Genomic DNA, 57,671 nt, shown 5'->3' on the forward strand with positions numbered 1-57,671 from the left:
CCACGCGCTTTTTCTTCTGGTGCGTTATCGATCTGATCGAATGCGCGAGCAGCACCGCCGTAGGTTTTAGCCAGTACGGTAGTGATTGCAGCGGTCAGCGTTGTTTTACCATGGTCAACGTGGCCGATAGTACCGACGTTAACGTGCGGTTTTGTACGTTCAAACTTTTCTTTAGACATCGATTGTCCCTCTAAGACACGGATAAATCGGTGATATCACCACATCAACCAGGCGAAATGCCTGAACTGTTGAATACATTGATATTGAAACAGAGAGAAACGGGAGGGAGAAGTGAAGTGGTGCTGATACCCAGAGTCGAACTGGGGACCTCACCCTTACCAAGGGTGCGCTCTACCAACTGAGCCATATCAGCACGTATTGGAGCGGGCAGCGGGAATCGAACCCGCATCATCAGCTTGGAAGGCTGAGGTAATAGCCATTATACGATGCCCGCATCCTGAAACTCGGCTACCCAGTTCTTTCTGTAACAAAAAAAGAGATTTCTCTCTTTTTCTATTCGAGCTGATTTATTTTTTAAACCAGCTCCGGCGGCGTTAACGCTGCCAGAAAGTGGTGGTGGGGGAAGGATTCGAACCTTCGAAGTCTGTGACGGCAGATTTACAGTCTGCTCCCTTTGGCCGCTCGGGAACCCCACCGGACTTGATGGTGCCGACTACCGGAATCGAACTGGTGACCTACTGATTACAAGTCAGTTGCTCTACCTACTGAGCTAAGTCGGCATCAAGTAGCGCGCATTTTAGGGAGACCTGCGCAGTCATGCAACTAAAAAATCACTTAAAACATTCTTTCGCTCACATTTTGCGCGAAGAATGCGGTGAACGCTGCAATTTCACCCATATCGGGTCAATTATTCAGCAGAAATACCCGCTCGATAGCGTTTTTTTCTTACCGTGATGCTCCCCGCGTAACGCATGTCTCGCCTATATTTTTTCTTATTATTCCTCCCATCTGGTGTTAACCTCCTGCCCATTGTCCAAAATTAACTACTACGTGAAGCGCTATCACAGGCTCACAGAAGCATGCTTATGAGCAAAAAAGAGCAAACGCTAATGACGCCCTATCTCCAGTTTAATCGCAGCCAGTGGGCTGCTTTGCGCGACTCCGTCCCTATGACCTTAACCGAGGGGGAGATAGCGCGGTTAAAGGGGATAAACGAAGATCTCTCTCTGGAAGAAGTGGCCGAGATTTACTTACCTCTGTCGCGCTTGCTTAACTTCTATATCAGCTCCAATTTGCGCCGACAGGCCGTACTGGAGCAGTTCCTTGGCACCAACGGTCAACGTATTCCTTATATCATCAGCATCGCCGGCAGCGTGGCGGTGGGCAAAAGTACCACGGCTCGCGTGTTACAGGCCCTGCTGAGCCGCTGGCCAGAACACCGCAGCGTAGAATTGATCACCACCGACGGTTTTCTCCACCCGAACGAGGTATTAAAAGAGCGCGGTCTGATGAAGAAAAAAGGCTTCCCGCTCTCCTATGATATGCACCGTCTGGTGAAATTTGTCTCGGATCTCAAGTCCGGCGTGCCAAACGTCACCGCCCCGGTCTATTCGCATCTCATTTATGATCGCATCCCGGATGGTGACAAAACGGTCGCTCAGCCGGACATTCTGATTCTGGAAGGGCTAAACGTCTTGCAGAGCGGTATGGATTATCCGCACGATCCGCATCACGTCTTCGTGTCTGATTTCGTTGATTTCTCGATTTATGTCGATGCCCCGGAAGATTTACTGCAAAGCTGGTATATCAATCGCTTCCTGAAGTTCCGTGAAGGGGCGTTCACCGATCCGGACTCTTACTTCCACAACTATGCCCAGCTTTCTGAAGAAGAAGCGGTGAACGTGGCGACCGCCCTGTGGAACGAGATTAACTACGTTAACCTGAAAGAGAACATCCTCCCTACCCGCGAACGCGCCAGCCTGATCCTCACCAAAAGTGAAAATCATGCGGTGGACCAGGTTCGCCTGCGCAAATAGCAGCCTGACAGGCACAAAAAAACCGGCGATGATCGCCGGTTTTTTGTTTTTCGCTTATGGCTGCGGTTTCTCGCCGTTTTCATCCTGATCGACTGCGAAGCAGGCTACCAGCTGTCCATCATAGTCCTTTAACTGCGGCTGCAACTGCGTGCAGGGCCCGAAGCGACGACGACAGCGGGCGTTGAACGCACAGCCCGGCGGTGGATTCAGCGGGCTCGGCAGCTCGCCGGTCAGCTTGATACGCTCGCGGCGATCGTCCGGATTAAGGCGAGGTGTTGCTGACAGCAGCGCCTGAGTATAAGGGTGACGCGGATTGTTAAAGATCTGGTCTTTGCTCCCCTTCTCTACGCAGCGCCCCAGATACATCACCATCACTTCGTCAGCAATATGCTCCACCACGGAGAGGTCGTGCGAAATGAACACATAAGAGAGCCCCAGTTCCTGCTGCAGATCCATCATCAGGTTTAACACCTGAGCGCGCACAGAAACGTCGAGCGCGGAAACCGGTTCATCAGCAATCACCACGTCCGGGTCAAGCATCAGACCGCGGGCAATGGCGATACGCTGACGCTGGCCGCCAGAGAACATATGCGGGTAGCGATCATAATGCTCGGTTTTCAGGCCCACTTTCGCCATCATCGCCAGCGCTTTTTCCCGGCGCTGCTCTTTACTCAGTGAAGCGTTGATCAGCAGTGGCTCTTCCAGAATCTGTCCCACTTTTTTACGCGGGTTCAGGGAACCGTAGGGGTTCTGGAACACAATCTGGATTTTCTGGCGACGCAGCTTCTGCGCCTGCGGATCGTGCTTAAGCAGATCCTGGCCCTGATAGTACAGTTCGCCGCCGGTTGGTGTTTCGATCATTGTCAGCAGACGACCCAGTGTAGATTTTCCACAACCAGATTCACCCACTACCGCCAGCGTTTTGCCGCGCTCGAGGTTGAACGACACGCCGTCCAGGGCTTTCACCAGGCGCTCGGGAGCAAACAGTCCCTTCTTCACCGGGTAATGTTTTTTTAGATCGATGGCCTGCAACAGCGGTTGTTGCGTGGCGGCCTGTTGCGTACTCATAGTGTTGGCCTCCCGGCATCATCGAGTGGGTAGTGGCATTTGGACTGACGACCGTCAGCCAGCAGGTTCAGCGCGGGTTCATCGACGCGACACTTATCCGTTGCATACGGACAGCGCGGGTTGAGCAGACAGCCCTGCGGACGGTCATATTTACCCGGTACCACGCCCGGCAGCGAGGCCAGACGCGCTTTATCCTGCGCAAATTCCGGCAGAGCACGTAGCAGAGCCTGGGTGTACGGGTGACGCGGCGCACGGAAGATGTCGTGCGAACTTCCGGTCTCTACCACCTGACCTGCATACATTACGATGATTTTGTGCGCCGCTTCGGCCACCAGCGCCAGGTCGTGCGTAATCAGTACCAGCGCCATGTTCTCTTTCTGCTGTAAATCCAGCAGCAGCTCGATGATTTGCGCCTGAATGGTGACATCCAGCGCGGTCGTCGGCTCATCCGCAATTAACAGCTTAGGCCGACAGGCGATCGCCATGGCAATCATCACACGCTGGCTCATCCCGCCGGACAGCTGATGCGGGTAAACATCCAGTCGCGATGCCGGATCCGGTATACCTACCTGGTTAAGCAGGTCGATCGCGCGCTGGCGACGGGTTTTCTTATTCCCGCCCTGGTGCACCTTGATGGCTTCCATAATCTGGAAGCCAACGGTGTAACACGGGTTCAGGCTGGTCATCGGATCCTGGAAGATCATCGCCACTTCAGCGCCCACCAGTTGGCGGCGCTGTTTTTCGGAGATACGCTTCAGATCCTGACCGTTAAACTCCAGGTTTTCAGCCATGACGCGGCCGGGATAGTCAATCAGCCCCATAATCGCCAGTGAACTTACTGACTTACCGGAGCCCGATTCCCCTACGATACCAACCACTTCGCCCTGATTTACGCTATAGCTGATGCGGTCCACGGCGCGAAACGGTGTGCCTTCGTCGCCGAAGTGCACCGATAATTCATTTACATTTAATAACGCCATCTCGTGCCTCTTACTGCTTCAGTTTGGGATCAAGTGCATCACGCAGACCATCACCCATCAGGTTAAATGCCAGCACCGTGAGCAGAATCGCCAGACCCGGGAAGGTGACGACCCACCAGGCGCTTTGCGCGAACTGCAACACATCGGAGAGCATGGTGCCCCACTCCGGTGTTGGCGGTTGCGCACCCATGCCAAGGAAGCCAAGAGCGGCCATATCGAGAATGGCGTTAGAGAAACCAAGCGACGCCTGAACAATCAACGGCGCAAGGCAGTTCGGGAAGATATTAACGAACATCTGACGCATCGCACCGGCACCCGCTACGCGGGAAGCGGTGACGTAATCGCGGTTCACTTCTACCAGCACAGCCGCACGCGTGAGACGTACATAGTGAGGCAGTGCCACAAAGGTTAGCGCCAGCGCGGCGTTGCCGATCGACGGGCCGAAGATGGCCACCAATACCAGCGCCAGCAGCAGACTTGGCAGCGCCAGCATAATATCGACGATACGCATAATGATGTTATCAACGATACCGCCGAAGTATCCGGCCACCAGGCCGAGTACCACGCCCATAACCAGCGACAGCACCACCACCAGGCAGCCCACCAGCAGCGACAGACGTGCGCCGTACATCAGGCGTGACAGGACATCACGGCCCACATCATCGGTACCTAACAGATGGGCAAAGGTTCCCCCCTCCTGCCATACCGGTGGCGCCAGAAGCGAATCACGGAACTGATCCGCCGGGTTATAGGGCGCGAGTACGTTCGCAAAGACCGCAATCAGGATCATAACGGTGACATACACCAGCCCTACCACCGCCCCTTTGTTGCGTTTGAAGTAGTGCCAGAACTCCTGCAGCGGCGTCATCGGAACCGGTGCTGCGACCACTTTATTTTCAGTAACTTGTGACATGATGGCCCCTTACTTCTTATGCCGAATACGCGGGTTCACCACGCCATAAAGCAGATCGACCAGCAGGTTGACGAGGATAATCATCGTCGCCACCAGCAGTACGCCGCCCTGCACCACTGGATAATCGCGGCGTTGCAGCGCGTCGATCAGCCAGCGTCCCAGGCCCGGCCAGGAGAAGATGGTTTCGGTCAAAATCGCCCCCGCCAGCAGCGTTCCCACCTGCAGACCGATAACGGTTACCACCGGCAGCATCGCGTTACGCAGTGCGTGCACGATGATAACGCGCATGCGGGTCAGACCTTTGGCGCGCGCGGTACGGATGTAATCCTCACCCAGCACCTCCAGCATTGAAGAACGGGTCATACGCACGATAACGGCCAGGGGAATAGTGCCCAGCACCATCGCAGGCAAGATCATGTGCGCTACCGCATCAATAAAGTTGCCCTCTTCCCCCCAGATTGCCGTATCAATCAACATGAATCCGGTGAGAGGGTTGGTGTCATCAAGGAACACCATATCGCTAACTCGCCCGGATACCGGCGTCAGGTTCCATTGCACCGATACCAGCATAATCAGCATCATGCCCCACCAGAAGATAGGCATGGAGTAGCCGGTCAGCGCCAGGCCAACCGCGGTGTGATCGAAGATTGAACCGCGCTTAACGGCAGCCAGCACGCCAACAGGGATGCCTACTGCGGTCGCGAAAATCATGGCGCAGACGCCGAGTTCCAGCGTCGCTTTAAAGCGCGGCACGAACTCGTCCCACACCGGGAGACGGCTTTTCAGCGAGATGCCTAAATCACCATGCAGCACGCCCCAGATATAGTGGAGATATTGCTGCCACAGCGGTTTATCCAGGCCCAGTTCGGCCAGCAGCTGCGCATGACGTTCAGGAGAAATGCCACGCTCGCCCGCCATAATCATTACCGGGTCGCCGGGGATCATATGGACAAAGGCAAAGGTGAGAAGGGTGATACCGATAAACGTGGGGATAACTAGCCCCAGACGTCGGAGGATGAACTGCAACATAACCCGGATTCTCTATAATGACGCACAACCAGGGGATGTGGTCTGTATTGCTCACAAATGTAAATTCCCTCTCCCTTTGGAGAGGTTAAGGGTGAGGGGATGCATGCACACCCCTCACCCCTGCCCTCTCCCAAAAGGAGAGGGAGAACACCCTACTTATTATTCAACAGAGACGTTTTCGAAGTGGTGTTTGCCCAGTGGATCAACCACGTAGCCTTTCACTTCTTTACGCACTGGTTCGTACACGGTGGAGTGCGCGATGATCAGGGCAGGCGCCTGGTCGTGCATAACCACCTGAGCTTGTTTGTACAGCTCAATACGTTTGTTGTGATCTTCTGCAGCGCGCGCCGGCTGAATCAGGTCTTCAAACGGCTTGTAGCACCAGCGAGAGTAGTTGGAGCCATCTTTCGCCGCTGCGCAGCTGAACAGGGTCGCGAAGAAGTTGTCCGGATCCCCGTTGTCGCCCGTCCAGCCCATCATCACGGCCTGGTGTTCGCCCGCTTTAGCACGTTTCAGGTATTCGCCCCACTCATAGGTCACGATCTTGGCCTGAACGCCAATCTTCGCCCAGTCAGCCTGAATCATCTCGGCCATACGGCGAGCGTTCGGGTTGTACGGACGCTGTACCGGCATCGCCCACAGCTCAACGGTAAAGCCTTTATCCTGACCCGCTTCTTTCAGCAGGGCTTTCGCTTTCTCAGGATCGTAGTTGTAGTCTTTAACGTCGTCGTTATAGCCCCACATGGTCGGCGGGATCAGGTTTTTGGCAGCAACGCCAGCGCCCTGGTAAACCGCTTTGATGATCGCTTCTTTGTTCACCGCGTAAGTCAGCGCCTGACGCACTTTCACGTCATCAAACGGTTTCTTCTCGGTGTTGAAGGAGAGGTAACCCACGTTCAGGCCCGCCTGCTCCAGCAGGTTGATGTTTTTGTCCTGCTTCATACGTGCGATATCAGCCGGGTTAGGATACGGCATGACCTGGCACTCGTTTTTCTGCAGTTTCGCATAACGTACGGAGGCGTCAGGCGTGATGGAGAAGACCAGACGGTCGATCTGCGGCTTGGTGCCCCAGTAGCCTTCAAAGGCTTTGTACAGAATGCGGGAGTCTTTCTGGTATTGCAGGAGCTGGAACGGACCGGTACCGACCGGGTTCAGGTCGACTTTTTCCGGCGTGCCGGCTTTCAGCATGTTGTCGGCATACTCTTTAGACAGGATAGAGGCGAAGTCCATGGCCAGGTCAGCCAGGAATGGCGCTTCTGGACGCGTCAGGACGAACTGAACGGTTTTATCGTCCACTTTCTTCACTTCGCTAATCAGGTCTGGCAGGCCCATCCCTTCGAAGTATTCATAGCTGCCGCCAGAAACTTTATGGTACGGGTTCTGGGCATTTTTTTGACGATCAAAGGAGAACACAACGTCGTCGGCGTTAAAGTCGCGCGTTGGTTTGAATTCTTTGCTGTCCTGCCACTTCACACCCTGACGCAGGTGGAAGGTATAGGTTTTGCCGTCTTCGCTGACTTCCCACTTCTCTGCCAGACCCGGAATCACTTCCGTGGTACCGGTTTTGAATTCAACCAGACGGTTATAGATAGGTACGGAGCTAGCGTCGTACGTGGTACCAGAGGTAAACAGCTGTGGGTTAAAGCCTTCCGGCGAGCCTTCAGAACAGTAGACCAGGGTTTTTGCCTGCACGCTAGCCGCGACGGTCATTGCCACCAGGCTCAGACCAAGCTTCAGCATCCCTGACTTCTTCAAGGAAATACTCATTATTATTCTGCTCCAATGTGATGTTTTTTGTTGTGTTACGCCGCCTGACCTTTAATTTATTTTTTACCCGGTCCGGTCGGTGATGCCCGAAGGCGTTATAAGGGATGGAGATTCCTTTCAGAAGAGCAACTGAGTTGCAGCGCAGATTCTCCCTGAAATGCCCCTCGTGCCCTACAATCTGTCAACAGAATGTGAAAACGTCAATACAGGTGACGGGGATTTACGCTAAGTGTGAGAATCAGCAAACAAAGATTAAAAAAACCCAGAGGCACTATTTTCAGCAGGGAAATTTATGCTACCCGCCATGATGCAGCACAACTCACTTCTTATTCTGCTGTGACCAGTGATTAACATTTATTCAGACGGGTTAAATTTTCTTACAGGATGGTGAATATCTGAGCACTAAATTCCGCGAACGTTAAAACGCACAGCGGAAAATGCTGAGGTTATCCATAAGCAACGCGAAAAAAGATCAATCTATATATAAAAAAATACAATGGAATATGTCACAAAAACGTTAACAGGCAGGGTTAATGGAAGGTAACAAGCGTTTTAGTTTGTTGTCGTAACTAACTGTAGGCGCCAGAAGCAAAAAAGCCTGCTCAGTGAGCAGGCTTTTGAATTTGGTCGGTGATAGAGGATGACTCGCCACTCCGTGGCTCGCCCTTCGGGCCGTTGCTGACGCAACGTTCTCTCGCTTCGCTCGAGTCGAACCTCTGCCCCCGGAGGTTCTCATCCTCGCAAGCCTCAGGTGCAAAAAAGCCTGCTCAGTGAGCAGGCTTTTGAATTTGGTCGGTGATAGAGGATTCGAACCTCCGACCCCTTCGTCCCGAACGAAGTGCGCTACCAGGCTGCGCCAATCACCGAATGCGGGCCGCATCTTACTGCTGAGGTACGGCTCCGTCAATCCCTTACAATAAAAAAGCCTTTAAGGTGGCGAGTCGCTCGCCAACCCTTTACTGAACCGCTTTTACGCCGGTATCCGGGACATGACACCAGTTGTTATTTTCGTTGATACCACCGTCTTTCGAGGTATAGCCCAGGCAGCCAAGGATCGTGTCGTACAGCTCAACATGGCGGTGCGGCACTTTCATATCCGCCTGCTGTTTCAGATGGGCAAACATCTTCGCTTTATCCGGGTTTTCCAGATATTTATCAGACATCCATACCATCATCGGCACGCGGAACTGCTCCGGCGGAGCCATCTTACGTGGCGTACCGTGCAGATGTTCCTTCTCGTTGATCGACTCCCCGTGGTCGGCGGCGTAGAAGACAATCGCTTTCTTATCACGCAGCTGATCGATCACGCTATCGATAAAGTGATCCACATAGGTGACCGAGTTATCGTAAGAGTTAATCATCTCTTCTTTAGTACACCCTTTATCAACCCCAATACACTCCGGCGTCCATTTGGCAAAACTGCGCGGATAACGCTGGGTATAGTTAAAGTGCGATCCTTTGGTGTGCAGGATAATAAGATGTTTGCCGTCCGGATTGCCCTGTAAAGAGCGCTGCATCTCATCGACCAACAGCATGTCATCCACATGTTTGCCACGGTTACGTGGCTCAGCGCCAATCTGCTCGCGGTAAGCAATGTTATCGGCCATGGTGTTGCTGTAGAACCACATCTCACTCTGCATGGCGTACAGGTCGGAACTGAAGCCCAACTGACTGAGTACCGCAAAGACGTTTTGCTCTTTCAGCGTACGCTGCGGGTTATCATCCGCCCCGCCTTCACGCACAAACATGCAGCGCAAAGAGAGCTTAGTGGCCGTATCACACGAGTAACCGCGGAAGGCAACGAGGTTTTTCTCCTGGGCCAGTTTCGGCGTAGTGTCACGCTCATAGCCCAGCATTCCCATATGATCCCAGCGGGTCGTCTCACCGATGATAAACACCAAGTAGGTGTCATCAATATCTGCTGGCGCCTGATAGCTAAATTTCTTCGCCGGGTTCATCAGCGATTTATTATCGGAAGACTCATCCACCTGCGCCCAGGCATATAACCCCAGCGCCGAGATCCAGTTTGATGGCAGATAGGAGTTCGCCACCACGCCGCCGTAGCTCGGCATATCGACACCGGTCGTACGCTCAACGTGTTTCTGCTGAATGTCCAGTAAGCGAATCGGGCCCCAGACCATCAAACCGGCAATCACCACCAGCGCAACACTTCTGATACGTTGACCTGGCGTACGCAGCTGACGGAGCAAGGTATAACGGCAGCGGTTACTCCAGATAAAGAGCAGCGGCAACATACTGACGCAGACCAGCCAGAGGATAAAGTGCCAGCCAACCACCTCTTTAGAGAGGTCAATATCGGTGGTCATCACCGACGCGATAATCCCGTAGCCGATCACCACGTTCATAAACGTCATGTAGTAACTGGCACCCGCCGAGCACAACACCACCAGCGTGGCCAGTACCCGCCATACCCGTCGCCCAAACAGCGAAAGCAAGCGTAATAAGAAGAAGGTGACGAGTACCGTAGCAGCCAACTCAACAACCGCAGCAACTCCTTTCAAGGCGGTAAAGTTTTGCGCATAGCCATCAAACCGACGGAAAAATACGGCGCCATTCATAAACAGACCGATGTACAACGCCAGCAAAAAGCTCAGCTTTTGTTGCGTCATCGCTTTAATATATTTCATTAAAATGACCTGGAAAAAAGAAAAATATTGCTGCTTCACTTACAGATTAACAGTGCACAGGCGGAGTCTTCGTTGACGATGTTTTTAAGGGAAACCATCTCAAGCGCGGTAGAGTAGACCACAGGGAGACGAAAAAGTGGCAGCATAGAGTGTGATCGCTGCAGATATTTACAAAAAAACAAGTCCGATGACATTCATCTGACCCGTTTCTGTAGTAAGGCGGGGAAGCAAAGGCCGGAGGCTCCGGCCTTTAGAGTAATTATTCAGGCATGCGCTTCGGAGTAAACTTCACGCTGCGGCTGACGAATGGTGGTGGAGAGCGCCAGTGAGAGGATCAGCAGAGCAAAGATAACGCAGAAGGTGACATAGAAGCCGCCGAACAGCGATGCAATCAACGAACCGCAGATACTACCAATCCCGAAGCCCAGGTAAATCACACCGTAGTTTTTCGCCAGGTTGTTCAGGCCGAAGAACTCGCTGACCAGCGACGGGAAGACCGTGATGGTGCCACCGAAGTTAAAAGCAACACAGGCGATGGCCGCGAAGAAGGTGATTTCATTCAGCGGAGCAAAGAGCAGCGCCGCCATCCCCACCAGAGAGACGACCTGTCCGAGCGTGATAACACGGATACGGGCGATTTTGTCAGAGAGGATCCCCAGCACCAGGCGACCCGAGAGGTTGGCGATAGAGATCACCGTCACCGCATTCGCCGCAGTGGCCACATCCAGCTTCACCATTCCCTGGGCGATATCTTTCGCCACGCCGATGACATACAGGCCGCTCATGCAGGCAGTCAGGAACATCACCGCCAGCATCCAGTACTGCGGTTTACGCATGGACTGCGCCAGGGTGAAGTCGTTCTCCACCACCCCATTCACCGACTTCACCGTTTGCTGCGGTGCGTCTTTCATTAGCGTCGCGCCGAAAACAATCATCACCAGCACGATGGCGCCCCAGATCATAAAGGTCTTTTCAAGGCCGACGGAAGCCAGCAGTTGGGAATCGATAAATTTAAACCCAAGGCTGCCCAAACCATAGGAGCCGATCGAAAAGGCAGAGATAAGCCCTTTACGCTCGGGGAACCATTTCACACAGTTCGACAGCGTCAGCAGGTAACCCGCCCCGTCCGCTAACCCGACCAGCACCCCGGCGCTGAGCCACAACATCAGCAGGCTGTTGGAATGCGCCGTCAGGAAGAAGCCGACACCCAGCATAATCCCGGAGGCCATGGTCACGCGCTTCACGCCAAAACGCTCTTGTAATTTACCGGCCACGGAGGAGGAGAGCGCCAGGCCCAGGCTCAGTAAGCCAAACGAGAAAGCAACCTGACTGACAGGCGCATCCAGTTTCTCGGACAGCGCGCTGTTAAACAGGCTCCAGGTATAAACCGATCCCAGCGCAAACTGAGTCACGATTGTACCGAAAAGGGTAAGCCAGCGAGTGCGGTTAGAGGTTGATGTATTCATGGCAGTTGTCCTGCAGGGAAAAGGGGAAATTCACTGCTGACAACGATACGCAAAACCCTGCACCCATAGGGGGAAAACGGCATGAAATGCAGGGGAGACGGAATGAAATGCCGTAAATGGGGAATGAATGGCCTGGACGATACGATTCTGCCCAATTGCGTTAGTACCTACTATCGCTACAAGGCCTACCATCCGTACACTTTTTACGAATTTAACGCACAAAAAAACAACAACTTTAAAACTTAGCGCTAACACCCAGCGTATAGAGGTAATCCTCGCCTAAGACCATGCTCTCAGACTGAGAGAGCGAAGCGTAGGCCGCCATATGGGGATAAAGCGGAATATCGGCCCCCACGGTGACGTCCATCCAGCTGTCTGGCTGCTGCGATGCAGCGGTTTTACTGAACCCCGCCTGGCTCTTCCACTGGTTATCGCCAAACTGCTGGTTATAACTAATTTGCGCCCATGGCCGCAGGCCGCCCAGATGGGAGTCTACGCGCCAGCCCAGGGTGCTGACGCTGGCATGCCAGAGGGGATCGGTCAGAGATGACGTGCTGACGCTGTCCCCAAACTCGTTATACATGGTGGAGGGTGAGCCATCATAGCGCCAGGAGACAATCGGCCCGGTAGTGATGCGGCGTGCTACAGGAATATTGACCCCCACGCTCATCGTACTCCCCGGCATCGCTGAAGAGGCGTCGGCCAAATTGACCGATACGGCCGGGGCATTTTGCGATGAGCGGATCCGCTCCGCGAGGATATCTTCATAACGCGGTTGGTGATCGTCATCCCATGTGTAGCGCTCAGTAGTATTATTTACGTTATCTGAAACGATATATTCCTGTTGCCAGGCAAATGCTGTGTTACCTGAAAGCAGACAGACCAACAAACTCACCATGCCTGTCGCGGCATGGCGGCCACTGATTTTTTTTATCATCATCAAAGCGACTCCAGAAGAGAGCCGAATTCGGCGATATTAGTCATTGTTAATAGATGGGTAAGCGGGTTTTCAGGCATGGCGTAGAACGCATTAAACCCTGTATTAACTATTGTCTTTTTAACTACCACGTCAAGCCGGGCCGATGGAAATTTTCGTGGATTCAATCACTATGAGGGAGATGGACTATGCAACGTTGTGGCTGGGTAAGCGAAGACCCGCTTTATATCGCCTATCACGATAAAGAGTGGGGCGTACCAGAAACCGACCGCCGCTATCTTTTTGAAATGATCTGCCTTGAGGGCCAGCAGGCCGGTCTTTCCTGGATTACCGTATTGAAAAAACGCGAGAATTACCGCCAGGCCTTCCACCATTTCGATCCGGAAAAGGTGGCGGAGATGGCGGAAGACGACGTTGAGCGGCTGGTGCAGGACGCAGGGATTATCCGCCATCGCGGTAAGATTCAGGCCATTATCGGTAACGCACGCGCGCTGCTGGCAATGGAGGCAAATGGCGAAGCATTTTCAGATTTTATCTGGTCGTTTGTCGGCCATCAGCCGCAACTGACCCAGGCCACGACCCTGGCAGAGGTCCCCGCCTCGACGCCAACCTCAGACGCCTTATCGAAAGCGCTGAAAAAGCGCGGGTTTAAATTTGTCGGCACCACCATCTGTTATGCCTTTATGCAGGCCAGCGGGATGGTGAATGACCACGTGACGAGCTGTTTTTGTTATTCCGGAGGCCAACATGATCCGCGCATGGCTGAGTGATGACACCTCTCCCTTGCTGCGCTTATGGCTGGAAAGTACCACCCTCGCCCATCCGTTTATTGAGGCCAGCTACTGGCAAGAGAGCGAAGCGATCGTCCGGGATGTTTATCTGCCATCGGCAGAGACCTGGGTCTGGGACGAGGCAGATGAGGTGTGCGGATTTATCAGCGTCCTGCATGTTCAGTATATCGGCGCGCTATTTGTCGCGCCGTCACACACGGGTAAAGGCATCGGGAAGGCGCTGATCAACCATGTTAAACAGCGCTACCCGGCCCTGAGCCTGGAGGTGTATCAGAAAAACACCCGGGCGGTGAATTTCTACCATGCTCAGGGCTTTCGCATTATGGATAGCGCCTGGCAGGAAGACACCCAGCACCCGACGTGGATTATGAGCTGGCAGGCGGATCAAACGCCGTAAGCGGTAGCTCCGGCCCTTGATATTTCTCCAGCCAGGCCAGCGCCGTATTCCCCGCGCAACCATTCCCTAGCTTCGAGCTGGGGAGATCTTTCGTCAGAACGTTAACCGCACCGTTTTTACAGATCCCCCCTGCGCTACGTTCCAGATCAGGCCATGCCCCCTGGTGAATACAGATCACGCCGGGCTTGATACCCTCGCTCACGACCGCCCCCGCCAGTACCTGCCCACGCTGGTTCCAGACACGTACCACGTCACCATCGGCAATGCCGCGCGCGTGAGCGTCGATGGGGTGCAGCGTGACCGGCTCGCGCCCGGCAACCGCATACTGTTCGCGCAGTGAAGAGTAGTTCAGCTGGCTATGCAGGCGATGCGCTGGATGAGCAGAGAGTATCTGCAGTTGTTGCGGCTCGGCGTTGCCATGCCACTCATCCGGCTCCAGCCACATCGGATGCGGCGGACAATCGGCGTAACCAAAACTGGCGATACGTGCTGAGTGGATCACAATCTTGCCGCTTTCGGTTTTTAACGGATGCGCCTCAGGATCGCGACGGAAGTCGGCGAAACGTACAAACTGCGCATTTTGCGCATTTTCGGGCATTTCGACGATCGCATTCGCCTCCCAGAACTCGGCAAAGGGCGGCAAGGTCACCCCCTGTGACGCACCGCGCTGCGCTGCGATCTGATAGAAGCTCTCCAGCCACTCCAGGTCGGTTTTGCCTTCGGTAAATCGCGCACGTCCACCTGCTTCCCACCGTTCGCTCAGCTCAGCAAAGACCTCCAGATCATCACGCGCCTCATCGCGCGGCGGCACCACGCGCTTCATGGGCACCATGTGTTGATTACTGTAGTCGCCGGTCATGGTCATGTCGTTGCGTTCAAACGAGGTGGTGGCCGGCAGAACGATATCTGCATGTCGGGCCGCAGCCGTCCAGAAGCACTCGGAAATGACCACCAGCTCCGGCTTCTGCCAGGCACGGATTAATCGGTTAGTGTCCTGATGGTGCGTAAAGTTGGCGCCGCCCGCCCACCAGACGAAGCGGATATCCGGGAAGTGCCGGTCCATACCGTTGTGCTGGTAGAAACCGCCCGGATTTTCCAGCGCCTCGACGATGCGCGCTACCGGGATTTTTTCTACGGCATCGGTGCCACCCTGTACGCTGCCCTGCATCGAGGCCAGTACCGCCGCACGACGCGTTGGATTACCGCCATTAGCGAAGTGATAAGAGAGACCAAAACCACCGCCCGGCGTACCAATCTGGCCGATCATGGCCGCCAGAGTGACCAGCATCCAGTGCTTCTGCTCGCCAAACTGCTGGCGCTGCATCCCCCAACCCGCCATCAACATGGTGCGGTTGTTATGGAAGAGTTCTGCCAGTTCACGAATTTTGTCAGCATTTACGCCGCAAATCGCCGCCGCCCACTCGGCCGTTTTCGCGATGCCATCCGTTTTCCCCGTCAGGTAATCGGCGAATTGGTCATAACCGCTGGTGCAGCGGGCAAGAAACGCCGTATCGTGCCAGTTATTTTCAACCAGGGTATGCGCAATGCCCAGCATCATCGCCACGTCGGTGCCCATATGCGGGGCGATCCACTCTGCCGCCTCGCCAAAGAAATCGGCAGTTTCAGAGCGCATAGGATCGATACAGATGATGCGCTTACCGCTCTTACGCAGTGCATCGAAGTAAGGGATACCCTGCTCGTCGCTGGCATTCCAGGCAATTTTCAGGGTATTGAGTGGGTTGGCGCTCCAGAGCACCACCACGTCGGTATGTTCCAGCACCAGCGGCCAGCTGGTCTGCTGCTGATAAACCTCATTTCCCCCTACAACATACGGCATGATCGCCTGCGCGGCACCAGTGGAGTAATCCCCAAGATGGCCGGTATAGCCGCCGGCGAGGCTCATATAGCGCTGCAGTAGCGTCGCCGCCTTGTGTAACACGCCGTTAGATCGCCAGCCGTACGATCCGGCAAAGATAGAGGACGGGCCATAGCTGTTGCGGATACGTTTATGCTGCGAATCAATCAATGCCAGGGCATCGTCCCAGCTGACACGGACAAATTCATCTTCCCCGCGTACCCCCTGCGGATTATCTGGCGAAGCGAGAAAACCTTTCCGCACCATCGGCCAGCGCACGCGGGTCTTACTGTGCACCTGATCGCGCACCACCGTCTGCAATGAGTTCGGGTAAGGGGTGGGCAGTGCCCCGCGGGATGACAACACTGTGTCGCCATCGGTCTCTACCAGCATCGGCCCCCAGTGGGCCGCGGTCAGAATGGTTTTAATTGAAGTGGTCAAAGCGTGCGCTCCCGGGTTGCCTGTTGCAGGTTTTCATCGCCTTCTTCGAGGCTGTTTATGATTAGAAACATAATTCAGAGTTATCCCTGGAATTTTCTACATATCTGCGCGTCATAATCAACCGCCACGCTCGTCGTGGCAAAGAATAAAAAGGATTAAGGAAATAAGATGAAAAAACGCGTACTCATGATTGCCGCGCTGGTCAGTGGCGCACTGGCTGTTTCAGGCTGCACCACAAACCCTTACACCGGCGAACGCGAAGCCGGTAAATCCGGCATCGGTGCCGGGCTCGGTTCCCTGGTAGGCGCGGGCGTTGGCGCCCTCTCCTCCTCTAAGAAAGATCGCGGCAAAGGGGCGTTAATTGGCGCAGCAGCCGGTGCCGCGCTGGGCGGCGGCGTCGGTTATTACATGGACGTGCAGGAAGCGAAACTGCGCGACAAAATGCAGGGTACAGGCGTTAGCGTGACGCGCAGCGGCGATAACATCATTCTGAACATGCCAAACAATGTGACCTTCGATAGCAGCAGCGCAACGCTGAAACCGGCTGGCGCGAACACCCTGACCGGCGTGGCGATGGTGCTGAAAGAGTACAGCAAAACGGCGGTTAACGTGCTTGGCTACACCGACAGCACCGGCAGCCAGGATCTGAACATGCGTCTCTCCCAGCAGCGTGCGGATTCCGTGGCCAGCGCGTTGATCACCCAGGGCGTCGCCGCGAACCGTATTCGTACCAACGGTATGGGCCCGGCAAATCCGATCGCCAGTAACAGCACGGCGGAAGGCAAAGCGCAGAACCGCCGCGTAGAAATTACCCTGAGCCCAATCCAGTAAGGGCTTGCCATCGTTGATTTTCGCGCTAAGGTGTTCTCACTTCAGGCAAGGGAATCAGCGATGAGCAAATCAACACGGGCCACTATCAGCGACGTGGCGAAAGCCGCCAAAACCGGTAAAACCAGTATTTCCCGTTACCTCAACGGTGAAAAGCATCTGCTTTCCGACGCGCTGCTGGCCCGTATTGAACAGGCGATCGCCGATCTTAACTATCGTCCAAGCCTGATGGCCCGTGGCCTGAAGCATGGCCGTACGCGGCTCATTGGCCTGATTATCGCCGATATCACCAACCCCTACTCCGTCAATGTTCTGAGCGGTATCGAAGCCGCCTGTCGGGAAAAGGGGTTCACCCCGCTGGTCTGTAACACCAATAATGAACTCGACCAGGAGCTGCACTATCTCGATCTGCTGCGCAGTTATCAGGTTGAAGGCATTGTGGTCAACGCGGTGGGCATGCGCGAAGAGGGGCTAAACCGCCTGCAACAGTCGGCGCTGCCGATGGTGCTTATCGACCGTAAAATTCCCGAATTTGCCTGCGACGTAGTGGGTCTGGACAATACGCAGGCCGCCACGACGGCGACAGAACATCTTATCGAACAGGGCTTTGAAGCGATCCTATTCCTCAGCGAGCCGCTGGGTATGGTCAATACTCGCCGCGAACGCCTGGCGGCCTTTCGCGCTACCCTGGCCCGCTATCCTGGCGTCATTGCTGAAAACGCGGAAATTCCTCTGCATGAAGGGGACCAGATGGACATCGCCCTGCGTCAATTCCATTCACGCCATCGCGGTATGCGCAAGGCGGTGATCTCCGCTAACGGTGCCCTCACCCTGCAGGTGGCTCGTTCTCTGCGCCGTGTTGGGCTGCACTGGGGCAGCGACATCGGCTTACTGGGTTTTGATGAGCTCGAGTGGGCAGAGCTGGCAGGCGTGGGGATCACCACCCTTAAACAGCCCACCTGGCAGATTGGCTATGCCGCGGTGGAACAGGTTGTGCGCCGCATTGAAGGGGCCAGTGATACCGTACGCGAGCAGCACTTCTCCGGCGAGCTGATTGTTCGCGGCTCTACCGCCCGTTAACCTCCCTTCGTGATGACGATCATAAATTCAACATACTGATCTTTTCTTTGGAACCGGTTCCATCTAGCGTAATAGTATCGATAACGCGATGGAGTCAGCCAGTGGGCAGAAAAATTATTGTCGTCACCGCCGCCTATGGCGCCGACCGGATACGTGAAGCAGGAGGCCAGCGCGCCATACTGCCTGTCATTGCTAAAGCGGGGGCAGACGGCGTGGAGATCCGCCGCGAACTGTTCAACGACGCTGAACTGAATGCGCTGCCTACCCTGGCGCGCTCCATTGAGCTGCTGGGCCTGCTAGCCTGCTACTCCGCTCCCGATTCCCTGTTCACCGCCGAAGGCGAGCTGAACCCAGCGCTGCCGCGCTACCTTGCCGAAGCCAGTACGCTTAATGCCCTCTGGCTGAAGGTCTCTTTGGGTCATTTTCGCGATAAAAACCAGCTTGAAGCGCTGCGCCCGCTACTGCAGGAGAGCGGCATGACGCTGGTGGTCGAGAACGACCAGACCGATTTCGGTCAGCTCGCCCCTATGCAGCGCTTTAAAGCCGCCTGCCGGGTACAGGCGCTTCCGGTGAGCCTGACGTTCGATATGGGCAACTGGCTGTGGGTAGGTGATTCCCCGGAAGAGGCCGCGCAGCACCTGGCGCCTGCGGTGAGCTATATTCACGTGAAAGCGGCAGAGCCGCATCAACATCACTTCCGTGCCGTTCCCCCGGCAGCAGAAAACTGCCGCTGGCTGGCGCTGCTGGATCGGCTGCCTGCCGATGCGCCTCGCGGGATCGAGTTCCCGCTTGAAGGCCCGGATCTGACGGCCGTCACCCGTCACTACGTTAATTTACTGCGCGAGGTCTAAGCCATGCCGCAAGCACTGGATGTCATCACCATTGGCGAAGCCATGGCCATGTTTGTGGCCAGCGAGCCTGGCGAGCTAAGCCAGGTTGAACGTTTCTTTAAACGTGTAGCTGGCGCCGAACTCAATGTCGCCACCGGGCTGGCGCGCCTGGGTCTGAAAGTGGGCTGGGTCAGCCGCGTGGGCGACGACAGCTTCGGTCATTTCATCCTTAACGCCCTGAAAAAAGAGGGGATAGAGACCTCGGGCGTTACCCTGGATGGCCGCTTCGCAACCGGCTTCCAGCTGAAATCTAAGGTCGAGGATGGAACCGATCCCATCGTGGAGTATTTCCGCAAAGGTTCTGCTGCCAGCCATCTGTCGGTGGAGGATTTTAATCCGGCCTATTTTACCACCGCGCGACATCTGCACCTGAGCGGCGTGGCTGCGGCGTTGTCGGCGAGCTCATGGGCCCTGCTCGATCACGCTGCAGGCGCAATGAAAGCCGCAGGCAAAACCCTCTCTTTCGATCCCAATTTGCGGCCGGTGCTGTGGAAAAGCGAAGCGGAGATGGTTGAAAAACTTAACCAGTTGGCCTTCCAGGCTGACTGGGTCTTACCCGGCCTGAACGAGGGCATCATCCTTACCGGGCAACGCACGCCGGAAGGGATTGCAGATTTCTACCTTGATAGAGGCGTGAAGGCGGTGGTCCTGAAAACCGGTGCAGATGGTGCCTGGTTTAAAACCAGCAGCGGCGAGAAAGGTGCCGTGGCCGCGGTAAAAGTGGACAACGTCGTTGATACGGTTGGCGCAGGCGATGGTTTTGCCGTGGGGGTGATTAGCGCCCTGCTGGAAGGCAAAACGCTGCAACAGGCTATCTCACGCGGTAACAAAATCGGATCGCTGGCGATCCAGGTGCAGGGCGACAGCGAAGGATTACCCACGCGTAGCCAACTGGGGGAATAACCCCCGCAACATCACAGAACCACCGTGTACCCTACAGACAACGGCGGTCATTACCTCAACCACAGAGGCAAGCCTATGAACAGCTCGACGAATGCAATAAAACGCTGGTGGTACATCATGCCGATCGTGTTTATCACGTACAGCCTGGCGTATCTTGACCGCGCAAACTTCAGTTTCGCATCAGCCGCGGGGATCACCGAAGATTTGGGGATCACTAAAGGCATCTCTTCCCTGCTGGGTGCCCTGTTCTTCCTGGGCTACTTCTTCTTCCAGATCCCGGGCGCCATCTATGCGGAACGTCGCAGCGTGCGCAAACTGATTTTCATCTGCCTGATTTTGTGGGGTGGTTGTGCCTCCCTTACCGGGGTCGTTAACAATATACCGGCGCTGGCGGCGATTCGCTTTATCCTTGGCGTAGTGGAGGCGGCGGTCATGCCCGCGATGCTTATCTACATCAGCAACTGGTTTACAAAATCCGAGCGGTCACGGGCCAATACCTTCCTGATCCTCGGTAACCCGGTAACGGTACTGTGGATGTCGGTGGTCTCAGGCTATCTCATTCAGTCTTTCGGCTGGCGCGAAATGTTTATCATCGAGGGGATCCCGGCGGTGATTTGGGCCTTCTGCTGGTGGGTGCTGGTAAAAGACAAACCCTCTCAGGTGAACTGGCTCTCTGAAGATGAAAAATCGGCTCTACAGGCACAGCTGGATAAAGAGCAGCAGGGGCTGAAAGCGGTGCGAAACTACGGCGAAGCTTTCCGCTCACGCAACGTTATCCTGCTCTGCATGCAGTACTTCGCCTGGAGTATCGGGGTGTATGGCTTTGTGCTGTGGCTGCCATCGATTATTCGTAGCGGCGGTGAAAACCTCGGCATGGTCGAAGTGGGCTGGCTCTCTTCTGTTCCTTACCTGGCCGCCACCATTGCGATGATCATCGCCTCCTGGGCATCGGACAAACTGCAGAACCGTAAACTCTTCGTCTGGCCGCTGTTGCTGATTGCTGCCTGTGCCTTTATCGGCTCCTGGGCGGTAGGTGCCAACCACTTCTGGGCCTCTTATACCCTGCTGGTGATCGCCGGTGCGGCAATGTATGCCCCTTACGGCCCGTTCTTTGCCATCATCCCGGAAATGCTGCCGCGTAATGTGGCAGGCGGCGCAATGGCCTTAATCAACAGTATGGGCGCGCTGGGCTCGTTCTTCGGCTCCTGGTTTGTGGGCTATCTCAACGGCGCCACCGGCAGTCCATCCGCCTCGTACATATTTATGGGGGTGGCACTTTTCGTGTCGGTGTGGCTTACTCTGATTGTTAAGCCTGCTAATAATCAGCAGTTACCTGCCGGCGCACGCCACGCCTGAACCCTTAACATCAACGGAGATTAGCATGAAGCCGTCCGTCATTTTGTATAAAGCACTGCCTGAAGATCTGCAAAAACGCCTTGAATCACACTTCACCGTGACCCAGGTAAAAGACCTCAGCCCGGATACCGTGGCGCAGCACGCCGATGCCTTTAGCCGTGCCGTCGGTCTGCTGGGTTCAAGCGAAAAAGTAGATGCTGCGTTGCTGGAAAAAATGCCGGCGCTGCGTGCCACCTCAACCATCTCCGTTGGCTATGACAACTTCGACGTGGATGCCCTGAATGCCCGCCATGTCTTTCTGATGCACACGCCTCATGCTCTGACCGAGACCGTGGCCGACACGCTGATGGCGCTGGTACTGAGCAGCGCTCGCCGCGTGGTGGAGGTGGCTGAACGGGTTAAAGCGGGTGAATGGACCAAAAGCATCGGACCAGACTGGTTTGGCGTGGACGTTCACGGCAAAACATTGGGTATTGTTGGCATGGGTCGTATTGGCCTGGCGCTGGCGCAGCGCGCGCACTTCGGCTTTAACATGCCGATTCTTTATAACGCCCGGCGCCACCACAGCGAGGCTGAAGAGCGTTTCAATGCACGCTACTGCGAGCTGGATACCCTGCTTCAGGAAGCCGATTACGTCTGTCTGATCCTGCCGCTGACGGATGAGACCTATCATCTGATAGGTAAGGACGCGTTCGCGAAGATGAAGCCGTCGGCTATCTTTATCAATGCGGGTCGCGGTCCGGTCGTGGATGAAAAAGCGTTGATTGAAGCGCTGCAAAACGGGAAGATTCACGCCGCAGGTCTGGATGTGTTTGAGCAGGAGCCGCTGCCCGTTGATTCACCGCTGCTCCAACTTCCGAACGTGGTTGCGCTGCCGCATATTGGTTCTGCCACGCACGAAACTCGCTACAACATGGCGGCGACGGCGGTGGATAACCTTATCAATGCCCTTGAGGGTAAGGTCGAGAAAAACTGCGTGAACCCGCAGATAAAAGGCTAGAAACGAAAAAACCCGCCAGAAGGCGGGTTTTTGAATTCATGTGCTGCTGAGTTGAAGCTTACAGGCTTACAACGTTACCAGCTGCTGGGCCTTTAGCGCCGCTTTCGATGGTGAAGGACACTTTCTGACCTTCGTCCAGAGATTTGTAGCCATCGTTCTGGATAGCAGAGAAGTGTACGAACACGTCTTTAGAGCCATCGTCAGGAGTGATGAAGCCGAAACCTTTATCAGCGTTGAACCATTTTACCAGACCAGTCATTTTACCAGACATAGAAATTACCTTATTAAAAATTTGTTGTGCCTTCCGGCGCGATGGTTGCGTTACAGATTTTTAAGCGATGAAGGAAGGGTCACTACGAAGGGTATCTATGGATAACTCATCTGGACTGCTTAACTAAACTGCTTTAGGTCTGTGTAACAAACCGACGGGGATAGTTATACCGATGTGGTAGATGAATGACAAGCTTTATTTTAGCTACAGACAAAAAACCCCGCTTCTGGCGGGGTTTTTTATTTTATTCGGTGGCAGCAACTGCCGAACTCCACGCCTGGCTAAATGCCTGGTGCTGAGACGCCAGCGGTCCGATCAAGGTATTGTACTGACTGGCCTGCTGGGAGGTCGGGAACTGAATACCGCCCGAGACGAAGCTTACCTGCGTGCCCTGCTGAGTAATAAAGTCACCCACCTGCACCAGCTGCTGAGTAAAGATCTGCGCTGCCGGAATGAGGGGCTGCATAGCCTGGGCAGGTTCGGTCACCACTTTCGCAAAGGCCTTGTCGAACACCGGTTTTAAATCGTCGGCCTGCTTCAGGGCTGAATGGGCGCTATCGGCCTGCATTTTGGCATTTTGCAGCTGCTGGCTCAGTACCCCAAGCGCACCATTTGACTGGCTTAGCGGTTCGCGCTGGGTCATATAATCCTGCGGCGCACGAATGGCGTTTACGCTGTCGACCACTGGACGCAAGCCGGAATCCATCGCCTGATTAACCTGCTGTGAATAAGCATACAGAATGGCGTAATCGGAGACGAAAGGACCAAACTGTTTTTTCTGATCCGCAGTCAGCGTAGGCAGACGCTCACCACTGCGCATCACGGTATTTTGCAGAAAATCGATAAACGCTTTACGCTGATCGCCTTCTTTATCGAAACACCCACTCAGGCCAACTACAATCAGTAACGCCGCAATCGGCGCAAACCAGCGAGAGCAGGACTTTCCTGTCGCCATTTTTAATACTCCTTTCACCCAAAAAACGCACACCAGCACACGCGTGCCCGACGCCCACAAGAATAGTCCAGCTGAAGCCGGCAAGATACTCTTTTCATATAAAACGGCTTGTGCGAATAAAATTCTTACGATTTACAAAATTCGACATTGTCAAACCGACTATCGAAAAATCAGATCATTAGCATGCAAATCTATCTCTGGATCATCCAAACCAAACGTATGGCCTGCAATTAATCACGCACGTGACGATCTGTTGTCTGTTTTACCGACTATTCTTAATTTGCTCTTTGATGTTCTTGATCCCGTTGTGCGATTTAAGAGGAGTTCTCAATGGAATTAAAAGATCCGACGTTTGAGTTGCTGAGCAGTCTTGAACAAATTGTTTTTAAGGATGTACCGCAGACGGTTACCCTGACGCAGAAGTCTAATCCCTTTACTGAATTCGAGCGTTTACGTAAAGGAACAGGCCTCAAGTTAGATGATTTCGCCAGAGCAATGGGTGTTAGCGTGGCTATGGTGCAGGAGTGGGAGTCGAAAAGAGAAAAACCCACCCCAAGCGAGCTGAAGCTAATGAGCCTGATTCAGGCAAGCCCTGCCCTCAGCAAGCAGACAGTGAAGTAAATGAGTTTAACCCCCGCCTAAGCGGGGGTTTGTGATCTTAGCGCGCACGACAGTACCACCCCTCCTCGCGCCACAGCAGTTCATGGGTCAACGCCAGGTTCTCCAGAAACGCGTTATCATGCGAAACCACTATCACCGCCCCCGGAAAATCAGCCAGCGCCGCTTCAATTGCCTGTACGGATGCCAGATCGAGATGGTTGGTCGGTTCATCCAGCAGCAGCAGTTGGGCCGTCTCCTCTCGCCACAGCACACAGGCCAGTGCCGCTTTTAACCGCTCACCGCCGCTCAGCTCAGCCAACGGCAGCGTGACGCTCTCTGCTCCCAGCTGCAGTTGCGCCAGCCGACTTCGTAGTACCCCCTCTTCCAGCGGCGTATTGTGCAGATTGAGATGGGTCATGACCGATTGCGACAAATCCAGCCGGGAAAGGTTTTGATCAAGATAAGCCGTTTTGACCGATACACGGCATGTACCCGTTACTGGCGGACACTCCCCGAGAATCACTTTCAGCAGGGTCGATTTCCCACAGCCGTTTGGCCCGCGTATCGCCACGCGCATTGGCCCCTCCAGGCGCCAGTTGAGCGGCGGCAAGGCGAGATAAGGCAGGACAAGCTCTTCCAGAACCACGACCTGTTTTCCCTGCGCAATCTGGCTGCCGGGCAGGGTAAACATCACCGGGCTATCCTCCTCAACCCGCTTGCGCGCCTCGCTGACGGCGGTATTCAGGGTGATATTTTGCTCGTTATGTTGCCTGCGCCACGAACCGGGCCGCTCCTTCGCCGCCGCTTTGTATTTGACGCGTTCAAAGGAGGCAATATTGAGATTATCGACCGTACGCAGGGTTTTCGCCGATCGCCGCAGACTGTCGTCATGCTCTTTATGCATTCGCGCGCGCTCGCGTTTGCGCTCCGTCGCCGCATGCTCCAGCGCCGAGCGGGCGGCTTGCTGTTCGGCATTGCGCTGGCGTTGATAATCGGCATAGTTCCCGCCGTAACTCCGCAGGCCCGCTGGGCCCAACTCCAGAATACGGGGCACCTGTGACAGCAGTTCACGATCGTGGGTCGCCACCAGCGCACGGCCTTTTCTTTGGGCCAGCGCCGCATAAAACCATGCCCGACCTTGCTGATCGAGGTGATTGGTGGGTTCGTCCAGCAGTAAGTAGTCCGCATTAGCGGTAAACGCCCCGCACAATAGCGCGCGCACACGTTCGCCGCCGCTTAACTCTGCAGCGTAGCGATCGGGGTCAAAGGCAGGAAGGCGGGCCTCGATAAACGCCTCAGTCAGGCGCTCGTGGAGATCCCAGCACCCGTCGAGCAGCTCCAGATCCTCGGGCTGATAATCTCCCCTGTCGATCCGTTTACGGGCGGCAAAAATAGCCTCATAACCCAGCAGTCCGGCCAGCGTGGTGGTTGGAGAGATGTCGTGCTGCTGTGCCACATACAGGCAGCTGCCCGATCGTTCCAGATGACCACTGGCCGGTTTTTCGAGCCCGGCCAGCAGACGAAGCAGACGCGTTTTGCCGCTGCCGTTACGGCCAACCAGCGCGCAGAGGGCGTTATCCAGTGACAGCGTAAGCGGACCGAAAAGCGTTTCGCCTGTGGGAAACTGACAGGTGACCTGATGCAATATAAAAGAGGGGGATTGCGCAAAATGAGCCATAAGCACTCCTGAATGAAATCGGTTATCCCCTGCTGACGCGGTTGCGTGCGGCAAGGATCGAGGTTCATTAGGCGTGGTTGTTCATTTTGGGGGAGCGCTCCTGAGGGAAATTTAACGGGTGTCAGGATAACGCGTGTGCACCGCCGGAGGCAAGGTTATTTTTTCACCACCCTGTAGCGATAAAAAAACCCGCCAACAGGCGGGTTTTTATCACATCCATATTACTGCTGCAGGAGCGAAATATCCGCTACGCGCAGGAACAATTCGCGCAGTTTTTCCAGCATAGAGAGGCGGTTAATACGCAGATCGTTATCTTCTACGTTCACCATCACTTTCTCAAAGAAGGCATCGATAACGTCACGCAGCTCTGCCAGCTCCACCAGCGCTTCCTGGTAACGACCTTCAGCGAAGACCGGTTCCAGTTTGTCTCGCAGCACCACAACCTGCATCGCCAGAGCGATCTCTTCCGGCTCTTTCAGGGTCGCAGCGTTTACGCGTTCGTTAAGCTTATCTGTAGACTTCGCCAGAATGTTGGAAACACGCTTGTTCGCTGCTGCCAGAGAGGCCGCAGCGTCCAGGGTACGGAAGTGGGAAACCGCCTTCATACGCGCATCGAAATCGGCCGGACGGGTCGGACGACGCGCCAGCACCGCCTGAATGGTGTCAACGGTATAGCCTTCATCCTGATACCAGGCACGGAAACGGCCGAGCATAAAGTCGATAACATCATCCACGACTTTCGCGTTGGTCAGCTTGTCGCCGTACAGGCGCACCGCTTCTTCGGTCAGAGTCTGCAGATCCAGGTTGAGGTTCTTCTCAACGATGATACGGAGCACGCCGAGCGCGGCACGACGCAGTGCAAACGGGTCTTTGTCGCCTTTAGGATGCTGACCGATACCGAAGATACCCGCCAGGGTGTCCATCTTATCGGCGATCGCCACGGCACAGGCTACCGGGTTGGACGGCAGATCGTCACCCGCAAAGCGCGGCTGATACTGCTCGTTCAGGGCTACGGCCACATCTTCTGCTTCACCGTCATGGCGCGCATAGTGCATGCCCATCACGCCCTGAGTGTCGGTGAATTCGAAGACCATGTTGGTCATCAGGTCGCACTTGGACAGCAGGCCCGCACGGGTGGCGTGGTTGACGTCCGCACCGATTTCACGGGCGATCCAGCCGGAGAGCTCCGCAATACGGTCGGTCTTGTCGCGCAGCGTACCCAGCTGTTGCTGGAACAGCACGGTTTGCAGGCGAGGCAAGTGATCTTCCAGACGTTTTTTACGGTCACTATTAAAGAAGAACTCGGCATCCGCCAGACGTGGGCGCACGACCTTCTCGTTACCGGAGATAATCTGGATCGGATCTTTGGATTCGATGTTCGCCACAAAGATAAAGTTCGGCAGCAGTTTGCCGTCGTTGGCGTAAACCGGGAAGTACTTCTGGTCACCCTTCATGGTGTGAACCAGCGCTTCTGCCGGAACGGCCAGGAATTTCTCTTCGAACTTCGCGGTCAGCACAACCGGCCATTCCACCAGAGAGGTCACCTCTTCCAGCAGGCTGTCGCTCAGGTCAGCGTTTCCGCCAATCTGGCGTGCCGCTTCTTCGGCGTCCGCTTTGATTTTAGCTTTACGCTGTTCGTAGTCGGCAATGACCTTACCGCGCTCCAGCAGGATCTGTGGATACTGGTCTGCGTTATCGATGGTGAATTCCGGCTCGCCCATAAAGCGGTGGCCGCGGATCACGCGATCGGACGCCACGCCCAGAATGGTCGCAGGAATGACGGTATCGCCGAGCAGCAGGGTCACGGTATGAACAGGACGCACGAAGTGCACGTCAGACGCGCCCCAGCGCATCAGTTTTGGAATAGGCAGTTTCGCCAGCGACGTGGCGATCATGTTTGGCAGCAGCGCTTCTGCGCTTTCGCCTTTGACATGGGCGCGATAGAGCAGCCACTCGCCTTTGTCAGTGGTCAGACGCTCAGCCTGGTCCACGGTGATCCCGCAGCCGCGCGCCCAGCCTTCAGCCGCTTTGCTCGGCTTGCCTTCAGCATCGAATGCCTGTGCAATGGCCGGGCCACGTTTTTCCACTTCACGATCCGGCTGTGACGCCGCCAGGCTGGCCACTTTCAGCGCCAGACGACGCGGTGCAGCAAACCACTCAATTTTACCGTGCGCCAGGCCGGCGTTATCCAGCTCGGCAGTCACGTTCGCAGCAAAAGATTCAGCCAGGCTGCGCAGGGCTTTTGGTGGCAGCTCTTCGGTGCCGATTTCCACCAGGAAAGTTTTCTCAGACATGGCCGCCTCTTATTTGTTTCGGTTGCACATCGGGAAGCCAAGGGCTTCACGTGACGCATAGTAAGCTTCTGCAACGGCTTTGGTCAGGGTGCGAATACGCAGGATATAACGCTGACGTTCAGTCACGGAGATAGCTTTGCGGGCGTCCAGCAGGTTGAAGCTGTGGGCGGCCTTCAGAATACGCTCGTAGGCTGGCAGCGGCAGCGGAGTCTCCAGCGCCAGCAGTTGCTGCGCTTCTTTCTCATACTGCTCGAAACAGGTGAACAGGAAGTCCACGTCCGCATATTCGAAGTTATAAGTGGATTGTTCCACTTCGTTCTGATGGAACACGTCGCCGTAGGTGGTTTTACCCAGCGGGCCGTCGCTCCAGACCAGGTCGTAAACGCTGTCTACGCCCTGAATATACATCGCCAGACGTTCCAGACCGTAGGTGATCTCACCGGTGATCGGTTTACATTCCAGACCACCCACCTGCTGGAAGTAAGTGAACTGCGTCACTTCCATGCCGTTCAGCCACACTTCCCAGCCCAGACCCCAGGCGCCCAGCGTTGGGTTTTCCCAGTTATCTTCCACGAAACGAATATCGTGAATGGTTGGATCCATACCCAGCTCTTTCAGCGACCCGAGGTACAGCTCCTGGATGTTGTCCGGAGAAGGTTTGATGACGACCTGGAACTGATAGTAGTGCTGTAAGCGGTTCGGGTTTTCACCGTAACGACCATCGGTCGGACGACGGGATGGCTGCACATAGGCGGTGGCCATTGGCTCTGGCCCCAGTGCGCGCAGGCTGGTCATTGGGTGTGAGGTGCCGGCGCCAACTTCCATGTCCAAAGGTTGAACAATGGTGCAGCCCTGGCGAGCCCAGTAATCCTGTAACGTCAGGATCAGGCCCTGGAAGGTCTTGGTATCAAACTTTTGCATAGTATTTCGTGCTGGATACGTGTGGTTTTAAATGGAAGGGATCAGTATACCCGTCGGCTGGAAGATATACAGTACGAAACGGGGGTGTTTAAGGAAAATTGGGAAATAAGCGGGCTAGCCCGCGGCAGAAAGCGGCCTGGCAGGCTGTTTGCAGCGGGATTAACGCATAGAAAGATGTAAAAACTGCCCTTCTGCATCAAAAGAACAGACAAAGTTCTCATTGCGGGATGTCAGGCCGCGCATCTCATAACTGCCCTGGAACTGTTCAAACCCAGTCACGTCGATAGTCTGCGTACCGGTATTGTAACGGTGAGCTGCTTCGCCACGGCATAACGCCTCCATATCCAGCGACCGCGTTGGGCTTACCTTAATGTTCTGTGCGGTTTGCGGCGGTGGCGCATCTGACGAGCTACACCCCGCCAACAGCGCGGGTAACAGCAGTAACATTGCTCGCATCATCATATTTATTATCGCCCTTAGCGGTGGCGGTTATTTTTACACTCTACGCTTTATAGAATAAGGTGACCTATTCTGCGAATCAGGCCACGCCTGGGCAAGACGGACCGGCCTAAACTCAGATTTATCCAGTGAGCGGCTGGTGATAATCAAGAGTCATACCCTTTTTAATGAGGAAACCGAGGGAAGGATGCAGGAAAAAATTAGCTGGATTGATAATCTGCGAGGGATCGCCTGTTTAATGGTAGTGATGATCCATACTACCACCTGGTATATTACCAACGCCCACAGTGTCAGCCTGGTTAACTGGGATATTGCCAATATTTTGAACTCTGCGTCGCGCGTCAGCGTGCCGCTTTTTTTTATGATTTCCGGTTTTCTCTTTTTTGGTGAGCGTAGTGCCCGCCCAAGACACTTTTTACGCATCGGGCTCTGCCTGCTGTTTTATAGCCTGGTGGCTTTCCTCTACATCACACTGTTCACTTCAATTAACAGCGAACTTTCGCTGACAAACCTGCTGCAGAAGCCGGTTTTCTATCACTTGTGGTTCTTCTTCGCGATTATCGTTATCTACCTGATGTCACCGCTCATCCAGGTCAAGAACGTCAGCGGGAGGATGCTACTGGCGCTGATGGTGGTAGTCGGCGTGGTGGCGAACCCGAATACGGTATCGCAAAAGATCGGCGGTTTTGAATGGCTGCCCATTAATCTCTATATCAATGGCGATACTTTTTACTACGTGCTGTACGGTATGCTCGGCCGCGCGCTGGGCATGATGGATACGCGCAAACCCTGGCTGACCGGCTTATCTACCGCCCTGTTCCTGGCGGCGGTGCTGGTTATCTCACGGGGTACAATGCACGAATTGCAATGGCGCGGAGCCTTTGCGGACACCTGGTATCTCTACTGTGGCCCTGCGGTCTTTATCTGTGCGGTGTCGCTTCTGATCATTGCCAAAAACACCATGAACAGCCGGCCCTTGCCGATACTGGGGCTGATCTCCCGCCACTCGCTGGCGATTTATGGCTTCCATGCGCTGGTGATCCACGCCCTGCGTACGCGCGGCATAGAGCTGAAGAGCTGGCCATTGCTGGATATCGTCTGGATTTTTACCGTCACGGTGGCGGTGAGTCTGTTGCTATCGATGCTGTTGCAACGTATTGATACGCGCCGTTTTGTCAGTTAATCAAGGCCGGGCGTGACGCCCGGCTCTATTTTCAGGACATGAGCGGCTGCAGCTGCTGGTAGATCTTGCGGAACACCTCGCGTCGCTCGGCATAGCGTGCGTGACGCGCGGCCTCAGGCGGGTGCTGCTGCTCCAGCGCCAGCTGTGGCAGCAAACTGGCTAAAGGTGTGTTCGGGTTCACCGCGATTTGCGCCAGCCGCGCCGCCCCCAGTGCCGGGCCGACGTCACCGCCGGTACGATAATCGAGCTGATGCCCGCTGATATCTGCCAGCATCTGCCGCCAGTACGCACTCCGCGCCCCGCCGCCGATAAGCGTAATACTGGTGGGGCGCAGTCCACATTCATGTACCACATCCATGCCATCAGCCAGCGCATACCCCACCCCCTCCAGCACCGCACGCGCCAGCTCGGCAGGGCCATGTTGATGCGTTAAACCGAAAAAGACGCCCTTAGCGTTGGGGTTGTTATGCGGCGTACGCTCACCCGAAAGATAGGGCAGGAACCAGACGGCGTCCGCCTCTTCATTTGCTTGCTGCGCCGCGTCAATGAGCGCTGGCACCGTGCCCAGCCCGGTCAGCTTCGCCGCCCAGTCCAGGCATGAGGCTGCGCTTAACATGACCGACATCAGGTGCCATTTCCCTGGCAGCGCATGACAAAAACTGTGCACAGCGCTCTGCGGATTGCTGCGATAGCCGTCACTAACGGCAAAATAGACCCCGGAGGTCCCCAGTGACAGCATCGCTTGCCCGGCATCGGCCATGCCGACACCAACCGCACCTGCGGCATTATCGCCACCGCCCGCCACCACCGGAACGGCAGGCATATTCCAGTCCTGCGCGACAGAGGGGGTGAGCGCACCGGTGATTTCGCTGCCTTCATAGAGTTTGGGCATCTGCTCACGGGAAAGCTGACAGGCATCCAGCATGGTGTCGCTCCAGTCGCGCTTCGCCACATCGAGCCACAGGGTGCCCGCCGCATCCGACATATCACTGGCAAAATCGCCGGTCATCCGCAGACGCAGATAATCTTTTGGCAAGAGCACTTTTGCGACCCGGGAGAAAATCTCTGGCTCATGGCGCTGCACCCACAATAACTTTGGCGCGGTGAAGCCCGGCATCATCAGGTTGCCCGTGATGTCACGCGAATCAGGTACCCGCGCTTCTAGCATCGCGCACTCTTCACCGCAGCGACCGTCATTCCAGAGAATCGCCGGGCGTAGTACCTGCTGGTTTTTGTCCAGCAGCGTGGCACCGTGCATCTGTCCGGCAATGCCCAGCGCCTTAACTTCATGCAGGCTATGTTGCGCGCCCAGCGCCTTCATGGCGCGATCTGTCGCCAGCCACCACTGTTCAGGATCCTGCTCAGACCACAACGGATGCGGGCGCGAGACATCCAGTTTTTCGGTATGCGCAGCCAGCACCTCTCCCTGGGCGCTAAGCAGGATAGCTTTCACACCCGATGTGCCAAGATCGATCCCGATATACATAGTGGTAGCTCCTTAACAAATGACCCGGCAGCATAGTGCGGCCGGGCATACGGGTTGGGCGATTACTTATCAAACAGATAATGATTGACCAGGTTTTCCAGCAACTCCTGATGGCCACTCTGGTGCTGCGGAGCCAGGTTATGCTGTTCAGCGTACTTCGCCACCTCCGTCAGTGATAACTGACCTTTCAAAATTTGCTGGCCCAGCTCACTGTTCCAGCCGCCGTAACGTTTTGCCACGCGCTTATCCAGCTCGCCGTCCTCAATCATGCGCGCCGCCACTTTCAGGGAAAGCGCCATGGTATCCATCGCCCCAATATGACCATAGAACAGATCATACTTATCGGTGCTTTGACGGCGCACTTTGGCGTCAAAGTTCAGGCCACCGGTGGTGAAGCCACCCGCTTTGATAATCTCGTACATCACCAGCGCGTTCTCTTCCACGCTCACCGGGAACTGGTCGGTATCCCAGCCCAGCTGCGGATCGCCACGGTTGGCATCGACAGAGCCGAAGATACCCAGCGCGATAGCAGAGGCGATTTCGTGGTGGAACGAGTGCCCTGCCAGGGTGGCATGGTTAGCCTCGATATTCACTTTAATCTCTTTTTCCAGGCCGAACTGCTTCAGGAAGCCATATACGGTCGCCACATCGTAGTCATACTGATGCTTGGTCGGCTCCTGCGGTTTCGGTTCAATCAACAGCGTGCCGCGGAAACCAATTTTATGTTTATGGTCGACCACCATCTGCATAAAGCGCCCAATCTGTTCGCGCTCCTGGCGCAGATCGGTGTTCAGCAGCGTTTCATAGCCTTCGCGGCCGCCCCACAGAACGTAGTTTTCGCCGCCCAGTTGATGCGTGGCATTCATGGCCGTCACCACCTGAGTCGCGGCCCAGCTGAACACTTCCGGATCCGGGTTGGTGGCCGCACCCGCACCGTAACGCGGATGCGTGAAGCAGTTAGCGGTACCCCACAGCAGTTTGACGCCGCTTTGTTGCTGTTTCTCAGCCAGCACATCAACCATCTGGGCGAAGTTATTCAGATACTCTTTCAGCGACGCGCCTTCAGGCGAGACATCCACATCGTGAAAACAGTAATAAGGCACGTTCAGTTTATGGAAGAATTCAAATGCGACGTCAGCTTTACGTTTTGCCAGCTCCAGCGCCTCACCAGGCTGCTGCCACGGGCGGTCAAACGCGCCTACACCAAACATATCGGCGCCATTCCAGCAGAACGTGTGCCAGTAACAGGCGGCGAAACGCAGGTGCTCTTCCATGCGCTTACCTAGCACCAGCTCATCCGGATTGTAGTGACGAAATGCTAATGGATTAGCGGATTTTGGCCCTTCGTAACGAACGCGTTCGAGTTGGTCGAAATAAGCTTGCATATTGAGCTCCATAATCAGGGATACGGCGAAAAAGTGATTCTGGAGTAATAGTGAATAGACATTCCCGCTTGCTCAATTACGTTATTTCACACTGCTATTGAGAGAATGCGCAAACGTGCGCTGGCTCGCAAAATTAATCTGCAGACAAGCTAATTTTTCGGCATTAATTCCAGATCGATGTGTAATTAATGGCTTACGTTTTTTAAAATCCGATCGCGGTCATAAATTCGAAAATAAACCAAATATCATAACGAGAAGATAAAAATCTGTAATTGCCAGCCTGCCTTTCCCCGTTAAGAATTTGTTGCGTCTCCTGCAGTGAAGGTTTCTTTTATCTCAGCATCACCACCCTACAAAAAGGCTATAAAATTATGAAGATAAAGAATCTATGCCTCACCCTATGCGCCTCTCTCGTTTTGGCGAGCGCGGCGGGTCATGCGAAAGAAGTCAAAATCGGAATGGCGATTGACGATCTCCGTCTGGAGCGCTGGCAAAAAGATCGCGACATTTTTGTGAATAAAGCAGAAGCATTAGGCGCCAAAGTGTTTGTTCAGTCTGCCAATGGCAATGAAGAGACCCAGATGTCGCAAATTGAAAATATGATTAACCGCGGCGTCGACGTATTAGTCATTATTCCTTACAACGGTCAGGTATTAAGTAACGTCATCAAAGAAGCAAAACAAGAAGGTATTAAAGTCCTGGCTTATGACCGGATGATTAATAACGCCGATATCGATTATTATATTTCTTTTGATAATGAGAAAGTGGGTGAACTGCAGGCGCAAAGCCTGGTGGCCAAGGTGCCTGAGGGCAATTACTTCCTGATGGGCGGCTCGCCGGTAGATAACAACGCCAAACTGTTCCGCCAGGGACAGATGAAAGTGCTGAAACCTTATATCGACGGCGGCAAGATTAAAGTGGTTGGCGATCAGTGGGCCGATGGCTGGTTACCCGAAAACGCACTGAAAATTATGGAAAACGCGTTAACGGCAAATAACAACCATATTGATGCCGTTGTCGCCTCCAACGATGCCACCGCCGGCGGTGCCATCCAGGCGCTGAGCGCCCAGGGGCTGGCAGGTAAAGTCGCCATCTCCGGCCAGGATGCCGACCTCGCTGGGGTTAAACGCATTGTTGCCGGCACGCAGACCATGACGGTCTATAAACCCATCACCGAGCTGGCAACCACCGCAGCAGAAATTGCCGTTGAGCTGGGCAACGGGCAGCAGCCTAAAGCGGATGCGTCGTTGAATAATGGCCTGAAAGATGTCCCTGCCCGCCTGCTGACCCCAATCGAAGTCAATAAAGAGAACATTGACGCCACGGTCATCAAAGACGGCTTCCATAAAAAGAGCGAACTCTAATCCAGTATGGCCCCCACCTCCGGGGGCCTGATCTCTCCTCAGGGCATGCGGGGCAGTTATGTCTTATCTACTGGAAATGAAAGGTATCACCAAAGCGTTTGGCGTCGTGAAAGCGGTCGATAACGTTAGTCTGCGCTTAAATGCCGGGGAAATTGTCTCGTTATGCGGTGAAAATGGCTCCGGCAAGTCCACGCTCATGAAGGTGCTGTGCGGCATTTATCCCCACGGCAGCTATGACGGCGAAATCGTCTTCGCGGGCGAGACATTACAGGCCAGCCACATTCGCGATACGGAGCGCAAAGGCATCGCCATCATTCATCAGGAGCTGGCGCTGGTGAAACACCTCACGGTGCTGGAAAACATCTTTCTCGGTGCCGAACTAAGCCGCCACGGCGTACTGGATTACGACACCATGACTTTGCGCTGCGAGAAACTGCTGGCGCAGGTGAGCCTGGCGATCTCGCCCGATACCCGAGTCGGCGACTTAGGGCTGGGGCAACAGCAGCTGGTGGAAATTGCCAAAGCGCTCAATAAACAGGTGCGCTTGTTGATCCTCGACGAACCCACGGCGTCCCTCACCGAACAGGAGACCGCGGTATTGCTGGACATCATTCGTGACCTGCAAAACCACGGGATTGCCTGCATCTATATTTCTCACAAGCTGAACGAAGTGAAAGCCATCTCTGACACCATCTGCGTAATTCGCGATGGGCAGCATATTGGCACCCGTGCCGCAGAGGGGATGAGTGAAGATGACATCATTACCATGATGGTGGGACGTGAGCTGACGGCGCTCTACCCCAACGCACCCCACACCATTGGAGAAGAGGTGCTGCGCGTGGAGCACCTCACCGCGTGGCACCCAGTGAACCGCCACATTAAGCGCGTGAACGATATCTCCTTCTCTTTGCATCGGGGTGAGATCCTCGGTATCGCCGGCCTGGTGGGCGCCGGGCGTACCGAAGCGATGCAGTGCCTGTTTGGCGTCTGGCCCGGTCGCCGCGAAGGGTCCCTCTTTATCGACGGGCAACCGGTTACCATCAACAACTGCCAGCAGGCCATCGCCCAGGGTATCGCCATGGTGCCGGAAGATCGCAAGAAAGATGGCATCGTGCCGGTCATGGCGGTGGGGAAAAATATCACCCTCGCGGCTCTGGATCAGTTCTCCGGAACCCTGAGCAGCCTGGATGACGCTGCCGAGCAGCACTGTATTTTACACTCCCTGCAACGTCTGAAGGTCAAAACCTCATCGCCCGATCTGGCGATTGGTCGCCTGAGCGGCGGTAACCAGCAGAAGGCGATTCTGGCCCGCTGTCTGCTGCTCAATCCACGCATTTTAATTCTCGATGAGCCCACGCGCGGCATCGACATTGGCGCGAAATATGAAATCTACAAATTGATTAACCAGCTAGTGCAGCAGGGCATTGCCGTCATTGTGATCTCCTCAGAACTGCCTGAAGTGCTGGGGCTGAGCGATCGGGTGCTGGTTATGCACGAAGGGAAACTCAAAGCCAACCTGAAAAACCAGAACCTGACGCAGGAGCAGGTAATGGAAGCCGCATTAAGGAGCGAACGTCATGTCGAAAAGCAACCCGTCTGAAGTGAAAGTCGCCGTGCCAACGCCAGGGGCCTTTTCGGGTCTAAAAGCACTGAATTTGCAGGTCTTTGTGATGATCGCCGCGATTGTGGCGATCATGCTGTTCTTCACCTGGATGACGGACGGCTCTTATCTCAGCGCGCGTAATATCTCTAACCTGCTGCGTCAGACCGCCATAACTGGCATCCTGGCGGTGGGCATGGTGTTTGTGATTATCTCTGCGGAGATCGACCTTTCGGTCGGGTCGATGATGGGGCTGCTGGGCGGCGTGGCGGCGATTTTTGATGTCTGGCTGGGCTGGCCGCTGCCGCTGACCGTGGTTGTTACCCTGCTGCTCGGCTTGCTGCTCGGAACCTGGAACGGCTGGTGGGTGGCCTACCGTAAAGTGCCCTCATTCATTGTGACCCTCGCCGGGATGCTGGCCTTCCGCGGCATTCTGATTGGTATTACCAACGGCACCACCGTGTCGCCCACCAGCGCCTCTATGTCGCAGATTGGTCAAAGTTACCTCTCCGATGGTATCGGCTTTACCCTGGGCGCCATTGGCCTGATGGCGTTTGTCGCCTGGCAGTGGCGTGGCAGAATGCGTCGCCAGGCGCTGGGGCTCGCCGCCCCCACCGCGGCACCATTCGTGGGGCGTCAGGCGCTGACGGCGGTGATCGTGCTGGGTGCTATCTGGTTGCTTAACGACTATCGCGGCGTACCGACGCCGGTGCTGTTGCTGGTTTTACTGCTGCTGGCGGGAATGTTCATGGCGACGCGCACCGCATTTGGTCGCCGAATTTATGCCATCGGCGGCAACATTGAAGCCGCTCGTCTTTCCGGCATTAACGTAGAGCGCACTAAGCTCGCCGTCTTTGCTATCAACGGCCTGATGGTGGCGATTGCCGGGCTGATTTTAAGCTCACGTCTGGGAGCCGGTTCACCCTCTGCGGGCAATATCGCCGAGCTGGATGCGATTGCCGCCTGTGTGATTGGTGGAACCAGTCTCGCCGGGGGGATTGGCAGCGTGGCGGGTGCGGTGATGGGGGCATTTATTATGGCGTCTCTGGATAACGGAATGAGTATGATGGACGTGCCGACATTCTGGCAATATATCGTTAAGGGCGCCATTTTGCTGCTGGCGGTATGGATGGATTCAGCCACCAAGCGACGTGCCTGAAGATAAATCGGTCACCTGTCAATGACACTGGGAAAAGCGTGCCATGTTTGAGAAGCGCCACCGCATTACGTTGTTGTTCAATGCCAATAAAGCCTACGACCGCCAGGTGGTAGAGGGCGTTGGTGAATATTTGCAGGCGTCGCAATCGGAGTGGGACATCTTTATCGAAGAGGATTTCCGCACCCGCATCGAAAACATTAAAGACTGGTTGGGTGACGGTGTGATCGCCGACTACGACGATGACGTCATCCAACAACTGCTGAAAGATGTCGACCTACCCATCGTGGGCGTCGGCGGGTCCTATCACGCGCCGGAAAATTATCCCGGCGTGCACTACATCGCGACCGACAACCACGCGCTCGTTGAGAGCGCGTTTCTGCATCTGAAAGAAAAAGGGGTACATCGCTTCGCCTTCTATGGCCTGCCCGCCTCGAGCGGCAAACGCTGGGCTGCCGAGCGGGAGTATGCGTTCTGTCAGCTGGTGGCGAAAGAGAAGTATCGCGGGGTGGTCTATCAGGGGCTGGAAACTGCGCCGGAAAACTGGCAGCACGCGCAGAACCGCCTGGCCGACTGGCTGCAAACCTTGCCGCCACAAACCGGCATCATCGCCGTGACGGATGCCCGCGCACGCCATGTGCTGCAGGTTTGCGAGCATCTGCACATCCCTGTACCAGAAAAACTGTGCGTGATTGGCATCGATAACGAAGAGCTGACCCGCTACCTGTCACGGGTGGCGTTATCGTCAGTGGCGCAGGGAACTCGCCAGATGGGGTATCAGGCCGCCAAGCTGCTGCACCGCCTGCTGGATAATGAACATCTCCCTTTGCAACGCCTGCTGGTGCCGCCGGTACGCGTGGTGGAACGTCGCTCTACCGATTACCGTTCGCTTAACGATCCGGCGGTTATTCAGGCCATGCACTACATCCGCAACCATGCCTGCAAAGGCATAAAGGTGGATCAAGTCCTGGATGCGGTGGGGATTTCCCGCTCAAATCTGGAGAAGCGTTTTAAAGAGGAGGTGGGGGAGACTATCCACGCGGTGATCCACGCCGAGAAACTGGAGAAAGCGCGCAGTCTGTTAATTTCGACCTCACTCTCTATCAACGAAATTTCGCAAATGTGTGGTTATCCGTCGCTGCAGTATTTCTATTCGGTATTTAAAAAAGAGTACGACACCACGCCGAAGGATTATCGCGATCGTCATAGCGAAGTATTAATTTAACGCTGAATGAGCAAAGAAAAACGCCTTCCGGATGGAAGGCGTTTTTATAAGATAACAGATTACATATGGGCGGCAATTAAGCGCTGATTATCCTGATACATTGAGAACAGGTAATTGTTATAGCGCTGTCCCTGCGTCGAGTACCCTTTCAGCTTGTGAATCATGGTGCTCGCCGTCACTTCCTGGTCCGCTTTACGCAACTGAGCGCGGGACTTACGGAATGAGTTGTACGCCGGGTGCGTATTCAGGTTCACCACGTAGGCATTGACCGAATCTTTGACGGAATCAAAGTGCGAATAGCCACGAACTTTGCCCGGCGCATTACAGCTGCCTTTTCCGCACTTCATGCCGAACAGGTTGTTGTTGCTACGGGCCAGCTTAGAGGTACCCCAACCGCTTTCTGCTGCGGCCATGGTTGCCACCATGCTGCCTGGAATAATATCCACGCGCTCAAGCAAGGTGTTCCACGGAACACGACGGGTATTGCCAGACCAGCTGATCTTGTAACGTTTGGTGATGTCTTTCAGACGTGAGCGCTCAGCTGGAGACCAGCGGCTCGCGTACTGTTTAGATATTAACCAGTTACGATCGGCGGTAATCGCAGCGTTTTGGCTTGTGATATAAGGCATTACCGTCCGGAGAAACGCTTTTTTCCTTGGTGTCCCGGAAGGGTATTTTCGCAAATCAGGAAGTGAACTGCTCTTTACACTATTGCGAGAATACTCTTGTTTACTGCTAACCTTATTACTTACCGTCTTACTGCTTACTTTCTTACTAATATGGGCTTTGTGACTCGTTGTATCCGTGTGCGTCTTCGCAAGCACCCCACCTGAAAATGTCATGGTGAGTAACATGAGTATCGCGGCCCCATATCGTCGTATGGGAATCGATATCATTAGGTCTCCTGGTCGGATTTGAACATTCCAACACCTTATTTTTTTCACAAAATTGAGAGGTGAATCTCAAATCATAACAAAAATACCCTTCCAGAGCACCCTTAGAAATAGTCTAAATCCGAAACCATGTCATCAGGACGCTGCTCAGTTAAGCATCATTTTCTGCAAATTGTGCGCGATATCGCAGATAAGTGGCTAAATTAGCGCGAGATCACTCACCCTTTCGTCTCCTCCCTCAGCCTTTCGTCCAGGGAGGAGTTTGCGCTGCCAGCCTGCTGGCAAAATAGGCAAAACGCTGCGACAGGAATGTAAAATGAAACACTCAGCTTTAGCGCTTGTGTTGTTGCCTGCCATGGCCTGCGCCGACTGGTCAGCCGACGGTTTTCCTGCCTTTCAGGCAGAAGGCACAGGTCTGTATACCGCCCATGCAAAGCTTGCGAAGGGTACACGCCCTTTAAGCCTCATTTTTGACCAGACGTGCTGGCAGCCGGCCGGCCCCGTCAAACTCAATGAGATGCTGTCGCTCAAACCCTGTGAAGGTGATAAGCCGCAGTGGCGCCTGTTTCGCGACGGTGAGTATCAAATGCAGATCGATACCCGCTCTGGCACGCCGACACTGATGCTGAGTGTCAAAGCCGCCAGCGCGCAGACTGTTGCCAGCGTCACCCGTCAATGTCCGAAATGGGACGGCGCGCCGGTGACCCTGGATGTCAGCAGCACATTTCCGGAGGGCAGCGTCGTACGGGATTTCTACAGCAAGCAGACTGCCACCGTTCAACAGGGCAAAATTACCCTGCGCCCTGCGGCCAATAGTAATGGCCTGTTGCTGCTCGAGCGCGCCGAAACCGATAAAGCGGCCCCCTTTAGCTGGCAAAACGCCACCGTCTATTTTGTCTTAACCGATCGCTATGTGAATGGCGACCCCACCAACGACAATAGCTACGGTCGCCATAAAGACGGTATGCAGGAGATCGGTACTTTCCACGGCGGCGATTTAAAAGGGCTCACCAGCAAGCTGGATTACCTGCAGCAACTCGGGGTGAATGCTTTATGGATCAGCTCCCCGCTGGAGCAGATCCACGGCTGGGTAGGCGGCGGCACCAAAGGCGACTTCCCCCACTACGCCTACCATGGTTACTACACGCAGGACTGGACCCGGCTTGATGCCAATATGGGCAATGAGGCAGACCTGCAACAACTGGTCGACGAAGCGCATCGCCGCGGCATCCGTATCCTGTTTGACGTGGTGATGAACCACACGGGCTATGCCACCCTTGCGGATATGCAGGCCTTTCAGTTTGGCGCCCTCTACCTTAAGGGCGATGAGCAAAAAAAGATTCTGGGTGAACGCTGGACTGACTGGAAACCTGCCGCCGGACAGAGCTGGCATAGCTTTAATGATTACATCAATTTCAGCGACAAAGCCGCCTGGGATAAATGGTGGGGCAAGCAGTGGATCCGAACCGACATTGGTGATTACGACAACCCCGGCTTTGATGACCAGACCATGTCGCTCGCCTTCTTACCGGATCTGAAAACCGAATCCACCACCCCATCGGGTTTGCCAAACTTTTACCAGCATAAACCCGATACCCATGCGAAACCGCTTCCCGATGCCACCCCGCGTGATTACCTCGTCACCTGGCTCAGTCAGTGGGTGCGGGATTACGGTATCGACGGCTTCCGGGTCGATACTGCCAAACACGTGGAGCTTGCGGCCTGGCAGCAGTTAAAAGCGCGATCGAGCGAGGCGCTGGTCGCATGGAAGCAGGCGAATCCCGATAAAAAGCTGGATGACGCCCCCTTCTGGATGACCGGTGAAGCCTGGGGCCATGGCGTAATGCGCAGCGATTACTACCAGCACGGTTTTGATGCGATGATCAATTTCGATTATCAGGAGCAAGCGGCCAAAGCGGTGGACTGCCTGGCCGATATGGATCTCACCTGGCAGCAAATGGCAGAGAAATTACAGGACTTCAATGTGCTGAGCTACCTCTCGTCACATGATACGCGCCTGTTCCGCGAAGGCGGTTCGCGGGCGGCGGAGCTGCTGTTGCTGGCGCCCGGCACGGTGCAAATCTTCTATGGCGATGAGTCTGCCCGCCCGTTTGGCCCAACCGGCTCGGACCCTTTGCAGGGCACCCGCTCGGAGATGAACTGGCAGGAGGTGACCGGCAAACAGGCGCAGTCCGTGGCGCACTGGCAGTTGCTTGGGCAGTTCCGCGCTCGCCATCCGGCAATAGGTGAAGGTAAGCAAACCACCCTGACGCTGAGCCAGGGGTACGGTTTTGTGCGCCAGCATCATGACGACAAAGTGATGGTGGTGTGGGCTGGGCAACACTAAATCCAAATGCGCGCTTCGCCGCCCCGGCGAGGCGCGCTAAAACAGCATAATTCACTTCCCTAAGGGTTTTTTGCCCTATATAGACGCAAACAAGCCCCGCGGCTTCGATTTGCACCTGCGCAGTTGTAGCGTTAAGGTGAGCCAAATTTACTACAAGCCCGATAGACCATCTGCTATGACCTTTTCACTTTTTGGCGACAAATTCACCCGCCATTCAGGCATTACGCGCCTGATGGAGGATCTCAACGACGGCCTGCGCACACCAGGGGCCATCATGCTGGGCGGCGGAAACCCGGCGCAAATCCCGGCCATGAACAGCTACTTCAGCACCCTGCTGGCCGATATGCTCGAAAACGGCAAAGCCACGGACGCGCTCTGTAATTACGATGGGCCGCAAGGCAAAACCGAGCTGCTCACCGCACTGGCGGATATGCTGCGCAACGAACTGGGCTGGGAGATCGGGCCACAGAATATTGCACTGACAAACGGCAGCCAGAGCGCGTTTTTCTACTTGTTTAACCTTTTCGCCGGACGTCGTGCCGACGGCAGCACCAAAAAGGTGCTTTTCCCGCTGACGCCGGAGTATATCGGCTATGCCGATTCCGGCCTGGAAGAGGATCTGTTCGTCTCTGCGCGTCCAAATATCGAGCTGCTGCCGGAAGGCCAGTTCAAATATCACGTGGATTTTGAACACCTGCACATTGGCGAAGAGACCGGCATGATCTGCGTCTCTCGCCCCACCAACCCAACCGGCAATGTGATTACCGACGAAGAGTTAATGAAACTCGACGTGCTGGCCAATCAGCACGGTATCCCGCTGGTCATTGATAACGCGTACGGCGTACCGTTCCCCGGTATCATCTTTAGCGAAGCGCGCCCGCTGTGGAACCCGAACATTGTGCTGTGCATGAGCCTCTCCAAGCTCGGTCTGCCTGGGAGCCGCTGCGGGATTATCATTGCCAATGAAAAAATCATCACTGCCATCACCAACATGAACGGCATTATTAGCCTCTCGCCTGGCGGTATTGGCCCGGCAATGATGTGCGAGATGATTAAGCGCAACGACCTGCTGCGCCTGTCGAACGAGGTAATTAAGCCGTTCTACTATCAGCGCGTGCAGGAGACGATCGCCATGATTCGTCGTTACCTGCCGGAAGAGCGCTGCCTGATCCACAAACCGGAAGGGGCGATTTTTCTCTGGCTATGGTTTAAAGATCTGCCTATCACCACAGAACTGCTTTATCAGCGCCTGAAAAAACGCGGCGTGCTGATGGTGCCGGGCGATTACTTCTTCCCAGGGCTGGATAAACCCTGGCCGCACACGCATCAGTGTATGCGTATGAACTACGTGCCAGACCCGGAGAAAATCGAAGCCGGGGTAAAAATTCTGGCCGAAGAGATCGATCGCGCCTGGCGCGACGAGGCCTAAGCTCGCGCTCGCAGCCGCGCTGCGCGGAGTGTCACCGGGTCAAGACAGCGTAACGCATGAGTCGGGCAGGCCGCCACGCAGGCAGGCCCGCTCTCGCGATGGGCGCAGCGATCGCACTTCAACGCCAGCGCCCGCTCATTAACCCGTATCACCTGCATTGCCCCAAAGGGGCAGGCGATCACACAGCTTTTACAGCCGATGCAGCGCTGCTGCTCTACCCGCCAGATCCCCGCCTCACGCTGAATGGCCTGCACGGGGCAGACGCTGGCGCAGGGGGGCTCTTCACATTGATGGCAGGTCACCGCCGTGGTGAACGTCGCCCCCTTCATCACCCGAATGCGCGAAGCAAAGGTCGCTGGGCTGACCGTCGTGCATGATTGATCTTCCTGATGCGCGACCACGCAGGCCACTTCACAGGTGCGGCAACCGATGCACTTTGCCGGGTCCGCGACAATATACGGGTTCATCTCCTGCTCCATCCACGTTGGAAAAAAGTCAGGTTGCCAGAGTGAACGGGGAAGCCGCCTTGATCCCACTACGGTAAACGGCGGATTTAGGGTTCTTGCCAGCAAAACTGGGAAATTGCCCTAAGGTCAGGCCGAATTAATGTGTTCTTTGCAGTAACGCCGCTTCCAGACGGCGGGCGTTAAGCCTGTATGTTTGCGAAAAATCTGTCGGAAATAGCCCACCTCATTAAAACCACAGCGGGTTGCCACCTCTTTAAGCGAAACCGCACCGTTAAGCAGCAATTTTTCCGCCGCCCTCACCCGCTGGCGATGAATGGCCTCCGTTAGCGTGAGATGGAACACCCGGCGAAAGACCCGCCCCAGATAATCGGCATTACAGTGAAGCTCTTTTGCCAGCTGGGAGGTGCTCAGGGGTAAATGGAAGCGGGTGCTAATAATCTGGCGGGCCTTCCAGGCTAGGCTCACACCCGCCTCATCGGGCGGCTGTTGGGGGCCGCCCGTAAGAGAGATTTGTTGTAGAATCAGCAGTAAAAGGTACTCCAGCGCCGGACTGCGCTGTAACTTCTCCTGCTCGGTAAGAAACTGTCTGAATAGCGAAATCACCGACGAAGGATCACCGCTTTTGCCGTGTTGATGCACTGCCAACTGCGTCCCCAGTGGCGATCGCAACGCTTGCTCATTCACGTCAAAATGCAGCCAGTAAAAGCGTAAATCGGGGGGAAAATCCTCAATGCCCTGATGGCGACGCTGGGGCCAGAGCAATAAGCTTTCTCCCGCCTGCACCTCGAAAACCCTATTCTCCTCCTGGATCGTTAATTTCCCTTTTTCGACAAAGATAATCTCCCACGAGGTGAGTTTACGCGCCGGGTGCCGGCCAATACCCCGGGAGATAAAGTACCCGCCATTCTGAACGCTAATCGGAAGTGTTATGGATAATTCAAGCATGGATATTCACTATCTCGCTAAAATGGCTTTTAAATACGCCTTTTCCATTGATTATTAACAGCTATTCCGTTTTCTTCCCGATCGAAATCACACTTTGACGACGAAGTCGGAATCCTCACCTTTTTATACTTTTCCCTTCCCTTGTCGCCCCAGACTTTCAGTGCAGAATGAATGAGGTACCCCACAGTAACACCTATAAAAATTCTATTACCGAGGAGTTACCTCATGACTTCTACTTCGATTACGCAGAGAGATATCGCCGGGCAGGCCGCTGACGATCGCCTCTCTGTCCGCGAAAAAATAGGCTACGGCCTGGGTGATGCCGGTGGCACCGTCATCACCTGCCTGATCATGAATTTTTTGACCTTTTTCTATACCGATATCTTTGGCTTAACCCCCGCGCTGGTAGGCACGCTGTTTATTGCCTTACGCGTATTCGACGCTATTTCCGATCCCATCATGGGCGTTATTGCTGACCGCACCCAAAGCCGCTGGGGACGTTTTCGTCCGTGGCAACTGTGGATTGCCCTGCCGATTGGGATTATCGGGGTGCTCACCTTCACCGTGCCGGATGCCGGCATGGGCGTCAAAATCATGTGGGCGTTTGGCACATACCTGCTGTTATCGGTGGGCTATACCGCCATTAACGTCCCCTACTGCGCACTCATCAACACCATGACCACGCGCCACAGTGAAGTGATCTCCTGCCAGGCGTGGCGCTTTGTGCTGTGCGGGGTGGCGGGCTTTTTAGTCTCCGTGGGACTGCCATGGCTGGTGGCGGTGCTCGGTAAAGGTGATGCGGCCCAGGGTTATCAGCTTGGCGTAGGGGTGCTCTGCGCCGTGGCGGTAGTCATGTTCCTCTGCTGCTTCTTCTGGGTGCGGGAGCGCGTACCCCTGGCGCTGATGGGCAAATTTACCCTGCGCGAGCACCTCTCCGGGCTGCGTAAAAACGATCAGTTACTGCTGATGCTGGTGATGTCGTTCTTGCTCATCAATGTTTTTAATATCCGCGGCGGCGGCTACATGTATTTCATCACCTATGTGCTGAAGGGCAGCACAGCTTATACCTCGCTCTTCTTCACCATGGTCACCTTCGCGGCGATCTTGGGCGCGGTGATCGTTAACTATCTCTCACGACGTAGCGATACGGTCAAACTCTACTACTACACCAACCTGGTGCTGGCTGGGCTGGCGGTAGGGATGTGGTTCCTGCCCGGCGGGCCGGAACATCAAACCCTGTGGCTGGCGGTGATTCTCGGCAACGGCGTGATCCTTGGTTTTACCCTGCCACTGCACTTCTCGCTAATGGCGTTTGCCGACGACTACGGCGAGTGGAAAACCGGCGTGCGCTCCTCCGGGATGAACTTCGCCTTTAACCTGTTCTTTATCAAGCTGGCCTGGGCCTCCAGCGCCGGGATCATAAGCCTGGTATTTATATTTGTCGCTTATCAGCCGGGCGCAGGCAATCAGACCGCTGCGTCATTGCAAGGGATCACCATGATGGAGACCCTGCTGCCGGCCCTGTTCCACCTGCTACTGGCGATCGCGATTCGCTGGTGCAGACTCAGTAACCCCATGATGGCGCGCATAGCGACCGACCTGCGTCAGCGCCATGTTCAGTCCTGAGGAGTAGAAGATGTCCATAATGGAACCCGACCTGCATAAATTAAAAATCAGTGACCCTTTCCTGGGTCAGTATCAGCGGCTTGTTCGCGATGTGGTGATCCCCTATCAGTGGGATGCCCTGAACGACCGGATTGCCGAGGCGGAACCGAGCCACGCTATCACAAACTTTCGTATCGCAGCGGGGCTGGAGCACGGTGACTTTTACGGCATGGTTTTCCAGGATAGCGACGTCGCGAAATGGCTGGAAGCCGTCGCATGGTCTCTGTGCCAGAAACCTGACCCCGAGCTGGAGAAAACGGCCGATGAGGTGATTGCTCTGGTCGCTGCGGCGCAGTGTGACGATGGTTACCTCAATACGTACTTTACAGTCAAAGCACCGGACGAGCGCTGGACCAACCTGGCTGAATGTCATGAACTTTACTGTGCAGGGCATATGATCGAAGCGGGCGTGGCCTGGTACCAGGGCACCGGCAAACGTAACCTGCTGGAGGTGGTGTGCAAACTGGCAGACCATATCGACAGCGTCTTTGGCCCGCATGATACGCAGCTCCACGGTTATCCCGGCCACCCTGAAATCGAGCTGGCGCTGATGCGCCTGTACGATGTCACTCAGGAGCCTCGCTACCTTGCGCTGGTAAAATATTTCGTCGAGGAGCGCGGCGCGCAGCCGCACTTTTACGACATCGAGTATGAGAAGCGCGGAAAAACGTCGTACTGGAATACCTACGGCCCGGCGTGGATGGTGAAAGATAAAGCCTATAGCCAGGCGCATCAGCCTATTGCCGAACAGCAGACGGCCATCGGCCACGCGGTGCGTTTTGTCTATCTGATGACCGGCGTGGCACATCTGGCACGCCTAAGCCAGGACGAAGGCAAGCGTCAGGACTGTCTGCGCCTGTGGAACAATATGGCGCAACGCCAGCTGTACATCACTGGCGGTATTGGTTCACAAAGCAGCGGCGAAGCGTTCAGTAGCGATTATGATCTGCCGAACGACACCGTCTACGCCGAAAGCTGCGCCTCCATTGGGCTGATGATGTTTGCCCGACGCATGCTGGAGATGGAAGCCAATAGCCAGTACGCCGACGTGATGGAGCGCGCGCTTTACAATACTGTGCTGGGCGGCATGGCGCTCGATGGCAAGCACTTCTTCTATGTTAACCCGCTAGAGGTGCATCCTAAATCGCTGGCTTTTAACCATATTTACGACCACGTGAAGCCTGTTCGTCAACGCTGGTTTGGCTGCGCCTGCTGTCCGCCGAACATCGCCCGCGTGCTGACCTCCATTGGTCATTACATTTATACAGTCCGTGACGATGCGTTGTTCATCAATTTATATGTGGGCAACAGTATGGCGTTCCCGGTAGGAGACCAGGAGTTGCAGTTGCGCATCAGCGGTAACTATCCGTGGCAGGATCAGGTCACTATCACCATTACCTCTCCGGTACCGGTGGAACATACCCTGGCGCTGCGCCTGCCGGACTGGTGCGATGCTCCGCAATTAACGCTGAACGGTGAGACGCTGCAAGGTGAGGTGCGCCAGGGGTATCTGTACCTCAATCGCCGCTGGCAGGAGGGAGATGCGCTGGTGCTCACCCTACCGATGCCGGTTCGCCGGGTGTATGGCAACGGGCAGGTGCGTCAGCAGGCGGGCAAGGTGGCCATCCAGCGCGGCCCGCTGGTTTACTGCCTGGAGCAGGCCGATAACGGCGAGGGTCTGCATAACTTAACCCTGCCCGCCGACAGTACATTCCGTGTCTTTGAAGGAAAGGGGATTTTCGCCCATAAAATGCTAATACAAGCAGAAGGATACTGCCGAAACAGCGAAGACGGCACAAACGCGCCGCTCTGGCAGTACGATCGCGCCCCCTGCCCACCGCAGGCACAGACGCTGACGTTTATTCCGTGGTTTAGCTGGGCTAATCGCGGCGAAGGGGAAATGCGGATCTGGGTAGACGAGGCATAAACCCGCCCCGTGCGACGCGACATCTACCCCGCCGGGCGAACCGCCAGGCAGGGGTAGCACCGCCGGGCGAATGAAGAATGCCCTTTTTCCTGGCGGCAGATTCGCATCATCAGAAGCGCCAGGCGAGCCCGATCATCAGCGTAACGCTATCATCACGATCGATCATCGGGCTCTTTCTCACCGCATCAGGCAATGCGGCGTAGCGGGCGCTGGCGTTCAGCAGGAGTTGCGACGTAAGCGCATATTGGGCCGAAAGCCCGACGTAAGGCATCCAGCTGTCGCCTGCGGCATACTGCTGCAGGCCGCTGCGGCGTGATTCAGAGGCGGATACGCCATAGTACTTATCGTTAAGGCTCTCATCGTAATAATAAACGCCCGCGGAGGGCGTCAGAGTAAAACTCGCCATACGAACAGGCTTGAAATAAGCCAGTTCCCCCATCACACCACCGCTTTCGTCCCCGGCATCTGCCGCAAGAGTGAATTTAAGGCTACCCCAGCGCTCGTGGCGATAAAATGCGCCCCCCAGCATGGCAGAGGCCCGGCGTTTATCCAGCTGGCGCATGTGAGCGTCGTCATTATCGTCAGGGTCAAAGTGCAGCGGCATCCAGGAAGCGGTCAAACTCAGTTCGTTTTTCTCATCTTTCCAGATAATCCAGCCCAAAGAAGCCTGGCGCACATAAAAATGATGATCTTCATAGCTGACCAGCGGCACGGCAGAGAGCGTATCGTTATACCCTTTGTAAGGCGATTCATTATATGCAGCCCCCATGCCCAGGGAAAATTCTGCCGCCATGACGGAAAACGGTGAAAATAAAAGCGCGGCGAGGATAAATTTATTTTTAAAAGCCATTCCATGCGTCCATTAATAATATTACGACCCGGCGCATAGTAATGGTTACAAAATTCGCGGTGCAATTAAGTTGTTTATATAATATTATATATGAAATCATATAGATGGGCGTTACCCATGCGCAAACTGCAGATCAAACCGCGTGAATTAAAGATCGTCTCGGTCATCGCTGCGACCCGCAGTATCGGCGATGCTGCCGCTCTGTTAGGCATGGCGCAGGCCAATGTCAGCAAATATCTCTCTGATTTTGAGGCACGGGTCGGGCTTAAAGTATTTGAGCGTACCACCCGCCATCTGGCATTGACTCAGTTTGGCGAATCACTGTTGCCTTACATTAACCGTTCACTCAAACAAAACGAGCGACTGATCAATTTCATTGGTGATTATAAGCACGAAAAGCGCGGAAAAGTGACAATATATGCGCCAACAGGAATTATTACCTATCTGGCTCGCTACGTGATCCATGAAATTAAAAATCTCGAAGATATTCATATTAGCCTGAAGACCTATAATCTCAGTACCAACGAATTCTACGAAGGCGTCACCTTCCCTGATGACTGCGATATATTAATTACCTACGCGCAACCGAAAGATGAAAACCTGGTCGCCAGCACCCTCACCCAATATTCCATTACTGCGTTTGCTACTCCGCAATATATAAAAAATCATCCTATTAACAGCCCGGACGATCTCATTAATCACTCCTGTATTCTTATCGATTCTATGATCGTCGATGACGCCAACATCTGGCGATTCCGCGCACATCAGAGCGACCAGATACGCGATTACAAAGTCACGGGTAACTATATTTGTGACAACACCCATGCGGCGCTCGAACTGGCGCGTAATCATCTGGGGATCGTCTTCGCGCCAAAAGAGAGCCTGCAAAAAGAGATAGAGCAGGGTTTGATGGTGCCCTGCTTTACCCATCAGGAGGAGTGGTGGCTGGATCTGGTGACCATCTTCCGTAAACGCGAATACCAGCCACTCCGCGTGCAGTATGTGCTGGATGGCGTAATGAATACGCTGCGTAAGCAGATTGAGCAGGCCGCCGTGGGGCAGCCTGCTCAGGGAAGTTAAAACAGCCCCAGGGGCTTATCGGAATAGCTCACCAACAGGCACTTCGTCTGCTGGTAATGTTCCAGCATCATCTTGTGAGTTTCACGTCCGATGCCCGACTGCTTATAACCGCCGAAGGCGGCGTGTGCCGGGTAAGCATGGTAGCAGTTGGTCCATACGCGCCCTGCCTGTATGCCGCGACCCATTTTATAAGCCAGGTTACCGTTACGGCTCCAGACGCCTGCCCCCAGGCCATACTGGGTATCGTTCGCCAGCTCCAGCGCCTCGTCCATCGTTTTGAAGGTGGTCACTGCCAGCACCGGGCCGAAGATCTCCTCCTGGAAGACACGCATATCGTTTTTACCAAACAGGATCGTCGGCTCGAGGTAGTAACCTTCGTTTAAATCGCCGCCAAGCTGTTTGCGGCGCCCGCCGGTTAAGACATCCGCCCCCTCTTTTTTACCGATATCAATATAGTTAAGGATGGTTTCCAGCTGCCCGTGAGAAACCTGCGCCCCCATCTGGGTGACGCTGTCCAGCGGGTTGCCGCTGCGGATGGACTCTACGCGGCGAATCGCGCGCTCCATAAAGCGTTCATAGATAGACTCCTGCACCAGGGCACGACTCGGGCAAGTACAGACTTCCCCCTGGTTGAAGGCAAATAAGGCAAAGCCTTCCAGCGCCTTATCGAAAAAGGCATCCTCTTCATCCATCACGTCGGCAAAGAAGATGTTAGGGGATTTACCGCCCAGCTCCAGAGTCACCGGAATGATGTTCTGGGTCGCGTACTGCATAATCTGTTGTCCCACTTCCGTGGAGCCAGTAAAAGCCACTTTAGCGATGCGCTTCGAGGTCGCCAGATATTCGCCAATCTCGCCCCCCGCACCGTTCACCACATTCACCACGCCCGGCGGCAACAGATCGCCAATCACCTCCATCAACAGCAATACCGATAGCGGCGTGAGACGCGCCGGTTTCAGCACCACGCAGTTACCGGCTGCCAGCGCTGGCGCCATCTTCCAGCTCGCCATCAGCAGCGGGAAGTTCCACGGAATGATCTGCCCCACCACCCCCAGCGGCTCATGGAAATGATAGGCCACGGTATCTTTATCCACCTCGCTGATACCGCCCTCCTGGGCGCGAATACAGGAGGCAAAATAACGGAAATGATCGATAGCCAGCGGCACGTCAGCAGCCATGGTTTCACGGATGGGTTTTCCGTTATCCCAGGTCTCTGCCGTGGCTAACAGCTCAAGGTTTTGCTCCATGCGGTCAGCAATTTTAAACAGGATGGCAGCCCTGTCCTGCACCGAGGTTTGCCCCCACCGATCTTTCACTTTGTGGGCGGCATCCAGCGCCAGGTCGATATCCCGCTTGCCGGAGCTGGCGATTTCGCACAGCGGCTGTCCGGTGACCGGGGTGACATTTTGATAGTAATCGCCGTCGGCCGGTGCCACCCAGTCGCCGCCAATAAAGTTGTCATAACGGGCTTTTAGCTTAAGAGGAAAACCATACTCGCCGGGCAGAATGCGTGATGAGGGAGGATTGTTGGTCATGGCCATCTCCTTGCGTGAAGTGTCCTTCAAAGGTAGACCGCGGCGGTGAAAACAGCGCCAGCCAGCGTCTGCTTTGCGAGCCCCTTCACGCATTACCTTACTTTACGTTCCGTTTTTTGGTCTGAGCCATAATTAAGGTGCACAGGCTCATAAAGGAAGCGTAAATGCGGCTATTTATCGGTTTTGATGTCGGTGGAACGCACATAAAACATGGCGTGATCGATGAAGATGGTAATGAACTGGCGGAAGATCAATTTGATACGCCAGAAGATGAAGAGACCTTCAGGCAAAAGTGGCGCGAGGTGGTGCAGGCTTACCAGAAAGATCATGAGATTGCGGCCATTGGCGTGAGTTTCCCGGGCCATATCAATACGCATACCGGCAAAGCGGCTAAGGCCGGGGCGCTGGATTTCCTTGACGATGTAAACCTCTATGACCTGTTTGCAGAGCTTACCGATCTCCCCGTCACCGCCGAAAACGACGCGAACTGCGCGGCGCTGGGCGAACTATGGCGGGGTGCAGGGCGCGATTATCAGCACTTTGTCTGCATTACGCTTGGCACCGGCATAGGGGGTGGCATCGTTGTAGAAGGCGATCTCTGGCGTGGTTCGCACTACCGCGCCGGTGAGTTTGGGGTGATTCCGGTCGGCAATAATGGCGAAGGGATGCACGAAGTCGCCTCTGCCAGAGGATTGATGGAGGCCTGTCGCCGGGCGCTGGCGGTCTCTGAGGAGGAGATGCCAAAAGGCGAAGCGCTCTTCAAACTGATGGAAAACGATCTGCATCTGCGGGAAGCGGTGGAAGAGTGGGCGCGCTTCCTCGCGCGTGGCATTTACAGCGTAATCTCGATGTTTGATCCGCAGGTGGTGTTAATCGGCGGCGGCATCAGCGAGCAGGAGAAAATTTATCAGCTGCTCGACCGTAAGCTGCAATCCTTTGACGAGTGGGAGGCCCTGCAGGTGCCTATTTTGCCCTGCGAACTGGGTAACCAGGCGGGCCGACTGGGCGCCGTCTGGCTGGCAAAACAGGCACTTTCCCGACGCGAGGCTTAAGGTTGCGGCCTGTCCGCAGCAAAAAGCAGCGCATCGCGCAGCAGGTGGTCGTTCCCACGACGGCGGGTGAAGCCGATGCGGTTGAAGTACTCCAGGATTTGGATCGCCAGCTTGCGCCCCACATTCAGCCGGTCACGGAAGTCGGCGGCGCAGGTTGACCCTCGCTCCTGATCCAACTCACGGATCAAACTGGCGAAAGCCACAATGCGATCATTGCGGTAGTAACGATCTTTGACGATCGCCGTAATGAGCCCCTGCTGCGCGGCCAGCCTCAGTATCTGGCGCATCTCCTGCTCGTCGGTCGCAGTCTCGCGCGCCAGATCGCGTACCCACCAGGGCTCATCACCAAATAGCCCTTCCGCCTTTTGCCAGATGGCGCGCTGCGCATCGGTAAAGCCGGCTTTGTGATGCGGCAGGTGCAGCCAGCCATGATAGCTGTGCAGATCCCCATTCTCGCGCATCCTTTCTATCAACAGCAGGACCAGGGCTTCATCTTCCGTTGGCAGTGACATACGCCGCAGGCGTTCACGGCCAGGCCCCGGCTCATCCTGGTGCTGATGATGGTAAGCGCTAAGCACATCAAGAATTTTACGCTGCCAGCGGGCGGCAATCTCGGTACTCAGCAGCATGGATCCGGCCTGGATAAAATCGGGATGACGCGTCAGCTCGCGTAGCCCTTCCTCACTGCGCTGGCGCGCCCAGGCGAACTCCAGCAGATTGACCGCCCCGCGCTCCAGATGCTGACGCAGCGCAGCACGATCGTCCGGTGCTTTCGCAAGCTGCGCCAGCCAGTGCAGATATTCAGGTTTACGTTTGCCACGGCGCGGCGGATGAAGGGTAACGACGCGCGCTCCCGCCAGCGTAACGCGTGCCGAGATGTCCCGCAGTACCAGCCGATCGTTATCAGCCAGCCACAACGGGTTATCCAGTACCAGCTCGGCCAGATCGTTTTCCAGCAGCGACACGCGGCCGGTCACGTGACTGGCCGCGTGGTGAATATGCAGAGGCTGCCACTGACTCAGGGACAATTCGCCCTGCAGGGCCACGATCACCCGCGTCGACGGCGCCGGCGGTGCGTCAGACAGCAGCCAATCGCCCCGGCTAAGCTCTTCTTTCTCAGCATCGCCCGCAATGTTCAGGGCAATACGCTGCCCGGCATGGGCCTGCTCCGTGGGCTGATTTTGCGCATGCAGACCGCGCACACGCATGCTTTTATTGACCCCGGTCAGCCAGAGGCTATCACCCACCTTCACTTCACCGCTCAGGGCCGTGCCGGTGACCACCAGCCCCGCCCCCTTCACGGTAAAGGCCCGGTCAATGGCCAGACGAAAACGTTGATGCCCCGCCTGCTCGCGGGCCGGAAGCTGTTGCAGATGGTCGCGCAGGGCGTCAATACCTTGCCCCTGGGTTGCGACAGTGACAAACAGCGCCGCATCGCCAAATCCATATTCTGCCAGGGTCGCCAGCACCTCTTCACGCACCGCCGCCACGCGCGCATCGTCAACGCGATCGGCTTTGGTCAGCGCCACGGTGAGCTGGGGACTGCCGGTGAGCTGCAGAATGTGCAAATGCTCACGCGTTTGCGCCATCACGCCATCGTCGCAGGCCACCACCAGCAGCGCATGGTCGATACCCCCCACGCCCGCCAGCATATTCGAGAGAAATTTTTCATGCCCCGGAACGTCAATAAACCCCAGCACGCGGCCATCCGGCTGCGGCCAGTAGGCATACCCGAGGTCGATGGTCATGCCGCGTTTTTTCTCTTCCGGCAGGCGATCGGCGTTAATCCCCGTAATCGCCTGCAACAACGTCGTTTTGCCATGGTCAACGTGACCCGCAGTGGCAATAATCATTTCAGCAACATCTCCAGAAACAGGGTTTGATCTTCCAGACAGCGTAGATCCAGCCACAGCCGGCCATTTTTGATACGGCCAATCACCGGAACGGGCAGCGCCCGCCAGCGTGAGGCCAGTGCCTCTAACTGGCTGCCGCGTCCATCGCGCGGGGTGAACGTCAGCGCTGCGCCAGGCAATCTCTCCACCGGCAGGGAACCGCTGCCGGGCTGTGACAGGCAAGGCTCAACGCGCACCTCAAAGTCCGAATAGTGCGGGGCAACCTGCGCCAGAAGCGTCTCGCCCAGCTGATGTAGCGAGGCGGCATCACGGCTTAGCAGACGCAAGGTGGGCAGGCGTTCGGTCAGCTTCTCTGGGTGTAAATAGAGCCGCAGCGTCGCTTCCAGCGCGGCGAGCGTCATTTTGTCGGCGCGCAGGGCGCGCTTCAGCGGGTGCTGCTGCAATTTGGCAATCAGCTCACGTTTACCGACAATAATGCCGGCCTGCGGACCACCGAGCAGCTTGTCGCCGGAGAAGCTCACCAGGCTCACCCCCGCGGCAATCAACTCCTGCGGCATCGGCTCTTTCGGCAGACCAAACTGGCTCAGATCCACCAGCGAGCCGCTGCCTAAATCGGCAACGACCGGTACATTCATCTCCCGACCCATTTGCGCCAGTTCGGCTTCATCCACCGCGTGGGTAAAGCCTTCAATCGCATAATTGCTGGTGTGCACTTTCATGAGCAGCGCGGTATTTTCATTGATTGCCGCGCGATAGTCTTTGGCGTGGGTGCGGTTGGTGCTGCCTACTTCCCGCAGACTACATCCCGCCTGCAGCATGACGTCCGGAATGCGGAACGCGCCGCCAATTTCAACCAGCTCACCGCGCGACACCACCACCTCTTTCTGTGCCGCCGTCGCCGCCAGCATCAGCAGCACGGCGGCCGCGTTGTTATTCACGATGCAGGCGTCTTCCGCGCCGGTGAGTTGACACAACAGTTCTGCCAGTGGGCGATCCCGATGACCTCGCCCGGCGCCGTCCAGGTCGTACTCCAGCGTCACCGGCTGGCGCATCGCCTGGGTGACCGCCGCAACCGCCTCCTCCGCCAGCAGCGCACGTCCCAGATTGGTGTGCAGCACGGTGCCCGTCAGGTTAAACACCGGGCGTAGCCCTGGAGGCGTGTCCGCCGCCAGCCGTTTTTCCACTTCCAGAAACCAGTCCCACTGCGGCAGCGCCTGCTGTTGACGAATAAAGTCGCGGGCTTCTGCCTGTAACAGGCGCAACGCTTCGACCGTGCGGACATGACCAAACTTCTCCACGACGGGGAGAAGCCTGGGGTCGCGAAGCAGACGATCGGTGGCGGGTAGCTGGCTGTAGAGAGAGTGCTGAGTAGTCATGAAAGTGCCTGGCTGTTGGGTCTCTTCCCCCCTCCCGACGGGAGAGGGAGTCAATATGAAGAGGGATTGTACAGCCTGGCGCCAGGAAGTGTTATAGGCGACATCACGCCTTTGGCGGTTCAGTGCGAGCGAAGCTTTCGCGCTGGAAGAGGGTTTCGGCCAGTTTGACCAGCAGTGGACGCTCGACGCACCAGCCCGGCGAGACGCGGCGGAAATTGAGATAACCAATGGCACAAGCAATGGCAATGGTCGCCAGGTTAACGCTGTCGGTGGCCAGCTTGCCCTCGCGAATCAGGGTTTCGCACCAGTCGAGGCTGCGGCTGATTTTTTCACGCTGACGCAGCAACTCTGTTTCTGATTGCTGTGCGGGCGGGCGGGCCTGCTCACGCACGGAGGCCAGAGCCGCATCCATAATGCCGTCGGCCAGCGCTTCGATCTGGCGGATGTAGAGCGCCGCCTTCGGCTCGCGCGGCACCATCGCCGGGGCGATATCCAGCTTTTCTATGTATTCGGCAATGATCGGTGAATCAAACCAGTATTCGCCATCATCCGTCACCAGCGCGGGTACTTTGCCCAGCGGATTGTACTGCGCCACGCCATTGTCGGCGTTATAGGGCTGTTCGTTGATGAACTCGAAGGTGATCCCCTTCTCCAGCAAAAGAATGGAAATCTTCCGGACAAAGGGACTGGTATAACTGCCGATAAGTTTCATTGCCTGCTCCTGTATGCCAACAAAAGGTTAAGTATGGCTCAGGCAAAGAGAAAAAGGCAGGCCACCTCCGTCGGTGAGATTACGGGTGCCAGGCAGAGATCATTCAACTCACAGATAATGTTGCTCACTTTCATACCGTTTAGTTCTCCCATGACAGACTCTGCGCCCGATCACATCCAGAGTAATCTGCATAAAAATATTTTGTGAATTTCATCACAATTCATAAACAAACCAGCGCCAGAACAATGTGACGCAACTCACATTTTAGTCCAGATTCAGCCACTTTATTGACCACTGTATTTTTTTTACACGTCATATTTGTGACGCGGATCACGTCAATAATCTGCGCACCCCCTACATTTACGTGATTGAGATCACACAAAATTCCGCTCGCTGGACACCATAACGATTCAGTGCCAGATTTCACACATTCGAACAGGGCTGGGCTACCTCTGCCACCGCATTAACAACAAACCTCGGGCTACTAGCCTGCGTACACAGAAGAAGGGGTGTTTTATGTCATCCGATTTCAAGATCAAAGTTCAAAGCTTTGGTCGTTTCCTCAGCAATATGGTGATGCCAAACATCGGCGCGTTTATCGCGTGGGGTATCATCAC

General features: G+C 55.4%; 48 protein-coding genes, 5 tRNA genes and 1 other RNA gene (1 of these 54 running past the window's edge). 22 read left to right on the forward strand and 32 right to left on the reverse strand.

Going from position 1 to position 57,671, the window contains the following annotated elements:
* The 5 genes from B3B59_RS00005 to B3B59_RS00025 form a co-directional block, all read right to left on the reverse strand.
* Nucleotides 1–179 (reverse strand): GTP-binding protein (locus tag B3B59_RS00005; protein ID WP_023994387.1); only part of this gene is annotated, 179 nt, incomplete at its 3' end.
* Nucleotides 180–297: 118 nt separating this feature from the next.
* A tRNA-Thr gene (locus B3B59_RS00010) sits at nucleotides 298–373 on the reverse strand.
* Nucleotides 374–379: 6 nt separating this feature from the next.
* Nucleotides 380–454 (reverse strand) — tRNA-Gly (locus tag B3B59_RS00015).
* A 117-nt stretch (nucleotides 455–571) separates the two neighbouring features.
* Nucleotides 572–656, reverse strand: a tRNA-Tyr gene (locus tag B3B59_RS00020).
* 8 nt (nucleotides 657–664) lie between these two features.
* Nucleotides 665–740, reverse strand: a tRNA-Thr gene (locus B3B59_RS00025).
* 306 nt (nucleotides 741–1,046) lie between these two features.
* On the opposite strand from B3B59_RS00025, the gene coaA reads away from it, so the two are divergent.
* Nucleotides 1,047–1,997 carry a type I pantothenate kinase gene (gene coaA, locus B3B59_RS00030; protein ID WP_207292774.1) on the forward strand — a complete coding sequence of 317 codons (951 nt, stop codon included), beginning with the start codon at nucleotides 1,047–1,049 and terminating at the stop codon, nucleotides 1,995–1,997.
* 54 nt (nucleotides 1,998–2,051) lie between these two features.
* Here the strand turns inward: coaA and dppF are convergent, their stop codons facing one another.
* The 10 genes from dppF to B3B59_RS00080 form a co-directional block, all read right to left on the reverse strand.
* Nucleotides 2,052–3,065, reverse strand: coding sequence for a dipeptide ABC transporter ATP-binding subunit DppF (gene dppF, locus B3B59_RS00035; protein ID WP_046886255.1), 1,014 nt, complete (start codon nucleotides 3,063–3,065; stop codon nucleotides 2,052–2,054).
* Nucleotides 3,062–4,045 carry a dipeptide ABC transporter ATP-binding protein gene (gene dppD, locus B3B59_RS00040; protein WP_040077920.1) on the reverse strand — a complete coding sequence of 328 codons (984 nt, stop codon included), beginning with the start codon at nucleotides 4,043–4,045 and terminating at the stop codon, nucleotides 3,062–3,064. Before dppD ends, dppF begins: the two co-directional genes overlap by 4 nt.
* A gap of 10 nt (nucleotides 4,046–4,055) precedes the next feature.
* A complete protein-coding gene (gene dppC / locus B3B59_RS00045; protein ID WP_046886256.1) occupies nucleotides 4,056–4,958 on the reverse strand; it encodes a dipeptide ABC transporter permease DppC in 903 nt (300 codons plus the stop codon).
* A 9-nt stretch (nucleotides 4,959–4,967) separates the two neighbouring features.
* Complete coding sequence (gene dppB / locus B3B59_RS00050; protein WP_040077917.1) at nucleotides 4,968–5,987, reverse strand: dipeptide ABC transporter permease DppB; 1,020 nt, start codon at nucleotides 5,985–5,987, stop codon at nucleotides 4,968–4,970.
* A gap of 159 nt (nucleotides 5,988–6,146) precedes the next feature.
* A complete protein-coding gene (gene dppA, locus B3B59_RS00055; RefSeq protein WP_207292773.1) occupies nucleotides 6,147–7,754 on the reverse strand; it encodes a dipeptide ABC transporter periplasmic-binding protein DppA in 1,608 nt (535 codons plus the stop codon).
* 624 nt (nucleotides 7,755–8,378) lie between these two features.
* A non-coding RNA gene (locus B3B59_RS00060) (RtT sRNA) lies at nucleotides 8,379–8,512 on the reverse strand.
* 31 nt (nucleotides 8,513–8,543) lie between these two features.
* Nucleotides 8,544–8,620 (reverse strand) — tRNA-Pro (locus B3B59_RS00065).
* Between the two features lie 90 nt (nucleotides 8,621–8,710).
* Nucleotides 8,711–10,402, reverse strand: coding sequence for a kdo(2)-lipid A phosphoethanolamine 7''-transferase (eptB, locus tag B3B59_RS00070; RefSeq protein WP_286807839.1), 1,692 nt, complete (start codon nucleotides 10,400–10,402; stop codon nucleotides 8,711–8,713).
* Between the two features lie 263 nt (nucleotides 10,403–10,665).
* On the reverse strand, nucleotides 10,666–11,868 hold the full coding sequence (locus B3B59_RS00075; protein WP_040077914.1) for an L-lactate MFS transporter: 1,203 nt from the start codon (nucleotides 11,866–11,868) through the stop codon (nucleotides 10,666–10,668).
* Nucleotides 11,869–12,103: 235 nt separating this feature from the next.
* A complete protein-coding gene (locus B3B59_RS00080; protein ID WP_286772265.1) occupies nucleotides 12,104–12,808 on the reverse strand; it encodes an autotransporter domain-containing protein in 705 nt (234 codons plus the stop codon).
* Nucleotides 12,809–12,993: 185 nt separating this feature from the next.
* Here B3B59_RS00080 and tag point away from each other — a divergent pair, with 185 nt between their 5' ends.
* Nucleotides 12,994–13,575: a DNA-3-methyladenine glycosylase I gene (gene tag / locus B3B59_RS00085; RefSeq protein WP_286807840.1), complete on the forward strand. Its 582-nt coding sequence runs from the start codon at nucleotides 12,994–12,996 to the stop codon at nucleotides 13,573–13,575.
* Nucleotides 13,553–13,993 (forward strand): N-acetyltransferase, encoded by a 441-nt coding sequence (locus B3B59_RS00090; protein ID WP_286807841.1) that lies wholly within the window; start codon nucleotides 13,553–13,555, stop codon nucleotides 13,991–13,993. Before tag ends, B3B59_RS00090 begins: the two co-directional genes overlap by 23 nt.
* Here the strand turns inward: B3B59_RS00090 and B3B59_RS00095 are convergent.
* The gene (locus B3B59_RS00095) at nucleotides 13,962–16,289 is read right to left on the reverse strand and encodes a molybdopterin guanine dinucleotide-containing S/N-oxide reductase (protein WP_286807843.1); all 2,328 of its coding nucleotides are present in this window, start codon (nucleotides 16,287–16,289) and stop codon (nucleotides 13,962–13,964) included. The two genes, B3B59_RS00090 and B3B59_RS00095, sit on opposite strands and share 32 nt — an antisense overlap.
* Nucleotides 16,290–16,457: 168 nt before the next feature.
* Here B3B59_RS00095 and B3B59_RS00100 point away from each other — a divergent pair, with 168 nt between their 5' ends.
* The 6 genes from B3B59_RS00100 to ghrB all read left to right on the forward strand — a co-directional run bounded on the left by B3B59_RS00100 (nucleotide 16,458) and on the right by ghrB (nucleotide 22,346).
* Complete coding sequence (locus tag B3B59_RS00100; protein ID WP_040077908.1) at nucleotides 16,458–17,120, forward strand: OmpA family lipoprotein; 663 nt, start codon at nucleotides 16,458–16,460, stop codon at nucleotides 17,118–17,120.
* A 60-nt stretch (nucleotides 17,121–17,180) separates the two neighbouring features.
* Nucleotides 17,181–18,197 carry a LacI family DNA-binding transcriptional regulator gene (locus B3B59_RS00105; RefSeq protein WP_040077907.1) on the forward strand — a complete coding sequence of 339 codons (1,017 nt, stop codon included), beginning with the start codon at nucleotides 17,181–17,183 and terminating at the stop codon, nucleotides 18,195–18,197.
* A 101-nt stretch (nucleotides 18,198–18,298) separates the two neighbouring features.
* Nucleotides 18,299–19,048, forward strand: coding sequence for a sugar phosphate isomerase/epimerase family protein (locus tag B3B59_RS00110; RefSeq protein WP_040077906.1), 750 nt, complete (start codon nucleotides 18,299–18,301; stop codon nucleotides 19,046–19,048).
* 3 nt (nucleotides 19,049–19,051) lie between these two features.
* Complete coding sequence (locus B3B59_RS00115; RefSeq protein ID WP_286807844.1) at nucleotides 19,052–19,990, forward strand: sugar kinase; 939 nt, start codon at nucleotides 19,052–19,054, stop codon at nucleotides 19,988–19,990.
* Between the two features lie 75 nt (nucleotides 19,991–20,065).
* Nucleotides 20,066–21,346 (forward strand): MFS transporter, encoded by a 1,281-nt coding sequence (locus B3B59_RS00120; RefSeq protein ID WP_286807845.1) that lies wholly within the window; start codon nucleotides 20,066–20,068, stop codon nucleotides 21,344–21,346.
* Between the two features lie 25 nt (nucleotides 21,347–21,371).
* Nucleotides 21,372–22,346, forward strand: coding sequence for a glyoxylate/hydroxypyruvate reductase GhrB (gene ghrB, locus B3B59_RS00125; RefSeq protein ID WP_286807846.1), 975 nt, complete (start codon nucleotides 21,372–21,374; stop codon nucleotides 22,344–22,346).
* A 58-nt stretch (nucleotides 22,347–22,404) separates the two neighbouring features.
* Here the strand turns inward: ghrB and cspE are convergent, their stop codons facing one another.
* Both cspE and B3B59_RS00135 read right to left on the reverse strand, forming a co-directional pair.
* The gene (gene cspE, locus B3B59_RS00130; protein WP_032615822.1) at nucleotides 22,405–22,617 is read right to left on the reverse strand and encodes a transcription antiterminator/RNA stability regulator CspE; all 213 of its coding nucleotides are present in this window, start codon (nucleotides 22,615–22,617) and stop codon (nucleotides 22,405–22,407) included.
* A gap of 244 nt (nucleotides 22,618–22,861) precedes the next feature.
* Nucleotides 22,862–23,572 (reverse strand): DUF3053 domain-containing protein, encoded by a 711-nt coding sequence (locus B3B59_RS00135; protein WP_040077902.1) that lies wholly within the window; start codon nucleotides 23,570–23,572, stop codon nucleotides 22,862–22,864.
* Nucleotides 23,573–23,902: 330 nt separating this feature from the next.
* Here B3B59_RS00135 and B3B59_RS00140 point away from each other — a divergent pair, with 330 nt between their 5' ends.
* Entirely contained in the window at nucleotides 23,903–24,193 is a 291-nt protein-coding gene (locus tag B3B59_RS00140) for an HTH-type transcriptional regulator (RefSeq protein WP_046886264.1), read from the forward strand.
* A gap of 37 nt (nucleotides 24,194–24,230) precedes the next feature.
* Here B3B59_RS00140 and B3B59_RS00145 read toward each other — a convergent pair whose 3' ends face one another.
* From B3B59_RS00145 to B3B59_RS00160, 4 genes are all read right to left on the reverse strand, one after another.
* On the reverse strand, nucleotides 24,231–25,850 hold the full coding sequence (locus tag B3B59_RS00145; RefSeq protein ID WP_286807848.1) for an ABC-F family ATP-binding cassette domain-containing protein: 1,620 nt from the start codon (nucleotides 25,848–25,850) through the stop codon (nucleotides 24,231–24,233).
* A 221-nt stretch (nucleotides 25,851–26,071) separates the two neighbouring features.
* Nucleotides 26,072–28,144, reverse strand: coding sequence for a glycine--tRNA ligase subunit beta (gene glyS, locus B3B59_RS00150; RefSeq protein WP_207292763.1), 2,073 nt, complete (start codon nucleotides 28,142–28,144; stop codon nucleotides 26,072–26,074).
* A gap of 9 nt (nucleotides 28,145–28,153) precedes the next feature.
* The gene (glyQ, locus tag B3B59_RS00155) at nucleotides 28,154–29,065 is read right to left on the reverse strand and encodes a glycine--tRNA ligase subunit alpha (protein ID WP_003860141.1); all 912 of its coding nucleotides are present in this window, start codon (nucleotides 29,063–29,065) and stop codon (nucleotides 28,154–28,156) included.
* Between the two features lie 159 nt (nucleotides 29,066–29,224).
* A complete protein-coding gene (locus tag B3B59_RS00160; RefSeq protein WP_412098751.1) occupies nucleotides 29,225–29,521 on the reverse strand; it encodes a YsaB family lipoprotein in 297 nt (98 codons plus the stop codon).
* Between the two features lie 190 nt (nucleotides 29,522–29,711).
* Here B3B59_RS00160 and B3B59_RS00165 point away from each other — a divergent pair, with 190 nt between their 5' ends.
* A complete protein-coding gene (locus tag B3B59_RS00165) occupies nucleotides 29,712–30,707 on the forward strand; it encodes an acyltransferase (RefSeq protein ID WP_212478145.1) in 996 nt (331 codons plus the stop codon).
* 31 nt (nucleotides 30,708–30,738) lie between these two features.
* On the opposite strand, the gene xylB is transcribed toward B3B59_RS00165, so the two are convergent.
* Complete coding sequence (xylB, locus tag B3B59_RS00170; protein WP_233803631.1) at nucleotides 30,739–32,193, reverse strand: xylulokinase; 1,455 nt, start codon at nucleotides 32,191–32,193, stop codon at nucleotides 30,739–30,741.
* A 62-nt stretch (nucleotides 32,194–32,255) separates the two neighbouring features.
* Nucleotides 32,256–33,578 carry a xylose isomerase gene (gene xylA, locus B3B59_RS00175; protein ID WP_286807849.1) on the reverse strand — a complete coding sequence of 441 codons (1,323 nt, stop codon included), beginning with the start codon at nucleotides 33,576–33,578 and terminating at the stop codon, nucleotides 32,256–32,258.
* Between the two features lie 371 nt (nucleotides 33,579–33,949).
* Between xylA and xylF the strand changes: the two genes are divergently transcribed.
* From xylF to xylR, 4 genes are read left to right on the forward strand one after another with little or no spacing between them, the layout of a single operon-like run.
* Nucleotides 33,950–34,942, forward strand: a complete 993-nt coding sequence (xylF, locus tag B3B59_RS00180) for a D-xylose ABC transporter substrate-binding protein (protein ID WP_040077894.1) — start codon at nucleotides 33,950–33,952, stop codon at nucleotides 34,940–34,942.
* Nucleotides 34,943–35,000: 58 nt separating this feature from the next.
* Nucleotides 35,001–36,542 (forward strand): xylose ABC transporter ATP-binding protein, encoded by a 1,542-nt coding sequence (locus B3B59_RS00185; RefSeq protein WP_286807850.1) that lies wholly within the window; start codon nucleotides 35,001–35,003, stop codon nucleotides 36,540–36,542.
* Nucleotides 36,520–37,701 carry a xylose ABC transporter permease XylH gene (gene xylH, locus B3B59_RS00190; RefSeq protein ID WP_040077891.1) on the forward strand — a complete coding sequence of 394 codons (1,182 nt, stop codon included), beginning with the start codon at nucleotides 36,520–36,522 and terminating at the stop codon, nucleotides 37,699–37,701. Before B3B59_RS00185 ends, xylH begins: the two co-directional genes overlap by 23 nt.
* A gap of 43 nt (nucleotides 37,702–37,744) precedes the next feature.
* Nucleotides 37,745–38,923 (forward strand): D-xylose utilization transcriptional activator XylR, encoded by a 1,179-nt coding sequence (gene xylR, locus B3B59_RS00195; RefSeq protein WP_040077890.1) that lies wholly within the window; start codon nucleotides 37,745–37,747, stop codon nucleotides 38,921–38,923.
* Between the two features lie 59 nt (nucleotides 38,924–38,982).
* Here the strand turns inward: xylR and B3B59_RS00200 are convergent, their stop codons facing one another.
* Nucleotides 38,983–39,819 (reverse strand): protein bax, encoded by an 837-nt coding sequence (locus B3B59_RS00200; RefSeq protein WP_046886273.1) that lies wholly within the window; start codon nucleotides 39,817–39,819, stop codon nucleotides 38,983–38,985.
* 313 nt (nucleotides 39,820–40,132) lie between these two features.
* On the opposite strand from B3B59_RS00200, the gene B3B59_RS00205 reads away from it, so the two are divergent.
* Both B3B59_RS00205 and avtA read left to right on the forward strand, forming a co-directional pair.
* The gene (locus B3B59_RS00205) at nucleotides 40,133–42,163 is read left to right on the forward strand and encodes an alpha-amylase (RefSeq protein ID WP_286807852.1); all 2,031 of its coding nucleotides are present in this window, start codon (nucleotides 40,133–40,135) and stop codon (nucleotides 42,161–42,163) included.
* 175 nt (nucleotides 42,164–42,338) lie between these two features.
* Entirely contained in the window at nucleotides 42,339–43,592 is a 1,254-nt protein-coding gene (gene avtA, locus B3B59_RS00210; protein WP_207292755.1) for a valine--pyruvate transaminase, read from the forward strand.
* Here avtA and B3B59_RS00215 read toward each other — a convergent pair.
* Nucleotides 43,589–44,059, reverse strand: coding sequence for a 4Fe-4S binding protein (locus B3B59_RS00215; protein ID WP_286807853.1), 471 nt, complete (start codon nucleotides 44,057–44,059; stop codon nucleotides 43,589–43,591). The two genes, avtA and B3B59_RS00215, sit on opposite strands and share 4 nt — an antisense overlap.
* 126 nt (nucleotides 44,060–44,185) lie before the next feature.
* A complete protein-coding gene (locus tag B3B59_RS00220; RefSeq protein ID WP_286807854.1) occupies nucleotides 44,186–45,004 on the reverse strand; it encodes an AraC family transcriptional regulator in 819 nt (272 codons plus the stop codon).
* Nucleotides 45,005–45,229: 225 nt separating this feature from the next.
* Between B3B59_RS00220 and B3B59_RS00225 the strand changes: the two genes are divergently transcribed.
* Both B3B59_RS00225 and B3B59_RS00230 read left to right on the forward strand, forming a co-directional pair.
* Nucleotides 45,230–46,630, forward strand: a complete 1,401-nt coding sequence (locus tag B3B59_RS00225) for an MFS transporter (RefSeq protein WP_046886277.1) — start codon at nucleotides 45,230–45,232, stop codon at nucleotides 46,628–46,630.
* A gap of 10 nt (nucleotides 46,631–46,640) precedes the next feature.
* Complete coding sequence (locus B3B59_RS00230; protein WP_286807855.1) at nucleotides 46,641–48,596, forward strand: glycoside hydrolase family 127 protein; 1,956 nt, start codon at nucleotides 46,641–46,643, stop codon at nucleotides 48,594–48,596.
* Nucleotides 48,597–48,705: 109 nt separating this feature from the next.
* Here the strand turns inward: B3B59_RS00230 and B3B59_RS00235 are convergent, their stop codons facing one another.
* Nucleotides 48,706–49,446, reverse strand: coding sequence for a MipA/OmpV family protein (locus B3B59_RS00235; RefSeq protein WP_286807856.1), 741 nt, complete (start codon nucleotides 49,444–49,446; stop codon nucleotides 48,706–48,708).
* 117 nt (nucleotides 49,447–49,563) lie between these two features.
* Between B3B59_RS00235 and B3B59_RS00240 the strand changes: the two genes are divergently transcribed.
* The gene (locus tag B3B59_RS00240) at nucleotides 49,564–50,526 is read left to right on the forward strand and encodes a LysR family transcriptional regulator (RefSeq protein ID WP_286772300.1); all 963 of its coding nucleotides are present in this window, start codon (nucleotides 49,564–49,566) and stop codon (nucleotides 50,524–50,526) included.
* On the opposite strand, the gene aldB is transcribed toward B3B59_RS00240, so the two are convergent.
* Entirely contained in the window at nucleotides 50,523–52,061 is a 1,539-nt protein-coding gene (gene aldB, locus B3B59_RS00245; RefSeq protein WP_233803647.1) for an aldehyde dehydrogenase AldB, read from the reverse strand. The two genes, B3B59_RS00240 and aldB, sit on opposite strands and share 4 nt — an antisense overlap.
* Before the next feature lie 164 nt (nucleotides 52,062–52,225).
* Between aldB and B3B59_RS00250 the strand changes: the two genes are divergently transcribed.
* A complete protein-coding gene (locus tag B3B59_RS00250) occupies nucleotides 52,226–53,113 on the forward strand; it encodes an ROK family protein (RefSeq protein WP_046886282.1) in 888 nt (295 codons plus the stop codon).
* Here B3B59_RS00250 and selB read toward each other — a convergent pair.
* The 3 genes from selB to B3B59_RS00265 all read right to left on the reverse strand — a co-directional run bounded on the left by selB (nucleotide 53,110) and on the right by B3B59_RS00265 (nucleotide 57,054).
* Nucleotides 53,110–54,966 carry a selenocysteine-specific translation elongation factor gene (gene selB / locus B3B59_RS00255; protein ID WP_046886283.1) on the reverse strand — a complete coding sequence of 619 codons (1,857 nt, stop codon included), beginning with the start codon at nucleotides 54,964–54,966 and terminating at the stop codon, nucleotides 53,110–53,112. The genes B3B59_RS00250 and selB overlap by 4 nt on opposite strands.
* Nucleotides 54,963–56,342, reverse strand: coding sequence for an L-seryl-tRNA(Sec) selenium transferase (gene selA / locus B3B59_RS00260; RefSeq protein WP_286772303.1), 1,380 nt, complete (start codon nucleotides 56,340–56,342; stop codon nucleotides 54,963–54,965). The genes selB and selA overlap by 4 nt, the downstream gene beginning before the upstream one ends.
* A 103-nt stretch (nucleotides 56,343–56,445) precedes the next feature.
* The gene (locus B3B59_RS00265; protein ID WP_046886285.1) at nucleotides 56,446–57,054 is read right to left on the reverse strand and encodes a glutathione S-transferase; all 609 of its coding nucleotides are present in this window, start codon (nucleotides 57,052–57,054) and stop codon (nucleotides 56,446–56,448) included.
* Nucleotides 57,055–57,570: 516 nt separating this feature from the next.
* Between B3B59_RS00265 and B3B59_RS00270 the strand changes: the two genes are divergently transcribed.
* Nucleotides 57,571–57,671: the start of a PTS mannitol transporter subunit IICBA gene (locus B3B59_RS00270; RefSeq protein WP_040077872.1), read on the forward strand. The gene runs 1,807 nt beyond the window's last position; only the first 101 of its 1,908 coding nucleotides appear in the window; its start codon is at nucleotides 57,571–57,573; its stop codon lies beyond the right edge, outside the window.

Source organism: Leclercia sp. UBA2479 (assembly GCF_002341985.1).
GTDB lineage: Bacteria > Pseudomonadota > Gammaproteobacteria > Enterobacterales > Enterobacteriaceae > Enterobacter > Enterobacter pneumoniae.

What these genes read in the sequence shown, in the direction of transcription:
- coaA (WP_207292774.1), top strand. Translation starts at nt 1,047, where the DNA reads ATGAGCAAAAAAGAGCAAACGCTAATGACGCCCTATCTCCAGTTTAAT.
- dppF (WP_046886255.1), bottom strand. Translation starts at nt 3,065, where the DNA reads ATGAGTACGCAACAGGCCGCCACGCAACAACCGCTGTTGCAGGCCATC.
- dppD (WP_040077920.1), bottom strand. Translation starts at nt 4,045, where the DNA reads ATGGCGTTATTAAATGTAAATGAATTATCGGTGCACTTCGGCGACGAA.
- dppC (WP_046886256.1), bottom strand. Translation starts at nt 4,958, where the DNA reads ATGTCACAAGTTACTGAAAATAAAGTGGTCGCAGCACCGGTTCCGATG.
- dppB (WP_040077917.1), bottom strand. Translation starts at nt 5,987, where the DNA reads ATGTTGCAGTTCATCCTCCGACGTCTGGGGCTAGTTATCCCCACGTTT.
- dppA (WP_207292773.1), bottom strand. Translation starts at nt 7,754, where the DNA reads ATGAGTATTTCCTTGAAGAAGTCAGGGATGCTGAAGCTTGGTCTGAGC.
- eptB (WP_286807839.1), bottom strand. Translation starts at nt 10,402, where the DNA reads ATGAAATATATTAAAGCGATGACGCAACAAAAGCTGAGCTTTTTGCTG.
- B3B59_RS00075 (WP_040077914.1), bottom strand. Translation starts at nt 11,868, where the DNA reads ATGAATACATCAACCTCTAACCGCACTCGCTGGCTTACCCTTTTCGGT.
- B3B59_RS00080 (WP_286772265.1), bottom strand. Translation starts at nt 12,808, where the DNA reads ATGATGATAAAAAAAATCAGTGGCCGCCATGCCGCGACAGGCATGGTG.
- tag (WP_286807840.1), top strand. Translation starts at nt 12,994, where the DNA reads ATGCAACGTTGTGGCTGGGTAAGCGAAGACCCGCTTTATATCGCCTAT.
- B3B59_RS00090 (WP_286807841.1), top strand. Translation starts at nt 13,553, where the DNA reads ATGATCCGCGCATGGCTGAGTGATGACACCTCTCCCTTGCTGCGCTTA.
- B3B59_RS00100 (WP_040077908.1), top strand. Translation starts at nt 16,458, where the DNA reads ATGAAAAAACGCGTACTCATGATTGCCGCGCTGGTCAGTGGCGCACTG.
- B3B59_RS00105 (WP_040077907.1), top strand. Translation starts at nt 17,181, where the DNA reads ATGAGCAAATCAACACGGGCCACTATCAGCGACGTGGCGAAAGCCGCC.
- B3B59_RS00115 (WP_286807844.1), top strand. Translation starts at nt 19,052, where the DNA reads ATGCCGCAAGCACTGGATGTCATCACCATTGGCGAAGCCATGGCCATG.
- B3B59_RS00120 (WP_286807845.1), top strand. Translation starts at nt 20,066, where the DNA reads ATGAACAGCTCGACGAATGCAATAAAACGCTGGTGGTACATCATGCCG.
- ghrB (WP_286807846.1), top strand. Translation starts at nt 21,372, where the DNA reads ATGAAGCCGTCCGTCATTTTGTATAAAGCACTGCCTGAAGATCTGCAA.
- cspE (WP_032615822.1), bottom strand. Translation starts at nt 22,617, where the DNA reads ATGTCTGGTAAAATGACTGGTCTGGTAAAATGGTTCAACGCTGATAAA.
- B3B59_RS00135 (WP_040077902.1), bottom strand. Translation starts at nt 23,572, where the DNA reads ATGGCGACAGGAAAGTCCTGCTCTCGCTGGTTTGCGCCGATTGCGGCG.
- B3B59_RS00140 (WP_046886264.1), top strand. Translation starts at nt 23,903, where the DNA reads ATGGAATTAAAAGATCCGACGTTTGAGTTGCTGAGCAGTCTTGAACAA.
- B3B59_RS00145 (WP_286807848.1), bottom strand. Translation starts at nt 25,850, where the DNA reads ATGGCTCATTTTGCGCAATCCCCCTCTTTTATATTGCATCAGGTCACC.
- glyS (WP_207292763.1), bottom strand. Translation starts at nt 28,144, where the DNA reads ATGTCTGAGAAAACTTTCCTGGTGGAAATCGGCACCGAAGAGCTGCCA.
- glyQ (WP_003860141.1), bottom strand. Translation starts at nt 29,065, where the DNA reads ATGCAAAAGTTTGATACCAAGACCTTCCAGGGCCTGATCCTGACGTTA.
- B3B59_RS00160 (WP_412098751.1), bottom strand. Translation starts at nt 29,521, where the DNA reads ATGCGAGCAATGTTACTGCTGTTACCCGCGCTGTTGGCGGGGTGTAGC.
- B3B59_RS00165 (WP_212478145.1), top strand. Translation starts at nt 29,712, where the DNA reads ATGCAGGAAAAAATTAGCTGGATTGATAATCTGCGAGGGATCGCCTGT.
- xylB (WP_233803631.1), bottom strand. Translation starts at nt 32,193, where the DNA reads ATGTATATCGGGATCGATCTTGGCACATCGGGTGTGAAAGCTATCCTG.
- xylA (WP_286807849.1), bottom strand. Translation starts at nt 33,578, where the DNA reads ATGCAAGCTTATTTCGACCAACTCGAACGCGTTCGTTACGAAGGGCCA.
- xylF (WP_040077894.1), top strand. Translation starts at nt 33,950, where the DNA reads ATGAAGATAAAGAATCTATGCCTCACCCTATGCGCCTCTCTCGTTTTG.
- B3B59_RS00185 (WP_286807850.1), top strand. Translation starts at nt 35,001, where the DNA reads ATGTCTTATCTACTGGAAATGAAAGGTATCACCAAAGCGTTTGGCGTC.
- xylH (WP_040077891.1), top strand. Translation starts at nt 36,520, where the DNA reads ATGTCGAAAAGCAACCCGTCTGAAGTGAAAGTCGCCGTGCCAACGCCA.
- xylR (WP_040077890.1), top strand. Translation starts at nt 37,745, where the DNA reads ATGTTTGAGAAGCGCCACCGCATTACGTTGTTGTTCAATGCCAATAAA.
- B3B59_RS00200 (WP_046886273.1), bottom strand. Translation starts at nt 39,819, where the DNA reads ATGATATCGATTCCCATACGACGATATGGGGCCGCGATACTCATGTTA.
- B3B59_RS00205 (WP_286807852.1), top strand. Translation starts at nt 40,133, where the DNA reads ATGAAACACTCAGCTTTAGCGCTTGTGTTGTTGCCTGCCATGGCCTGC.
- avtA (WP_207292755.1), top strand. Translation starts at nt 42,339, where the DNA reads ATGACCTTTTCACTTTTTGGCGACAAATTCACCCGCCATTCAGGCATT.
- B3B59_RS00215 (WP_286807853.1), bottom strand. Translation starts at nt 44,059, where the DNA reads ATGAACCCGTATATTGTCGCGGACCCGGCAAAGTGCATCGGTTGCCGC.
- B3B59_RS00220 (WP_286807854.1), bottom strand. Translation starts at nt 45,004, where the DNA reads ATGCTTGAATTATCCATAACACTTCCGATTAGCGTTCAGAATGGCGGG.
- B3B59_RS00225 (WP_046886277.1), top strand. Translation starts at nt 45,230, where the DNA reads ATGACTTCTACTTCGATTACGCAGAGAGATATCGCCGGGCAGGCCGCT.
- B3B59_RS00230 (WP_286807855.1), top strand. Translation starts at nt 46,641, where the DNA reads ATGTCCATAATGGAACCCGACCTGCATAAATTAAAAATCAGTGACCCT.
- B3B59_RS00235 (WP_286807856.1), bottom strand. Translation starts at nt 49,446, where the DNA reads ATGGCTTTTAAAAATAAATTTATCCTCGCCGCGCTTTTATTTTCACCG.
- B3B59_RS00240 (WP_286772300.1), top strand. Translation starts at nt 49,564, where the DNA reads ATGCGCAAACTGCAGATCAAACCGCGTGAATTAAAGATCGTCTCGGTC.
- aldB (WP_233803647.1), bottom strand. Translation starts at nt 52,061, where the DNA reads ATGACCAACAATCCTCCCTCATCACGCATTCTGCCCGGCGAGTATGGT.
- B3B59_RS00250 (WP_046886282.1), top strand. Translation starts at nt 52,226, where the DNA reads ATGCGGCTATTTATCGGTTTTGATGTCGGTGGAACGCACATAAAACAT.
- selB (WP_046886283.1), bottom strand. Translation starts at nt 54,966, where the DNA reads ATGATTATTGCCACTGCGGGTCACGTTGACCATGGCAAAACGACGTTG.
- selA (WP_286772303.1), bottom strand. Translation starts at nt 56,342, where the DNA reads ATGACTACTCAGCACTCTCTCTACAGCCAGCTACCCGCCACCGATCGT.
- B3B59_RS00265 (WP_046886285.1), bottom strand. Translation starts at nt 57,054, where the DNA reads ATGAAACTTATCGGCAGTTATACCAGTCCCTTTGTCCGGAAGATTTCC.